This window comes from Pseudomonas sp. LBUM1671 (genome assembly GCF_059695685.1).
Window position 1 is genome coordinate 2,171,768 of the sequence record NZ_CP166782.1, and the last position, 54,495, is coordinate 2,226,262.

The window sequence follows — 54,495 nt, forward strand, 5'->3', positions numbered from 1 at the left end:
CGTAGACTTGGCCGGGCCAGCTGTCGATCATCTGATCCGCGCTGGTAGGCCGGGTATGTTTCAGCTTTGCCGCGAGTTCGTCTGCCTTACTCATTTCGATTCCCTGTCGTGATGTAAGAGTAATCGTAGCTCCTTCAATGCCATCCGGGCTTTGCCCTGCGTCATGTCAGTGACACAAGCGTGACAAATCATTTCTACTCAACAGTCAGTTGCCCGAGACCGCCAGTTCTCCCCGCAAAAACTCCACCAGATCCCGCTGCAACCCCGTCAACGCTCCCTCGCGGCTGATCAACGCCAACTCTGTCGGCGGCAACTCCGGCAGGTCAGTACACACGCTGTGCTCCGGCAACACCGCCGAAGCCGGCAGCACGGAAATCCCCAACCCCGAAGCCACCGCCGCCTGGATCCCGGTCAAACTGTGGCTGCCAAACGCCACCCGCCAGGGGCGCTGCGCCACGTCCAGCAAACGAATCGCCCGCTGCCGATAAATGCACCCTTGCGGAAACAACGCCAATGGCAACACGCCGTTGGCCGAGTCCACGCCCGCGCCTTTGACCCACACCAGCACTTCCGGCCACGCCGCCCAGCACGGCCCGCTGTCCGGTTCGCGTTTGACCAGGGCGATGTCGATCTCACCCGATGCGAGTTTCTGTTTCAGATCCGTGCTCATGCCGCTGACCGTTTCCAGCCGGGCTTGCGGCCGCGCGCGATTGAAGCCGGCCAGGATCAGCGCCATGCGCCGCGCATCGAAGTCTTCCGGTACGCCGATGCGCAGGATCTCCAGATCCAGGTCGCTGGCCAGCGCTTCAACGGCTTCAGATGACAGGGCCAACAAGCGCCGGGCGTAGTGAATCAGCAGTTCGCCATGCTCGGTGACGTTGGCGTTCTGCCCGGTGCGGTCACGCAACAGCAGCGGATGACCGACCAATTCTTCCAGTTTGCGAACCTGCTGGCTCACGGTGGATTGGGTTCGATGCACGCGTTCGGCAGCACGGGTGAAGCTGCCTTCATCGACCACGCAGACGAAAGTCTTGAGCAGTTCAAGATCAAGCATGGTGGTCTCCTTGATATTTGATTTGCCACTGACGGATCAGTATTAATTTAATTTCACACTATCATCAACGGCTCGTAATCTGAAGATCACCCTTCAGAGGATGCCAACATGACACTCAACAACACCCCGCGCCCCGAATGGCTGACCTTCGATTGCTACGGCACGTTGATCCAGTGGGATGAAGGCTTGAAAGCCGTAGTCGCCGAAATCCTGCACGACAAAGGCGACCACAGTGTTGAAGTCGCTCGACTGATCGAGGTCTACGACCGCCATGAACATCGGCTGGAGCAGATGCCGCCGCATCGCTCGTTTCGCCAACTGAGCACGCTCGGGTTGCAGCTCGCCCTGGAGGAGTTGGGGTTGGCGAGCCTGCCCGAAGACAGTCAACGGTTGGCCGGCGCGATTCCGCGGATGCCGCCGTTCCCGGAAGTGATCGAGACCCTCGCGAAACTCAAGGCAATGGGTTTCAAACTGTGCATCGTTTCCAACACTGACGACGACATTATCGCCGGCAACGTTGCGCAACTGGGCGGGCATATTGATCGTGTGATCACCGCGCAACAGGCGGGGGCCTACAAGCCGAATCCGCGGTTGTTTGACTACGCTCATGAACAGCTCGGTGTCAGCCGTGATCAAGTGGTGCACATCTGCGCCAGCCCGACGCTGGATCACACCGCCGCCCGGGACATGCACTTTCGCTGCGTGTGGATCGACCGTGGCACCGGTCGGCAATTGCTGCCGGACTACCGACCCGATGCGATATTGAACACGCTGGATCAAGTCGTGCCTTTGTTCACATCCCTGGGCTGGTAAAAACACGGAGACTTCGCCATGGCACACACCCTTGCAGGCCGTTCGCGTGCCGCGCGTTATGCCGACCTCAACCTGGATTCGCAAGCCGTCATCACGGCCCGCACGGAGCTGGCCGCGTGTTTTCAACTGGCCGCGCTGCATGGCCTGGAGGAGGGCATCTGCAACCATTTTTCGGCGATGGTGCCGGGGCGCGATGATCTGTTTTTTGTGAACCCCTACGGGTACGCGTTCGCCGAGGTGACGGCGCAGAATCTGCTGGTGTGTGACTTCCACGGCAACGTCGTCGATGGTGAGGGGCAGCCCGAGGCGACTGCGTTTTACATCCATGCCCGCCTGCATAAACAGCTGCCGAGGGTGAAAGTGGCGTTCCATACCCACATGCCTCACGCCACGGCGTTGTGCTTGCTGCAAGGGCCGCCGCTGTTGTGGTTGGGCCAGACGGCGCTGAAGTTTTACGGTCGCACGGCGGTGGACGAGAACTACAATGGCCTGGCCCTCGATGAATCCGAAGGTGACCGGATTGCCAGTGTCATGGGCGACGCCGACGTGCTGTTCCTCAAGAACCACGGGGTGATCGTCGCCGGGCCGACCATCGCCGAAGCCTGGGATGATTTGTATTACCTGGAACGTGCCGCGCAAGTGCAACTGATGGCGATGGCAACCCAACGTGACCTCAAGCCGGTGCCCCATGACATTGCCCTGCGGGCCTACGAGCAAATGCGCCGGGGCGATGCCGAAAGCGCGCGGGCGCATTTGCACAGTGCGATGCGGCAGCTATCCAAAGGACAATTGCCCCTCATTACTGCGTAGACTAAGCTCACAAAATATAAGGGCTTTGGGCCTTCGCCCATGCCTTGCCCTTACAGGACGAGCTTTTGCCTATCCTCACTCAAGATCCGGAGCAAATCCCGGGCGGCGCTTTGAAACGGTTATCCCTGCTCAAGGCAGCGGTGCTGTTTATCGCCACGGTGTGCCTGTGTCTCTTTGCTCTGCTTTACCTGCAGCTGGAGCAATCGCGGCGCCACGCGCTGGCAGTGGCGCAAGTCTCGTCGTCGAACCTGGCGCGCGCGATGGCGCAGCAGGCTGAAGACACGTTCATGAAAGCCGACCTGGTGTTGACCAGCCTGGTGGACTGGATTCAGGCCGATGGTTACGGCGCGGCACAAAAACCACGCTTGCAGAAAACCTTCGCCCGGCGGGTGCAGACACTGGGTCAATTGCACGGGATCTTTCTGTTCGACAAACAAGGGCAGTGGGTCGTGACCTCATTCGAGGATTTGACCCATGGTCCCAGCGTGGCTGATCGGGAGTACTTCAAGTTCCACCAGCAGAACGCGTCCACCCTCGCGCACATCGGGCCGGCACTTCGCAGTCGGGAGAATGGTGACTGGATCATTCCGGTCTCCAAACGGTTGAACGACAAGAACGGCAACTTCCAGGGCGTGGTGTTGGCCGGGATCAAAATGGCCTACTTCGATCAGTTCTTCAAAAGCTTCAGCATCGATGACAATGGCTCGATGTTTTTGGCGTTGGCCGACGGCACGTTGCTGGCGCGCAGGCCGTTTGTGGAATCACAGATCGGCACGTCCCTGGCCAAGGGCGAAATTTTTCAGAAGCGCTTGCCTGCCGCGCCTGCCGGCAACGCGATGATCAGCTCGGTGGTCGATGGCGTTGTACGTTTGTATGGCTACCGTCAGCTCGACGCGTATCCGCTGGTGGTCTCGGCGGCATCGTCCAGGGACTCGATACTCAAGGAATGGTACGGCACCGCCTTTCAATCCAGCGTCATCGTTGCCCTGGTGGTATTGGGTGTCGGCCTGTTCGGCTGGGTGTTCGTTCGCCAGGTGCGCGTCGGCGTGCGGGTCGAGGCCGATTTGCGCAAGGCCAAGGACGCCCTGAAGCTGATCGCCACTCACGACAGCCTGACGGGCCTGGCCAATCGCCGGCTGTTCGAGCAGGCGCTGGACATCGAGTTTGGCCGAGGCGCCCGGCAGTCGAGTTCGCTGAGCCTGGTCATGCTCGATATTGATTACTTCAAGCGCTACAACGATGCATATGGCCATGTAGCGGGGGATCATTGCCTGGCGGAAGTGGCGCGGGCGGTGAAGGGTTGCTGCCATCGCAAAGCCGATCTGGCGGTGCGTTATGGCGGCGAGGAGTTTGCGGTGTTGCTGCCCGACACCGACCTTCATGGCGCGCTGGTGATTGCCGAACAGATCCGTCGTAGCGTCATGGACAAGAACATCACCCACAGCGGTTCGCCCACGGGTTACGTGACGGTCAGTCTTGGCTGTTACGCGTTTGTACCGACCGGACGCGACAGCATCGAAGTGTTCATAGAACGCGCGGATGCGGCGTTGTATCAGGCCAAGCATTCGGGGCGAAATCGTTCTGCGGTGCTGTCGATGGAAGGTGGCGTGGAGGCGTTGATGCGCTCTGATCGTTGAGACATTTGTGCCGTTGTTTCAGTGCTGCAACAGTTCATCGTCCGTTTGTCTACCTGTCAGGTCCATCTGCTTTGATCGTCTAGAGTTCCGGTAGCTCTGCCGAACCCGTCAGGTCTCCCCACAGCACGGACGATCGCCAAAATGTTGATACCTCAAGCATTGACAGCCGTTGCTCTAACCCTTGCAGCCTGCGCTGTCTTTCCGCTGGCCAGCCAGGCTCAATCGAATATCTCGCCGCAGGAAGCCAACGCCTTTGTGACGGTGCCGCAGTACCCGTCCGAAGATTTCAAAGCCGTGGTGCAGTCGAATGTCGACACGTTGTATTCGATCGCCTGGCTCGATTTGACCAAAGAGCCGCTGGTGATTACCGCGCCGGACACCGCCGGGCATTTTTACGTGTTGCCCATGCTCGACATGTGGAGCGATGTGTTCGCCGCGCCGGGTGGATATGCGACGGACACACAGGCCAGTGAGTTTCTGCTGACGCCACCGGGATGGGCCGGAACGGTGCCGGCAGGACTGAATCATTTGCCGGCGCCCACGCCCTTCGTCTGGGTTGTCGGTCGCACCGACGTCAGCGGAGCGGTGGACTATGCGACGGTAAACAGGATTCAGGCGGGCTACACCGTGACGCCGTTGTCGCAGGTCGGCAAAAAAACGGAGCCGGTCGCAATCCATGCTCGAGTGGTCACGGCGGGTCGATGATTGCCGGCACTCTCGGCGGGTATGGCAACTACGTTAAGCACACTGAGTAGAGAGCAGCCGAAGATTTCCCGTCATTGGCCGCTTCTACGCGTCCAGCTGCCGGTCCCGCCTCCCGCACCGCCGGTCCCTCCACCGGCAGCGCCCGTGCCGCCGCCCGCACCCGAGCCACTGTTCCCGGCATTTCCACCATTGCCTTCTCTCGATGAGCCATATCCGCCTTTTCCCCCGTCAGAGGTATATCGCCCTGAGGGTTGATCCGGAGAGTGATTGGGCGACATGATCGAGCGTCCGCCAGACCAGGACCGTGTCTCGCTCGCCTCATTGTCGTTGCCGGAGGCTGCGTAAGTGACCCCTGTTGCTGCGGCCAGCAAACCCGTCAACAACAGCGTGGTGATTTTGATGTTCATCTGCGCACGTCTCCCAGGATCAGTCGTTACCTGCTGATGGTGTAACGGGGACGGCGGAGGGTGTTGGCGGGATGACGAATGGTGATGACGCCTTCGCGAGCCGGCTCGCTTGTCTCCCGCAGGGATTGCGCTGAACCTGTGGGCGCGAACCTGCTCGCGATGGCGCTATCAAGCGTGACTCAAGCCTCGGGAACACCATTCTCCCACGCCGACCAATTGTTCAAGATGTCCTGCACCAACGGATTCCCCGTCCGATACAGGTTCTCCAGCGCCGGCACAAACCCGCCCTGATCCGCATACTTGAGCAGGTTATCCACCTCACTCTGACCCGGTGCCGGTCGATCAAAATCGGAGCCGGCACGCACCACTGCCAGGCGTTGCACATCCACCAAACCCTCGCGACTGGCGCGCAACAGCGCTTCATAGGTGGAGTTGTCTTCCTGTTGCGTCGTGCAGTATTCGCCTTTGTTGTCGGTCAGGAGTTTGGTCCAGACCTCGGCACGCTCACTCAAGCGCGTCCCGGAAAACCAGGTGTTGCCCGCCAGCGTGTCGCACCGGGTGACTACCGGCGGCTGATTGGCCGGGGCCGACGGGTACTTCAGACGCCACGCCGCCGATTCCTTGCTCTCGCTCAGTTCAACGTTGTGAGTCAGCGCGAATGCCTTGGCCTGCAACTTCGGATTGAGCTCGAACACTTCGGTCTTGTAATCCAGCGGCGGTTTTTCGTTCGGGCCTTTGGTGTTGATGCCGATGTACCCGGTCGGCCAGTCCTTCGGCGCGTCGCGCGAATCCAGTTCCCACTGGGTGCCGAACTCCACCAAATAATGCGCCCACGCGGCCGTGCCGATGGTCCCGTGTTTCGGGCTGATGCCGGCAATCCCGGCGATCAGGAAATAGCTTTTACGCAGGTCGAATTTTGGCGACAGGGCCAGGGCCAGTGTCGAAGCCGCAGCGTTGGTCTGGCCCATGCCGGTGACCATCAGGCACACCTGCTGCGTGTTGCAGCGAATGGTCGGGTACTCGGCGGACAGGCCTGGCACCCGGACTTCCTGCTTGAGTTCCAGGCGATCAATCCAGTTTTGCGCCTCAGGGGCGAACATGGTGATCAGCATCACTTTCGGCTGGATCGGCGCTTCGCTCGCCCAGGCAGTGGAAGAGAGCAGGGCGGCACAGGCCAGGGAAACACGCGTCATTGCATTCATAAAACCTCCAGGTTCAATCAAGCCTCAAAACTGATAACCGATGCCGGCGTAGTAACCCCAGCCATTGGAGCGAGCGCGAAAGTCGCCGTCGCCGAAATTCAACTCGCTGCCATCGTCCCAGTTGCCGCCGTTGTGGAAATAACGGCCGACCAGGGTGAAGCGCAAATGGGTGAACGAGTACAGCAACACGTTGGTGGCGACGGTGGCGTTGGCGGTGCGGGCCGGGTTGTCCTTGTGCAGGTCCGAGCCGAAATCGAAGTTGGTAAAGCCGATGTACGTCAGCGACGCCCCGTTGCTGAAACTGCTGATTGGCACGATGTATTTGAGTTGGGCGCGGTAGCCGTCCCACGAATACTCGTTGCTGGCGCCGTAGTTTTCCCACTGATAACGCCCGTAGAAATTCGCCGACAGATTGACTCGCGAGTGGGTGTCGATGTCGGTGCCCAGGCCGCTGTACAGCGTATTGGCGCGGTTGGCGCTGTTGCTGCCGTGGTCGTAGATCCAGTCGAACGCCACGTACCATTCCTTGAACGGCCCGATGGCCAGGCTGCGGCCGGCGAGGTAGTCGATGGAGATGCGCGGTTCGTGCTCCATGAACACCGGTGAACCGTGGTCCCATGCGCCTTTGTCATGACTGTTGCCGATGTCGAAGATCTTCGGGATGTCGATGTAGCCGTACAACTCGAACGGCCCCTTGCGCCCGAAGTACTCGTACTCCAGGTAAATGTCGTCGGCCGGTTGCGGGCCGAAACTGATGTCTTTGCTGCCGATGACGGTCAGGTCCTGGTTGAACCAGTCCGACAGGTAGACGCCTTTTTTCGGCGGGCTGGCTTCGGGGCTGAGGGTTTCGCCCTGGGCGGATTCTTCGGCGGGGGCGGGTTGCGCCAAAACGGTGCTGCTGAGTAGTCCTGTAACGCTGGCCAACAGCAAGGAAACAGCAAAGGTGCGCGAGCAAGTCACGCGGCTGGACGTGCGGTGCATTAAAAGTCCCTTTTCGTGCGGATCGAAGGCCCGATTCTTCGGGCTTGCGCAGTAATGTCGCGAAAACGTCTGTATCAGCGACTCGCAAACGTTTGCACAAGAGATGCCAATTATTTCAATTCCATGAAAAATAGATGAATTCAGAGTTTTTATTGTCGTTTTGGTCAGGTACGCGGGCTGACGCTTCTGTAGCAGCTTTGTGGCGAGGGGATTTATCCCCGTTCGGCTGCGAAGCAGTCGTAAAACCTGAACGCACGGTCTATCTGATACACCGCATTGCTTGATTTCGCGACTGCTTCGCAGTCGAACGGGGATAAATCCTCTCGCCACAAGGTGTTGCGCCTTGGATTGGCCGCCAATGCTAGACTCGCCCCCATTGTCTTCACGAGGTTATTCCCCCATGAGCGAGCCGATTCGTCTGACTCAATACAGCCACGGCGCAGGCTGTGGCTGCAAGATTTCGCCGCAGGTGCTGGAGGTGATTCTGGCCGGCAGCGGGGCGCAGAATCTGGACCCCAAACTCTGGGTCGGCAACGCTTCGCGCGATGACGCGGCGGTGTATGCGATCGACGACGAACGCGGCGTGGTCTCGACCACCGACTTCTTTATGCCGATCGTCGATGACCCGTTCGATTTCGGCCGCATCGCCGCCACCAATGCCATCAGCGATATCTACGCCATGGGCGGTGATCCGTTGATGGCGATTGCGATCCTCGGCTGGCCGGTGAATGTGCTGGCGCCGGAGATTGCCCGGGAAGTGATTCGCGGCGGTCGCTCGGTGTGTGACGAGGCGGGTATTCCGTTGGCCGGTGGGCATTCCATCGACGCGCCGGAGCCTATTTTCGGCCTGGCGGTGACCGGGCTTGTGCAAAAACGCCACATGAAGCGCAACGACACCGCCACCGCCGGCTGCCTGCTCTATCTGACCAAACCGTTGGGCATCGGCATCCTCACCACCGCCGAGAAGAAGGGCAAGTTGCGCACGGCCGACATCGGCCTGGCCCGCGACTGGATGTGCACCCTGAACAAACCCGGCAGCCGCTTCGGCAAGCTCGACGGCGTAACCGCGATGACCGACGTCACCGGTTTCGGTTTATTGGGGCACCTGGTGGAAATGGCCGATGGCAGCAACGTCACCGCGCGCATCGAATACAACCGTGTGCCGCGTCTGCCGGGTGTCGAGTATTACCTCGATCAGGGCTGCGTACCGGGCGGCACCTTGCGTAATTTCGACAGCTACGCCAGCAAGGTCGGGCGCGTGCAGGAACTGCATAAACGGGTGCTGTGCGATCCGCAGACCAGCGGTGGCCTGCTGGTTGCGGTCACGCCGGAAGGCAACGAACAGTTCCTCAAAGTGGCCAGCGAACTGGGCCTGTCCCTTGAGCCGATCGGTGAGCTGGTTGAGCGACAGACCAACGCGGTCGAGGTGTATTGATGTCAATCGACTTCACCGATTACCGCGACATCTTCCTCAACGACCGGCCGATGATGGATGCCCGCGCGCCGGTCGAATTCCACAAGGGTGCATTCCCCGGTGTGGTCAATCTGCCGCTGATGAATGACCACGAGCGGCAGCGGATCGGCACCTGCTACAAACAACACGGCCAGCAAGCGGCGATCACCCTGGGGCATCAACTGGTGTCCGGCGAGATCAAGGCCGAACGCATCCAGGCCTGGGCCGAATTTGCCCGGGCGCATCCTGAGGGTTATCTGTATTGTTTTCGCGGCGGCTTGCGTTCGCAGATCGTCCAGCAGTGGCTCAAGGACGAGGCCGGCATCGACTATCCACGCGTCGGTGGCGGCTACAAGGCGATGCGCAGCTTCCTGCTGGACACGATCGATCAAGCCGTTGCCCAGTGCGATTTCGTGTTGCTGGGCGGCATGACCGGCACCGGCAAGACCGAGGTGCTCACGCAGCTGCGCAACGGCCTGGACCTTGAAGGTCACGCCAATCATCGCGGTTCCAGCTTCGGCAAACGTGCCACCGGCCAACCCTCCAATATCGACTTTGAAAACCGCCTGGCGGTGGACGTGCTGAAGAAGCGCGCCCATGGCATCGAGCAGTTTGTGCTGGAAGACGAAAGCCGCGCGATCGGAAGCTGCGCGTTGCCGTTGCCGCTGTTTCAAGGCATGCAGCAGTTCCCGATGGTCTGGCTGGAAGACAGTCTGCAAGGGCGGGTCGAACGGATCTTGCGCGATTACGTCGTGGACCTGTGTGCCGAATTCATCAGCGTGCATGGCGATGAGGGTTTTGCGCTGTTTTCCGAGCGTCTGCTGGAGAGCCTGAACAACGTGCAGAAGCGTCTGGGCGGTGAACGGCACCGGCGGATGTTGACCCTGATGGAAGACGCGCTGGCGGAGCAGGCGAATAGCGGGGTGGTGGATTTGCACCGGGGCTGGATCGAAGGGTTGCTGCGTGAATATTACGATCCGATGTATGCGTTTCAGCGGGAGAAGAAGGGCGCGCGGATTGAGTTTGTCGGGGAGAAGGGCGCGGTTCTTGAGTACCTGCGCGAGCGTGCTATCCAGCGAGGATAACGTTGTTTTTGCCGGCCTCATCGCGGGCAAGCCCGCTCCCACAGGGTTTGTGTTCACCACGGATCCCTGTGGGAGCGGGCTTGCCCGCGATGAGGCCCAAACAGGCGCTATAAACTTTAATGCCGGGAAGGGGCCCGACAGCTTAAGTCGGACACGTCTCCCGTCCATTATCCAGCCCTTGCTTATAACTGTGGCTTTGCAGACTCGCCTTGCCGTTGTGCCACGTCAGCGTGAGCACAAACAGCGAGTCGTAGTCGCTCGACTCCCAGTCTTCAGTGATCTTCTGTTTCTTGCCGACCGCGTCGCCCGCGACCTTGTTGATCAGCTCGGGCAGGTAACCGTGGGACCAGGCCGTGTAGATGACCGAGTTGTGATACTTGTCGTGGAGTAATTCGTCCGCCAGGTCGCTGGTGTCGTTGGCCGAAAAGTTGATGTTCACTGGCAAGCCGAGCTTGATCGCGCTGGGGCTGATGGTCATCAGCGGGCGGATGTAGCTGTAGGAATTGTCCAGTTCGCCTTCCTCGACATTGCGGGTCGGGTTGGCGGCAAAGACGTAATTGGCCTTGCCGAATTTTTCCGGCAGCAAGGTGGCCAGATCGATGGCGCGGTTCAGGCCCTGGCAGTTGAGCTGGCCCAGGCCGCCTTCGGGTTTTTCCGCGTGACGCAGGAACACCAGGGTCTGGGTGCCGTCTGCCGGTTGGGCGCGGCTCTCGCTGGACTCCAGGGAAAGGAACAACGCGCTCACCGCCAGCAGGGAGGGCAGGACGACATACGCACGTTGCTTGAAGCGATTGGCAAATTTCAAAAGGTTCATCATTTGAATAGGTGATCTTCAGCGCATTTGGTTAAGGCTGACAAACCTTTACACCACGAGCTCCCAGCATCGGGTGTTTTCCATGTCGTTGGGCCGGTCCGTTTCCGAAAGGGCAGTTCTCAGAGTCCTCTGAAGCCCATTTGGTTCGATTCCGGCGAGTGCGCCGCAATGTACCGGTTACCTTGTATGGGTTGGAGCAGAGGTTATCGACAGGATGTTGCGGATTTATGGACACGGTACACGTAGAGGCGCCGAAGAAAGACTGCAATGTTTTGATCTTGTTCATCAGCAAGATTGATACGAAAAAAGCCGGCTCCTCCATTATGATCAGCGCTACTTTTCCCTGTGGATGCTCCCATGACCGATCTGTCCGCGTTCCCGATTACCCACAAATGGCCGGCTCAATACCCAGACTGGATCCAGCTGTACTCCTTGCCGACCCCCAACGGCGTCAAGGTGTCGATCATGCTCGAAGAGATCGGTCTGCCTTACGAGCCCCATCGCGTGGGCTTCGACACCAACGATCAAATGTCCCCTGCGTTTCTGTCGCTGAACCCCAACAACAAGATCCCGGCGATCCTCGACCCCCACGGTCCCGATGACAAACCCCTGTCGTTGTTCGAATCCGGCGCGATCCTGATTTACCTCGCCGACAAGAGCGGCCAGTTGCTGGCGCAGGAATCGGCGGCGCGTTACGAGACGATTCAGTGGTTGATGTTCCAGATGGGCGGCATCGGGCCGATGTTCGGCCAACTCGGTTTCTTCAACAAATTCGCCGGCAAGGACTACGAAGACAAGCGTCCGCGTGACCGTTACGTCGACGAAAGCAAGCGCCTGCTCAAAGTGCTGGATGGCCGTCTGGAAGGACGCGACTGGATCATGGGCGAACGCTACACCATCGCCGACATCGCGACCTTTCCGTGGGTGCGCAACCTGATCGGCTTCTATGAAGCTGGCGATCTGGTGGGCATCAAGGATTTCCCCAATGTCACACGCGTACTGGAGCGTTTCCTGGCGCGGCCGGCGGTGATCCGCGGGTTGGAAATTCCCAAGTAAACCTCTTCGACTTTCTCAAGACCAAGGCAGGCAATGAGCTCATTCGATTTCAAGCAAGTGGATGTCTTCAGCCGGGTTGCGCTCAAGGGCAATCCGTTGGCGGTCGTGTTCGGTGCAGACAGGCTCAGCGATGAACGCATGGCGGCGTTCGCGACCTGGACCAACCTCAGCGAAACCACGTTCATCCTCGAACCGCGCGACCCTCGCGCCGACTATCGGGTACGGATCTTCACCACCCTCAACGAGTTACCGTTCGCCGGTCACCCGACCTTGGGCACTTGCCACGCATGGCTTGAAGCCGGTGGCGTGCCCAAGGGCGAGGAGATCATTCAGGAGTGCGGTGTCGGTCTGGTGCGGGTCCGCAGGCAAGGCGCTGAGCTGGCCTTTCTTGCACCGCCACTGATCAAGACCGGGCCGGTGGACGCTGACGTGGTTGAGCGCGTGCGCCGTGGCCTGCGGTTGGAGCCGGGTGCGATTGTCCGGGCGCAGTGGGTCGATAATGGCGCTGGCTGGCTGGCGGTGATGGTCGAGGACCGCCAGCAGGTCCTGGATTTGCAGCCGGATCATTCACAAATGCTGGGCCTGGCCGTCGGTGTGATCGCGCCGTGGCACCCCGAGCGCGATGGCGATGACGCGCAGTTTGAAGTGCGCGCGTTCATCTCCGGCGACGGCATGCCGGAAGACCCGGCCACCGGAAGCCTGAACGCCGGGATTGCGCAGTGGTTGCTTGCTGAAGGGCTGGCGCCGTCGGCTTACGTGGTCAGCCAGGGCCTGACCATGGGCCGCGCCGGGCGCATTCAGGTGGAGCAGGTGGGGGATGAGATCTGGATTGGCGGGTCTGTGGTGACCTGCATAAGCGGCACATTGACGCTTTAACCCTTAACCCTGTGGGAGCGGGCTTGCCCGCGATGGCGTCGTGTCAGTCGACACGAGTATTGACTGATACACCGCCATCGCGGGCAAGCCCGCTCCCACAGGGTTTTGTACTGGACGCGCGATTGTTGCCGAACCGGTAACGGTGTGTTCTGTGCTTGAGGTTTGTACCCCGCGCCTCGCAGGGCATAAGCTTCGCCTCCTATGACTTTCGTCTCGTCCTCCGTTTTTCAGGAACCCCTCATGTCCAGTCAGTTCCCCGAAGCACGTCCACGCCGTTTGCGCCGCAATGCGAGCCTGCGCAGCCTGTTCCAGGAAACCGAGTTCAGCCTGAACGACCTGGTGCTGCCGATTTTCGTCGAGGAAGAAATCGATGATTTCGTGCCGATCAAAAGCATGCCGGGCGTGATGCGCATTCCGGAGTCGAAACTGGCTGGCGAGATCGAGCGCTATGCCCGGGCCGGGATCAAGTCGGTGATGACGTTCGGCGTGTCCCATCATCTGGATAGCAGCGGCAGTGATACCTGGAGCGACAACGGCCTGGTGTCGCGCATGTCGCGTATTGCCAAGGATGCGGTGCCGGAGATGATCGTGATGTCCGACACCTGCTTTTGCGAATACACCGATCACGGCCATTGTGGCGTGATGCACAACCACGAAGTCGACAACGACCAGACCCTGATCAGCCTCGGCAAACAAGCGGTGGCGGCGGCCCGGGCCGGTGCGGATGTGATTGCTCCGTCAGCGGCCATGGACGGGCAGGTCCAGGCCATTCGCCGGGCACTCGACGCAGCCGGTTTCACCCAGACTGCAATCATGGCCTATTCGACCAAGTTCGCGTCCGCGCTTTACGGCCCGTTCCGCGAAGCCGGCGGCAGCGCGCTCAAAGGCGACCGCAAAAGCTACCAGATGAACCCGATGAACCGCCGCGAAGCGGTGCGCGAGTCGCTGATGGACGAGCAGGAAGGCGCCGATGCGTTGATGGTCAAGCCGGCCGGCGCGTACCTGGACATCATCCGCGACATCCGCGAAGTTTCGCGTTTGCCGCTGTCGGCGTATCAGGTCAGCGGCGAGTACGCGATGATCAAGTTCGCCGCACAGGCCGGGGCGATTGATGAGGATCGCGTGGTACGTGAAAGCCTTGGGGCGATCAAGCGGGCGGGGGCGGACCTGATCTTCACCTACTTCGCGATGGACCTGGCCCTGGCCGGGATCTAAACCCCACCATCTATCCCCCTGTGGGAGCGGGCTTTTGTGGTGGTGGGGCTTTTGTGGCGAGGGGATTTATCCCCGTTGGGTTGCGAAGCAGCCCCAAATCGAACACTGCGGTGTATCAGACACACCGCAAACAATGGTTTTACGACTGCTTCGCAGCCGAACGGGGATAAATCCCCTCGCCACAAAAGCCTGGTCTCACATTTGGACTGTACTGAATCAGAGCGAACCAAAAAACGGCCGGATCTCGTGCTCCTTGAAATACCGCTCAATCACCTTGGGATCGGCCGAGTTGTCGGCAATCGCCACATAGGTATCCGGGCGCAGCAGATAAAACCCGTTACGCCCCAACCCCGCTGCTTCAAACGCCGGCCGCCAGTCGAACACGTGCAACGGCACGTGATGCTCGTGGCACCAGGCGATCATTTCGTCGCTGGTGTCGCCATACACATGCACTTGCCAGGTCAGACACTTCAGCGATTCAAAATTGTCTCCCGCGCCGTCGTGGGCCCAGGGCAGGCGATCGCCGCCATGAACATGGCCGGCGACACCCGTGCTCAACGCCGTCCCACGATAGTTCAGGGTGATCTGCGACACGGTGCGAAACAGAAACTCGCGGGAGGTCTCGAATGAGGCCATTTTCGGAATCAGGAACGGCGCCAGACGGGTGCGCAGCAAATCGGCCAGACGCCCTTCGGCGGTGACGAAGGTGAACACCCGGTCAGTGGTGGCCACCAGTTTTCGGGCAAAAGCGATGCGTTCGGTTTCGTAGGTGTCGAGCAGCGTGGCCGTGGCTCCGCCGCTCAAGACGGCCGCCAGTTTCCAGGCCAGGTTGATGGCATCGCCGATCCCGGTGTTCATGCCTTGGCCGCCCGCCGGGCTGTGGACGTGCGCGGCGTCGCCCAATAGAAAGGCGCGACCGTTGCGAAAGTGATCCGCCACGCGGTGATGCACCCGATAAGTCGAGAACCAGTTCACCTGATCAATCTGCACCTTCATATGCTCGATGGCCCGGCTGCTGACGTTCTCAAATTGCAGGGTCTCAGCACGGTCGGCGCGCTCGTCGCGCACGGTGCCGATCAAGCGGGCGCGGCCTTCACCGGCTAACGGAAACACCGCGAGAAAGTCCGCTTCATCCAGGTCCAGGTGTAGTTCACCGTTGAACGTCGGCCCGCGAGCCTGGACGTCGGCCACGTAGAAAATCTGCTGGTAGGTGCCGCCGGGAAAACCGGTGTCCAGGGTTTTGCGCACGATTGACCGGGCGCCGTCGCAACCCGCCAGATAACACGCCTGGCAGATTTCCTGCTGGCCATCGGGTAAGCGCAACCTTGCGCTGATGCCATCGCCGGTTTCTTCAAAATTTTCCAGTTCGGTGTTGCGCTCGACCTTGATGCCGAACCCTTCGAGGCGTTCAATCAGCAACTGTTCGTGTTCGTCCTGAGGGAACATCTCGAGAAACGCGTAAGGCGTCAGCCCCTCGCCGATACCGGTCAATGGCAGGCGCGCCACGGGCTCGCCCTTGACCCAGAAATTCGCCGCGTCCACTCGATGACCTTTCTGTACCACGGCATTGCTGAGGTCGAGCTGGCGATAAAGCTCCAGCGTCCGCGCCTGGACCGCCAGCGCCCGCGACGTGGTGCCGGGGGCCGACGTCTTGTCGATAATCCGTACCCGAATTCCCAGTTTGCTCAGCCACAGCGCCAGTACCAGCCCGGTCGGGCCAGCGCCGACGATCAGTACGTCACTACGGTTCATGAGCCTGTCCTCCTCGGTGTGTGGCTCCAGTATGGTCTAGCACGGGCATATGAAAAGGCCGGCCGCCCAACGGAAAAAGGCCCCGCAACCGTGAAGTGGCGGGGAGATGCCGGGCAAGGGGAACGGGGCGTTGCGGCAGGAGTCATAGCCTGCGCCATGCCTTTGGTCGTATGGTTAACCCGGTTCAGCAGCGTTGATGGAGCACCATGCAAGCCAATCGATTGATCATGAGCGTCGCTGCATTGCTGGTGCTGGCCGGTTGCGGCACCCAGCGCACTCAGGAGTTGCCGGCCCGAAAACCCGCCGAGGTCAAGGCCGAGATCGTGCGCCTGCTGCCGGCGAAAACCGTCGACCGCCAAGGCTGGGCCACGGACATCTACGCTGCTTTCGCCGCGCAGAACATCTATCCGTCCACGCAAAACCTGTGTTCGGTACTCGCGGTCACCGAGCAAGAATCGACCTTTCAGGTCGACCCACCCGTGCCGGGCCTGGGCAAGATTGCCCGCGAAGAGATCGACCGTCGTGCCGCCAAAGTGCATATCCCCAGCCTGCTGGTCAGCGGTGCACTGCAGGTCAGTTCATCCAACGGTAAAAGCTACAGCGACCGGTTGAATGCGGCGCGCAGCGAAAAAGAGCTCAGCGCGATTTTCGATGACTTCATCGGCATTGTGCCCATGGGGCGAACCTTGTTTGCAGGGCTCAACCCGGTGCACACCGGTGGGCCGATGCAGGTCAGCATCGATTTTGCCGAGCAGCAGGCGCGGGATTATCCGTATCCGGTGGACGGCTCGATCCGTCGTGAAGTGTTCAGCCGTCGCGGCGGCATGTACTTCGGCATTGCTCACTTGCTCGGGTACCCCGTGAGCTACAAGCAACCGCTGTATCGCTTCGCCGATTTCAATGCCGGCTGGTACGCCAGCCGCAATGCGGCGTTTCAGAACGCGGTGAGTCGTGCATCAGGTATCCCTTTGGCGCTCGATGGCGATCTGGTGCGCTACGACTCGATCATGCCCGGCACCACGGAAGAGGCAGTGCGCACCCTTGGCAAGCAACTGGGCATGCGTAACACGACCATTCGGGATCAATTGGAGGAGGGCAAAAACCTCCAGTTCGAAGATACCCAGCTCTATTCGCGGGTGTTCGACCTGGCCGAGCAGGCGGAAGGTCGGCGGTTACCTAGGGCGGTGTTGCCGGGAATCGTGCTGCAAAGCCCGAAAATCACGCGCAAACTCACGACAGCGTGGTTTGCCAAGCGGGTCGATGAGCGTTATCAGCGATGCATGACGCGGGCGGGCAAGTGATCGGTCGCAAAAAACAGGCGTAAAAAACCCGGCTGATAAGGCCGGGTTTTTCGTCGAGTACTGCGGTAAAACCAATCATTTATGCAGCGCGGCTTTCGATCAGGCGGTCAGAGCCACCTTCAGCAACGCGGTTTTCGATCAGACGGTCGGAACCACCTTCAGCGACGCGATTCTCGATCAGACGATCCGAGCCACCTTCAGCGACGCGGTTTTCGATCAGACGATCAGAACCACCTTCAGCGACGCGGTTTTCGATCAGACGATCCGAACCACCTTCAGCGACGCGGTTTTCGATCAGACGATCCGAACCACCTTCAGCGACGCGGTTTTCGATCAGGCGGTCGGAACCACCTTCAGCCACACGGCTTTCAATCAGACGATCCGAGCCGCCTTCAGCGACAACCGGGTGAGCAGAAGAAGCGGCGAAAGCGTTAACTGCGAAAACCGAGAAAGCGATGCTGAGAAGGATTTGGCGTTTCATGATGGTGTGCTCCGGGGTGTAGTTGTTTGGTATGGAGCCGATCTTACGCTGCGGATTTTTTATGAGAACTTCATTGAGGTGATGGTGAACATCGACGGCAATGATAGGTCGCGCGATACCCCCTCGTGGGCGTGATGGTTCAGTCGTCGGATGGTCGCGTTTGGATTGAGCGGCGCTTCTACACTGGATAGCTGGCGCGTGCCTTTGCCCTTGAGGAGTTGACCATGAATGCCAGTGCCTATGTTCCCGCCCACACCGGCCTGCTGCTGGTGGATCCTTACAACGACTTCCTTAGCGAAGGCGGCAAACTCCATGGCCGCGCGCAACCGGTGGCTGACAGCGTAGGCACGCTGGCCAATCTGAAAACCGTGGTGGCGGCCGCTCGCAAGGCCGGCATCCAGGTTTTCTACGTTCCGCATCACCGCGCCGAGCCTGATGAACTGGCGCGCTGGAAACACCCGAGCCCCTATCAACAAGGTGCCAGCCGTGCGCAAGTGTTTGCGCTCGGGACCTGGGGCGGTGAGTGGCATCCGGACTTTCAGCCCAAGGCCGGTGACGTGATCGTCAAGGAACACTGGGGCGGCAGTGGTTTTGCCAACACCGATCTGGACTACCTGCTCAAACAACACGGGATCGACAAGGTCGTGGTGGTGGGAATGCTCGCCAATACGTGCATCGAAAGCACCGCCAGATTCGCCGCTGAACTGGGCTATCACGTGACGCTGGTGCGCGACGCCACCGCCGCTTTCAGTACCGAGGCGATGCACGCCGCGCACGAGATCAACGGACCGACCTATGCCCACTCGATTGTCACGACGGCGGAGTTGATCGCGGCGCTCGGCTGATCGCGGTCAGATGACTTTCACTGCCCGACCGATGAATTGGATCGGCCCGGTCGGCTTGCCGATCGGTGAGCCCTGCGGATTTTCCAGAGTCAGTTCGAACAGCTGGTTGGGTTGCAGTGGCGGTAATTTGTCGAGCGGGATGGACAGCGTCTGGCCCGGTTTGACCAACCCCAGAGACACCGGTCCTTGCCAGCCGTCGGCCTTGGTCCAGAACTCCAGCGCCTTGTCGGCCGGGACTTCGACGATGCCCAGCGGAATCAGCTGGATTTCCCGCGGGTTGCTGACCTGGATCACCCAGCCCGGTGCCTTGTCCTGGGGGCCGACCAACACCACCAGGTAAGTCGGCTTGACGGTGGTCTGCGTCAGCATCAATGCGCCGAGCAGCAACGTGGCAGCCAGACCTGCACCGGCGAGCCCGCGCCAGAGCGGCAACAGATTCCACCAGGATGAAGACTGAGCCGCGACAGGCGAAGTCGGCCGATTCACGTTATTCACGCTGCGCTCGATACGCTGCCAAAGGTGGGGTGACGGCGGGTGAGGCGCGGCCAGATCGGTCAGGCCGAGCAGTCGACGTTCCCAGGCGTCCACGGCAGCCCGTAACTCAGGTTCGTCGCGCAGGCGCTGCCGGACCTGAGTGCGAAGCTCTGCCGACAGTGTGCCCAACACATATTCGCTGGCCAGTTCATCGAGTTCTTCCGGGGTTTCATTCGTTGGTTTGCTGATCATCCCATGCACTCCCGCAATGCCGTCAGGCTCCGCTTGATCCAGGCTTTGACGGTGCCCAGCGGGGTGCCGAGTTTGTGTGAGATTTCAGCGTGAGAATACCCGTCGACGTAGGCATGCAGGATACAGACGCGCCTTGCAGGGTCCAGTTGTTCCAGGCAGTGATGAATGCGCCCCGAATGAGCCTCAGCATCGAGTGTTGCGGTGTCCTCCACCTCATCGAAATCGCTTTGAATCTCGCGGCTGTTGTCACGGATGAAGTTCAGTGCCAGATGCCGCGTCAAACTGAACATCCAGCCCCGCGCCGAGCCTCGCGCCGGATCGAACTGCGCGGCGCCATTCCATATCTTGATGAAGGCGTCGTGGACGATGTCTTCCGCCAGCGCAGTGTCACGCACCAGGCGTTTGGCAACGCCCAGCAGGCGCTGACTCTCCTGCACATACAAATCACGCAGGGCCTGACGTTCACCGCGGGCGCAGGCGGCGAGGTGGGCTTCGTAATCGAAAAGAGTCTCGGGCAAGGACACTGTATTCAGCCGTCAATAATGGGTCGCAGCCCCGGGCCACAGGACCGGGGCCAGTGTTGAGCAGCGTAGACCAATTTTCCGCAGGCCTTGCTTCAGTTGGCCGCCCAGAAAATGTAATCCGCCTGGTACTTCACCACTTCTTGCTTGCCCTTGTTGGCGGTCGAACATTCAGTGCTCGGGGCCACGCCACCTTTGAGGGCGACGCGCTGGATGTAGCTGACGCCGGTCATCGCACCTTTGCCTTCAGCCGGATTGGCCTTGACCAGTTGGTAGGGCAGGTTGCCCGGACTCGAAGGCGCGACAGCCAACTGGGTGCCGGTGACTTTCGAGCCATCTTTCGCCTGCCAGGTAGCTGGCGGCCCGAAATAGGTGCCGATCTGTTTGCCGCTGCGATCATTGAGTACCGCTTTGGGGCCGACAAACAACCATTCGGTCTGGCCGGCAGGATTGATCTTGCATTCGTAAGTAATCTCGCCGACACCGGTGGTTTCGAGGGCGACCTTGTGCCCGTCCGGGACCTTGATGCTGTCGGGCACGCCTGGCTGGGCGTAGGCTATGGAACCTGCGACGAACAAACCGGCAAGGCAAATCAGCTGTCTGGCGTTCATGAATAGCGCTCCGTAAATGAGTAATCTGCTCGGCAACCTCAGGGCTGCTACAGGTACTACCCATCGGAAAGCGATTTGGATGCAGTGGTATAAAAAGAAATTTTCCAGCATGGTCAGTATCAGAGGCTACAACGAGACAATCTTGAAGGGGGGTGCTTATGTATCAGCTCTACGGACACCAGAACTCCGGCGCCGCCGCGATAGAAGCCGCCCTCGAGCTCTGTGAAATCCCTTATCGCTTCATCGACGTCGAGTCGTCTGCGGAGGCAGCCAAAGCCCTGGAGAAACTCAACCCGCTCAAGCAGATTCCCACCTTGCAACTGCCCGACGGCAGCATTCTCACCGAGAGCGCGGCGATCCTGATTCATCTGGCGCTGGCGTTTCCCGAGTCGAACCTGCTGTCGAAAACCCCCGCCGAGCGGGATCAGGCCATTCGCGGCCTGGTGTACATCGTCAGCAATTGCTACGCGGCCATCGGCATCATCGATTACCCCGAGCGCTGGCTGATCGAGGCGAATCAATCAGCCATGGAAAACCTCATGACCGGCGCCCGCCGGCGGTTGCATTGGAGTTGGGAAGTGTTTGCCGATCAGTTCTCGGGCGAGTTGTATCTGGACGACGAGACGCCTGGCGCACTGGATGTGCTGGCGGCAGTGGTGACGCGGTGGGCGGGCAGTCGCGAGCATCTGCGCAATGCCCGACCCGGTTTTTATGCCTGGCTGACACGCATCGACCGCCATCCCACGCTGGCCCCCGTCTTCGCCCGCCACTGGCCAACCTGAAAACACCACCAACCCAATGTGGGAGCGACCTGTGGAGAGGGGATTTATCCCCGTTGGGTCGCGAAGCGGCCCCAAAACCTGCAGCCGCCGTCATTCAGGTAAACCACTTGCATAGGTTTTACGACTGCTTCGCAGCCGAACGGGGATAAATCCCCTCGCCACAGTTCGCTCCCACAGGGGATAGGTGGTGTGTTGGAATCACTCGCCGCGAATGTACTGCTCCAACTGGCGAATCAATTCAGCCTGTTCGGCGATGGCTTCCTTGACCAGGTCGCCGATTGACAGCAAGCCGATCAACTTGCCGTTTTCCACCACTGGCAGGTGGCGCAGGCGTCTGTCGGACATGATGCCCAGGCAGGTATCGACGGTTTGATGGGTGTCCACGGTGATGACCGGCGACACCATGATGTCGCGAACCGGCGTGCCCACCGAAGAACGGCCATGCAGCACCAGTTTGCGCGCGTAGTCCCGCTCGCTGATGATGCCCAGCACTTCGTCATTCTCCACCACCAGCAAGGCGCCGACGTTCTTTTCGGCCATCTTCATCAGGGCTTCCAGCACCATGTGATCGGGTTTGATCTGGTGCACTTCCTGATTTTTCTGATCTTTCAACTTGAGCAGTTGGGCGACGGTTTTCATGATGGCTTCTCAGGTGTTGTCGTTGTTCTTGAAGAATCGTAGACCCGAGCGCAGAGGGCAAGGCAGAAAGCGGCAGATAACGCGCAAAAAACGCCATTCAGCGGTTTTTATTCGGAAAACCTGAAGTTTTTCCCTAATCCATGAGCTCCACTCAACCCTGTGGGAGCGAGCCTGCTCGCGATAGCGGCGTAACAGTCGACACTCGTATTGGCTGACCCACCGCTTTCGCGAGCAGGCTCGCTCCTACAGGGATTGCATCAGCTTCGAGATGGGGCTATCCCCCGCAATGACGCGTAGAATTGCCGCCTGAATCAAATCTTGAGGTTGCAGTGGTGGATTTACAGCAGGGTTTCGTCCTGACCCGGCATTGGCGCGACACCCCGGCCGGTACGCACGTCGAGTTCTGGCTGGCGACGGACACCGGTCCCCAGCGTATCCGTCTGCCTCATCAACCGTCGGTGGCGTTCATCCCGGCTGTCCAGCGCGAGCAGGCCGAAGCCGTTTTGCGCGGCGAAAAAAATGTCGAGCTAAAGCCATTGGCCCTTCAGGACTTCGAGCACCGCCCGGTACTCGGCCTGTATTGCCAGCAACACGGTCAGTTGATGCGCCTGGAAACCGCGCTGCGCAAAGCAGGCGTCGAGATGTTCGAGGCCGACGTGCGCCCGCCGGAACGCTACATGATGGAGCGCTTCATTACCGCACCCGTGCTGTTCGGCGGCACGCCAGGCGACGACGGTCTGCTGCTCGACGCACAGATGAAACCGGCTCCCGCCTACCGGCCCAACCTCCGGCTGGTGTCCCTGGACATCGAAACCACCGCTCAGGGCGAGTTGTATTCCATCGCCCTGGAAGGCTGCGGCGAGCGCCAGGTCTACATGCTTGGCCCGCCGAATGGCGACGACAGCGCGGTGGATTTCCAGCTCGATTACTGCGACTCCCGCACCGTGCTGCTGAAAAAGCTCAACGAGTGGTTCGCCCGCCATGACCCCGACGCGATCATCGGCTGGAATGTCGTGCAGTTCGACTTGCGGGTGCTGCACCAGCACGCCCGGCAGCTGGGCGTCCCGCTGAAACTGGGGCGTGGCGGTGAAGAAATGCAGTGGCGCGAGCACGGCAGCCGCAACCATTACTTCGCCTCGGCCGCTGGCCGGTTAATCATCGACGGCATCGAATCCCTGCGCTCGGCGACCTGGAGCTTCCCCTCGTTCAGTCTGGAAAACGTCGCGCAAACCCTGCTCGGCGAGGGCAAGGCGATCAGCACGCCGTACCAGCGCATGGACGAAATCAATCGCATGTTCGCCGAGGACAAACCGGCACTCGCCACGTACAACCTCAAGGACTGCGAGCTGGTAACGCGGATTTTCGCCAAGACCGAATTGCTGACGTTCCTGCTGGAACGCGCCAGTGTCACCGGTTTGCCGGCGGACCGCAGCGGCGGTTCGGTGGCGGCATTCACCCACCTGTACATGCCGCTGATGCACCGCCAGGGATTCGTGGCGCCGAACCTGGGGAACAAGCCTGCGCAGGCCAGCCCCGGCGGTTTTGTCATGGACTCGCAACCGGGTCTGTACGAGTCGGTGCTGGTGCTCGACTACAAAAGTCTCTATCCGTCGATCATCCGCACCTTCCTGATCGACCCGGTCGGGCTGATCGAAGGCTTGCAGCATCCCGATGACAGCGAGTCCGTACCGGGTTTCCGTGGCGCGCGTTTTTCCAGGACCCGGCACTGCCTGCCGTCGATCGTCGCCCGGGTGGCCGAAGGCCGCGAGACCGCCAAGCGCGAACACAACGCGCCGCTGTCGCAAGCGCTGAAGATCATCATGAACGCCTTCTATGGCGTGCTCGGTTCCAGCGGCTGCCGCTTCTTCGATACGCGACTGGCCTCGTCCATCACCTTGCGTGGCCACGAGATCATGCTGCGCACCCGGCAATTGATCGAAGCACAGGGGCACACGGTGATTTACGGCGACACCGACTCGACCTTCGTCTGGCTGCGTCGTGCTCATGGCCAGGAAGAAGCCGCGCAGATCGGCCGCGCGCTGGTGGACCACGTCAACCACTGGTGGCGTAAGCATGTGCGGCAGGAATACGGTCTGGAAAGTGCCTTGGAGTTGCAGTTCGAGACCCACTACAAACGCTTTCTGATGCCGACCATTCGCGGCGCCGAGGAGGGCAGCAAGAAGCGTTACGCAGGGCTGGTCACCCGCGCCGATGGCACTGACGAAATGGTCTACAAGGGCCTGGAAACCGTGCGCACCGACTGGTCGCCGTTGGCCCGGCAATTCCAGCAGGAGCTGTACTCGCGGATTTTCCATCGCCAGCCGTATCAGGATTATGTGCGCGACTACGTGCGCAAAACCCTGGCCGGCGAGTTCGACGACCGCCTGATCTATCGCAAGCGCCTGCGCCGTACCCTGGACGATTATGAGCGTAACGTGCCGCCCCACGTTCGCGCAGCGCGGATCGCCGATGACTACAACGATCAGCAGGGCCGCCCCCGGCAATACCAGAACGGCGGCTGGATCAGCTACGTGATCAGCGTCGCCGGACCCGAGCCGCTGGAGATTCGCAGCGCGCCCATCGACTACGACCATTACGTCACCCGGCAATTGCAGCCGGTGGCGGATGCAATTCTGCCCTTCGTGGACGACGACTTCTCAACCTTGATTGGTGGGCAACTGGGCCTGTTTTGAGTCCAGCAGCTGCAGCGTCCAGTCATCCCGTATGCCGTGGAAATACTGATCCAGTGCCTTATGGAACACGCTGCCTTTGGGGGCGATCTGGGCGAACAGGGTCATCGACGAGTGAAACTTGAGGTTGTCGGGATGTCCGAAAATCTCGGTAATCGTGCGCTGTTTGCTGTCCAGGACCAATTGCGTGCAGGTTCGCAGGCGGGCGCCCAGCTTTGGATGTTCAAGGTAGGCCGCGGCTTCTTCGCGGGAACGGATTGCATAATGTCGGGACATCTCGCTACCGCCCAGTCCGGCGAATTGCGGAAAGACGAACCACATCCAGTGCCGGCGCTTGCGGCCGGCTTTCAACTCTTCCTGGACCCACTCGAACACCGGGTCTTGCGCTTGCACAAAGCGTGGCAAATTGAAGTCGTCGAGCTGATCAGTGCTTCTCATGCAGAAGCCCTCTGACAGTACCGCGATGGCTTAGACCATGGCCAACCGGTGCTTGCGTTGTGGCGCGTGAAACGCGTGGTCCAGCGCCTTCAGGTCCTCGTCTTCGAGCCGCAATTGCGCGGCCTGCGCATTCAGTTGCACATGTTCAGGTCTGACCGCCTTGGGGATGGCGATCACGTCTCTTTGTCGCAGAATCCATGCCAGTGCTACTTGAGCCGGCGTCACGGCGTGATGGGTGGCGATCTGCTTGAGCGCCGTATGAGCCAGCATCGTTCCTCCCTGACCGATAGGACAGTATGCCATCAACGGCTGCCGATGCTGTTGGCACCAGGGCAACAGGTCAAATTCGATGCCGCGCTCTTCCAGGTTGTACAGCACCTGGTTGGTGGCGCAGGCCGGTGCGTTCAATTCCTCCAGGTCGTCGACGTCGAAGTTGGACACGCCCCACCGGCCGATCTTGCCTTCTTCACGCAGGCGTTCGAAGGCTTCGACGGTTTCCGCGAGCGGATACTGGCCGCGCCAGTGCAGCAGGTATAAATCGATGTAGTCGGTATTCAGACGGCGCAGGCTGCGTTCGCAGGCCTGGGGGATGCCTTTGCGGCTGGCGTTGTGCGGGTAGACCTTGCTGACCAGAAAGACCTTGTCGCGCAGACCGGCGATGGCTTCACCCACCACTTCCTCGGCGCCGCCTTCGGCATACATCTCGGCGGTGTCGATCAGGGTCATGCCCAACTCGATGCCCAGACGCAGCGCGGCGACTTCCTTGCTGTATTGCGAGGGATCTTCGCCCATGCGCCAGGTGCCTTGGCCGATGACCGGTACGTTGACGCCGGCCAATTCGAGGGTCCGCATGAAAACCTCCTTTTTCCAATCGATAAGTGCTCTCTGGTTGGCAGCAGAATAGCCCGGTGGTTCCGTAGATGTGTAGCTGCCCTGTGGCGAGGGGATTTATCCCCGTTGGGCTGCGAAGCGGCCCCCTACATTCCTTCTGACGTAAAGCGCTTGCAGGTTTGACGACTGCTTCGCAGCCGAACGGGGATAAATCCCCTCGCCACACAAGCCCGCTCCCACAGGTGGGGCAGGCTCGGAAGCTGCATCGAGTGATGCCGGAGGTTTAGTTAGCCGAAAACTTCAGCACGGTGCTCTGGGTATAGGTTTTACCCGGGTCGAGTCGCGTGGACGGGAAGTCCGGCTGGTTTGGCGAGTCGGGATAGTGCTGAGTCTCCAGCGTGAACGCGCCCCAATGCGGATAAACCTTGCCACCCTTGCCCTTGACCGTGCCATCGAGGAAGTTGCTGGTGTAGAACTGCACGCCGGGTTCGCTGGTGTAGAGCTGCAAGCGGCGCCCCGATTGCGGATCACTGACATCGGCGGCCAGTTTGCCAACGTCACCCTTGGCGTCCAGCGCCCAGTTGAAATCGAAACCACCTTGTTTGGGCTCGGCGAATTTCAGTTGCGGGTGATCGGCCTTGATGTTTTTACCAATGGCGGTGGGCTGCGTGAAGTCCATCGGCGTACCGGCGACCGGAGCCAGTTCGCCGGTCGGAATCAGCTTGGCGGTGACCGGCGTGTAGTGGGTCGAATGCAGGGTGACAAGCTGTTTCAGCACATCCCCGTTGCCGGCGCCGGCGAGGTTGAAGTAGCTGTGGTTGGTCAGGTTCAGCACGGTGGGTTTATCGGTGCTGGCCTTGTAGTCGATGCGCAACTCGTTGTTCTCGGTGAGGCTGTAGGTGACCTCGGTTTTGAGGTTGCCGGGGAAGCCCATTTCACCGTCCGCCGACAGATACGTCAGGGTCACGCCCACCGAATCCTTGCCTTTGTTCGCCTGGGCTTTCCACACATGCTTGTCAAACCCCTGCGGGCCACCGTGCAGCGAGTTGGAGCCGTCGTTGAGCGGCACCTGATAGCGTTTGCCATCCAGTTCGAACGCGCCGTTGGCCAGGCGATTGCCGAAACGCCCGATGGTCGCGCCAAAGTACGCGGTGCCGCTCTGATAGCCCTGCACATCGTCGAAACCCAACACCACATCGTCGAGCTTGCCGTTTTTGTCCGGTACTTTCAGCGACTGCAAGATGCCGCCGTAGGTGATGACCGTGGCTTGCAGGCCATGGCTGTTTCGCAAGACGTATTGCTCGACGGGGGTGCCGTCGTTGGTCTTGCCGAAGGCTTTGTGTTCGCTGGACAGGCCAGCCGCTTGAGCGGTGAGGGTGGCGATCATCAGGGACAGTCCGAGGCCGGAGAGCAGGTGTCGGGATTGCAGCATGGTTGACCTTCCTTCTTGTTGTTTTTGGTATGTAGTCATACTAATGATCGATTTGACAGGCGATCAAGGAAGAATTTATAGCTTATGTGCAACGTGTTTCAATTAAAAAGTATGACTAATGTGGTGGTAGTCGTTCTGGGCGCCAAGGTTTACGGACCATCGGCACTGCACTTTTTCAGCTTTGGCGGCTCTATCCTTGGCCAGCCTGCGGCGATCCCCACCGCCGGCCAATGCCCAAGTTCAAGCACCCATGGCTCGAGTTTTACCCTGTTTCACTTCATCAATCCGTCGCCAATGCCTGCTGCTGGCCAGCCTGTCGATGCTCTTCGCCAGCGGTTGCAGCCAGCAACAGGGCAGCGACTTCGTCAGCCAGTTCCGCGAGGGCAGCCCCCAGGAATTCCTCCAGACCAGCGTCGACCGCATGGCGACCCTGGCGATGCGCGACAACCTCGACAGCCTCTACTTGCTGATGAGCAAGCTCTACCTGCGCAACCCGGACGAGTTGAAAAAATCCGGCTTCCTCGACGCCCGCACCGCAGGCAAGCAAGTGCGCCTGGCCATCGAACAACAACAGCCGCTGCCCACCCTGGGTGGCAAGAAAGACCTTGCCGCGCTGAGTTATGCCATGAGCCCGGAGTTTCTCGGCGACCGGGTCGGCGCCTTCATCTACGCCATCGGCAGCATGTTGGTCACGGCCCACGGTAATCGCCTCGAGTTCTACATGACCGATGCGATCAACCCGACCTTCGTCAACAACGCTGCGCGAAATATCGAGAAAGCCACCTGGATCCTGAGCCAGCGGCAAAACAAGAAGGGTGAGCCTTTGTTGTTCTCCAACGAAATTTCGGAGGAGGGCAGCAACCTCAGTTTTGCCGTGGAGTTCGGCAAGATCGTCGCGCGGCTGGACCTGCTGACGCAGATGCTGGACGAGCGCTACCGGCGGATCGGTCTGAACTACGCCCAGAGCTTGCTGTTCTTGAATTTCTTGCCGGTGCAGTAAATCAACCCCACCGCACTCACTGACACAGCAGATCCCCTTGTGGGAGCGGGCTTGCTCGCGAATGCGGTCGAACATTCAACAAAATTGTTGGCTGACAGTCCGCTTTCGCGAGCAAGCCCGCTCCCACAGGGAATTGAGTACACCTGACTCATCGAGTGTTGTGGAATAACGATAGTCCGCATCGATATAAGTGGTTATAAGAAAAATCGCTATGCTGCGGGCCAGTTTTTTCATGCTTTTTTTGCGGGCGTGTTAATGGATTTCGTTAACTTCGGGTTGGTGGTTGCAGGATTGGTCGTCGGCTTTATCGTCGGCATGACTGGCGTGGGCGGTGGGTCGTTGATGACCCCGATTCTGTTGTGGTTCGGGATCAATCCGGCCACGGCGGTGGGCACCGACTTGCTGTACGCGGCCATTACCAAATCCAGCGGTGTGCTGGTCCATCGCAAGAACAACAACATCGACTGGGCGATTACCGGTTGGCTTACTCTCGGCAGTGTGCCGGCGGTGGCGCTGACGCTGTGGTTCCTCAGCAGTTTGCAGACTTCACCCGATGCGATGAACGCCGTCATCAAACAGGCGCTCGGCTTCGTACTGTTTGCCACGGCACTGGCGATTTTCTTCAAGAAACGCCTGCTCGACTTCGCCCACAAACGGGCTGGTGGCCATTACAACCCCAGCGGTTCGCGCCTGAATTTTCTGACGGTCATCACCGGCCTGGTCCTGGGCACCATGGTCGCGCTGACCTCGATCGGTGCCGGCGCCCTCGGCACCGTAGCGCTGTTCATCCTCTATCCGCTGCTGCCGACGCGCCGCCTCGTCGGCACGGAAATCGCCCACGCCGTGCCCCTGACCCTGGTCGCCGGCCTGGGCCACGCGAGCATGGGCAACATGGATTGGCATGTGCTGGGTTACTTGCTGATCGGTTCGCTGCCGGGGATTTACCTGGGCAGTCACTTGACCGGTCGCATCTCTGACGAAGTGCTGCGTCCGTGCCTGGCCACGATGCTGGTGCTGATCGGCTACAAACTGGCGTTCTGAGCCAGCACGGCTTGCCGCATCAGGGCCGTGTGAGAATCTCCAGCAGATGCCCGTCCGGGTCATCGAAATAAACCCGCCGGCCACCGCCGTAATCGTTGATCTCGTACGGCCGTTGCTTGCCGGGATCAGCCCACCAGGGTTGCTTGCGCGCTTGCAGGCGTGCGAAGGCCGCATCGAAATCCTCACCGCCGATCAAAAACGCATAGTGCTGGGAAGCGATGGGCGGGTCGTTGTCATAGAAATCCAGCGACACGCCATTGTCGAACTTGACGACCAGCATCGGCCCGAACGGCTCGGGAGCGGGCAGGCCGAGGATCTCGGCGAGGTAATGGGCCGAGATCTGCTTGTCTCGGCACCAGACAATGGTGTGGTTTAACTGAGCGCTCATGGCGGGTGTCCTCACGGCGGATCAGGTGGATCGTTATGAGTGATGAGATTAGCTCAGCCTGTTGCGCAATGACCGCCCTGACCTAAGCTTGGGTCAAGGCGGAACACAATTGCGGTGCGTCACCCGGAACGATCGCCGCGATGCGCAATCATTAGAGCGTGGATATCAAAAGGAGATGCGCATGCTCATCAGGTCTTTGACCCTGACTACCTTGCTGGCTTTCGCCGGCCCCTTGCTCGCCGCAGAAGACGGCTCACCGCTGGACATAGACAAGGGCAGGGCCCGACCACTGATTGTGATTGCTCCCAGCACGGTTGACCCGGTCTGGACGGGCCTGAAAAAGTCGCTGAGTGATCCGGCCAACAAGGACGGTGTCGCCCAGCGCAACATCAGGGTGTACACCGTGCTGAACATGTTCGGTCAACTGGACGGCAAGGACCTTGGCCAACAAGACACCATGGCACTGATCCGCTCGCTGAAACTCGGCGCGGGGGCGCTGCCCAAAGTCATTCTGGTGGGCAAGGACGGCGAGAAGAAGTTCGAGAGTTCGGGGGATGAATCAAGGTCGGTCGATCTGAAGAAAATCTTCGACACCATCGACGCCCTGCCGGCGACCGAGAAAGAAGCCGCGCCGCCGACAGTCGCAACGCCCGTCGTCGCCGAACCGGCCGCCAAAGGCGCCAAGGGCGCAAAACCGGGTAAACCGGCGAAACCGGCCAAGCCCCCTGAAATGCCGGACGATTGAACACCCACTGACTCCTGTGGGAACCGGCCCGGTCTTTGTGCGCGCCGCCAACCCCTTGTGGGAGCGGGCTTGCTCGCGAAGGCGTCAGTTCAATCGATATCAATGTTGAATGTGCCGGCCTCTTCGCGAGCAAGCCCGCTCCCACAGGGTTGATGTCGTTACCAGGTGTAGCGATAGCCGACCGTCACTGCCCAAGACTGTTCGATATCGTTGCCTTTGGTATAGCCCGCTTCGGCGAAGAAGTTGTGTGTTTCAGCCGCCGTCACCCTGACGCCACCCCCCACCTCGGCCCGTGAGCCCGGCAAGCTGCTCGGCAGTTGCTACAAAAAAAGCGTGTTCGGCGCGGAGATGTCTTGGTTTCATTGGTCTCGGAAATTTCCTGCAAGTCCTGTCGGACTTCATGAACTGGTTTCTGTCAGAGCGCGCCGTTAGCCTTCGTCAGCCACCGCACAAATCGCGGTCGGACGTGGGAATCCGCAACACTGAGGGATCCAGGGACGAAAAAACCAATGGCCAGAAAGGAGCCTCGTCTATGAAGAAGTTCGGCAAGAATGATCCGCAACGCCCAACCGATGCCAGTCACCTGAAGCTCGTCAGGCTGGGAGAAACGACCGGGCACGGCACCAGCATTCGCGTGCGCAAGCCAAGGCGTTCCGTCCCGATCAACCAAATCTTGTCAGTTGCCCCGGGCGTCGACACCATCACCCTCTTGCATCAGGCCTGCGAGACCCTTGCTTCGCTGAATGCCGTGATTATGAATTTTGCCGACAAGCTGGATGGCTCGAACCGAGCGATGTTGGGGGCGATTCAGCAACTGACAGGGATTGCGGAGTTGATGGTGAATCAGGTTCGGGACAACCTTGATCCGAGGAACGATGTGCCTGACCCTCAGACGCCGACCCGGCATTGAGCTGACGCAGTAACGACAATGGGCGACCTCAAGAGGTCGCCCATTTTTATTGCCAGCATTGACCCCTGTGGCGTGGGTTATTCGGTCAGGGCACTCAGTATGTTGTGAGCCAGCTTTATTCGCTCCGAGTTCGGGTAATTCTTGTTCGCAAGAATAACGATACCGATATCTTCCGAAGGCACGAACGCGACATAAGCCCCGAAACCACCCGTCGACCCGGTCTTGTTGAACCATGCCGCGTCTTGCGCAGGTTGCGGCGGGTTCAGCCACTGGACTTTATGCGCCTCCATCGCCATCTCCGTCGAGTTGCCATTCAGCAACGTATCGAGGCTGGCCGGATAGTGGTAGTGCTCCCATCCCAACCCCTGCGTCATCTTGCCCACGGTGTAGTACCCGCTGTGAGTCAGGGCGATCGCTTGCTGCAATGGCTTCTCCAGCGTCGCCGGTTTCAGGTTCGCTTCAACATAACGAAGCAAATCCGCCGCGCTGGTTTTTACGCCATAGGCCTCCGAATCCAGTGCGCCCGGGCTCACCCGCACCGGACTGCCATCCTTGCCGTAACCCTGGGCATAAAGCCCCATCTGATCCTGCGGCACTTTGAGGTAGGTGTGCTTGAGGCCGAGTTTCGGTAGCAGGGTTTTTTCCATCAACTCATCAAACGGCTGGCCCATGCTTTTGGCCGCCAGATAACCGGACAGCCCAAGGCTGGGGTTTGAATACTGGCGGTGGGTGCCTGCGGCATACACCGGTTTCCATTGTTTGAAATAGGCCAGCATTTTGTCTGGACGATCGGCTTCGTCAGGGAACTGCAGCGGCAGCCCGCCAGCGGTGTAGGTGGCGAGTTGCAACACGCTGATAGTGTCGAACGCACTGCCTCGCAAGTCAGGCCACACCTGGCTGGCCCGGTCTGACAAAGACAGCTTGCCGCTGGCCTGGGCATAAGCTGCCAACGTCGTGGCGAAGGTTTTACTCACCGAACCAATTTCGAACAGGGTGTCTTGGCTGACCGGTTTGCCGTCCTCTTTCGACGCAACGCCGTAGTTAAAGTAATGCTGCTGGCCATTCAGGGTGATCGCGACGGCTACGCCGGGAATATTCTGTTGCTGCATGACCGGCCCGATGGCGGCTTTCACCAGGGCGTCGAGTTGATCGTCGGATTTTGTGGCGGCCATACAGTGACTTGCACTGAGCAACAGGGCGAAAGCGCTGAAGGACGCCAATCTTGGCAGATGAAATTTGTACATGATTGGAACCACTCTCCATGAGTTGCCATTACTTTAACCGCTACACTCCGAACGGATTGAAAACCGGACGGCTAACGGGCGCGCCAAATCTAGGCAGTCGGGCGACAATCGACAAACGACGATATTTCGGGTTAGCCATTAGAAAAATTTGGGAGTGGACATGATTCGTCCTCATCTGCCGCTGAATGCATTGCGCGCCTTCGAGGCTTCCGCGCGCCATTTGAGCTTCACTCGGGCGGCGGTGGAGTTGTTCGTCACGCCAGCGGCGGTCAGTCATCAAGTCAAAAGCCTTGAAGCCCAGCTTAACGTGACGCTGTTCAAACGCTTGCCCCGCGGCCTGATGATGACCAGTGAGGGTGAAACCTTGCTGCCGGTATTGCGCGAGTCTTTCGACCGGATTGCCGAAACCCTTGAGCGTTTCGAAGGGGGGCATTTTCGTGAAGTGTTGACGTTGGGCGCGGTGGGAACGTTTGCGGTGGGTTGGCTGTTGCCGCGACTGGCGGACTTCCAGTCGAAACATCCGTTCATAGATTTGCGCCTGTCGACCAACAACAACCGGGTGGACGTGGCCGCCGAAGGGCTGGATTACGCCATCCGATTTGGCGCCGGCGCCTGGCACGGGATCGAAGCGCTAAAACTGATTGAGGCGCCGTTGTCGGTGCTCTGCGTTCCGGAAATAGCCGGGCAGTTGCAAGAACCTGCCGATCTGCTCAAGCAGACGCTGTTGCGTTCCTACCGCACGGATGAGTGGCCCGAATGGTTTCTGGCTGCCGGGTTGCCAGCCAATACGCCGGCGCCGAAAAGCATTGTCTTCGACTCTTCGCTGGCCATGATGGAAGCCGCCCTACAGGGCGCCGGCATCGCCTTGGCGCCCCCACTGATGTTTGCCCGGCAACTGGCAGCAGGTGCGATCGAGCAACCGTTCGACATCGGCATCACCACCGGCAGTTATTGGCTGACTCGTTTGCAGTCGCGCCCTGAAACGTCGGCGATGACGATGTTCAAGGAGTGGCTGCTGCAAGCTTCGGGCTGATACAAAAACCTGTGGGAGCGGGCTTGCCCGCGATGGCGGCCTGTCAGTCAACATCAATGTTGAATGTCAGTCCCTCATCGCGGGCAAGCCCGCTCCCACAGAGAATGAGGTGTTTCGAAGGATTTAGCGCACCAGGCACGGCCGCTTGTTATCGAACTGCCATCCCGGAATCAGAAACTGCATCGCCACGCTGTCATCCCGCGCGCCCAGTCCCATGCCTTTGTACAACTCATGGGCCTTGGCCAGTTGATCCAGATCCAGCTCAACCCCCAGCCCCGGTTTCTTCGGCACCTGCACGCAACCACCGACAATTTGCAGCGGAGCCTTGGTCAGGCGCTGGCCGTCCTGCCAGATCCAGTGCGTGTCGATGGCGGTGATATCACCCGGCGCGGCCGCGGCGACATGGGTGAACATCGCCAGGGAAATATCGAAATGGTTGTTGGAATGCGAGCCCCAGGTCAGGCCCCATTCGTGGCACATCTGCGCCACGCGAACCGAACCCTGCATGGTCCAGAAATGCGGGTCGGCCAGCGGGATGTCCACCGATTGCAGCTGGATCGCATGACCCATTTCCCGCCAGTCGGTGGCGATCATGTTAGTCGCGGTTTTCAGGCCCGTGGCACGGCGGAACTCGGCCATGACTTCACGACCCGAATAACCGTTTTCCGCCCCGCACGGATCTTCAGCGTAGGCGAGCACGCGATGCTGATCACGGCACAGGCGGATGGCTTCCTTGAGTGACCACGCACCATTCGGATCGAGGGTGATTCGTGCGTCCGGGAAGCGTTCGGCCAGCGCGGTGACGGCTTCGATTTCTTCGTCGCCACTGAGCACGCCGCCCTTGAGTTTGAAATCCTTGAAGCCGTAGCGAGCGTGCGCGGCCTCGGCCAGGCGCACCACGGCGTCGGCGCTCATGGCTTTCTCGTGGCGCACGCGGAACCAGTCGTTGTCGGCGTCCGCTTCGCTGCGATAAGCCAGGTCGGTTTCATTGCGGTCACCGACATAAAACAGATAACCGAGCATCTTCACTTCGTCGCGCTGCTGGCCTTCGCCAAGCAGGGCGGCGACCGGCACGTCCAGATGCTGGCCGAGCAGGTCGAGGAGGGCGGCTTCCAGGCCCGTGACCGCGTGAATGGTGATGCGCAGGTCGAAGGTCTGCAAGCCGCGACCGCCGGCATCGCGGTCGGCGAAGGTCTGGCGCACCTGATTGAGGATCTTCTGATAAGTGCCGATCGGACTGCCGACCACCAGCGAACGTGCGTCTTCCAGCGTCTGGCGAATGCGCTCGCCGCCCGGTACTTCGCCGACCCCGGTGTGCCCGGCGTTGTCCTTGAGGATCACGATGTTGCGGGTGAAAAACGGGCCGTGGGCGCCGCTCAGATTGAGCAGCATGCCGTCATGACCGGCCACCGGCACCACCTGCATGCTGGTGATGATCGGGGCTTTGGCGATGTCTTGTGGGTTCATGGTCTTGTCCTTCAAAACAGAGATTCAGGCGTGATTGGGCGCTGGTTTGCCCAGTGCAACGGCAGGTGCGGTTTTCGGTGTGTTGCGTGCGGCGAAGACGATGATCGCGGCGATGATCGACGTCGCGGCCAGGCCATACAGCCCGCCCTGAATGGAGCCGGTGTGTTCTTCAAGCAGGCCGAAGGTGGTCGGCGCAACGAAGCCGCCGAGGTTGCCCACCGAGTTGATCAACGCGATCACACCCGCCGCGATCCGCGCATCCAGATAAGCCTGAGGGATCGGCCAGAACAGCGACGACGCGGACTTGAAACCCAGCGCCGCGAAGCAAATCGCCACGAAGGCAAAGATCGGCCCGCCGGTGGTGGACATGAACATCCCGGCTGCCGCGATCAGCAGTGCAGCGGCGACCCAGGCTTGCTGGTGTTTCCATTTGGCCGACAGCGAAGCGAAGGCGTACATGCCGACGATCGAGAGCAGCCACGGGATCGAGTTGAACAGCCCGACCTGAATGTCGCTGAGGTCGCCCATCTTCTTGATGATGCTCGGCAGCCAGAAGGTCGCGGCATAAATGGTCAGCTGGATGAAGAAGTAGATCAGGCAGAACAGGATGATCTGGCGATCCTTGAGCAGCGTGCCCAGCGACGGCTTGATCGGTGTCGCCGCTTCCCGGGCCAGTTGTTCGTCATCGATGGCTTTGACCAGCGCATCTTGCTCGGCACGGGTCAGCCATTTGGCGTCGTGGGGTTTGGAATCCAGCCAGAACCATACGAACACGCAGAGCCCGACTGAGAACATCCCCTCGATGAAATACATCCATTGCCAGCCGTGCATGCCGAACCCGCTGATCTGCAACAGCAACCCGGACAGCGGGCCGGAAATCAGCGAAGCAATGGCCGAACCGCTGAGGAAAATGGCAATCGCCTTGCCGCGCTCGACGCCAGGCAACCAGCGTGTGAAGTAATAAATCACCCCGGGAAAGAACCCGGCTTCCGCCACGCCCAACAGGAATCGCAGGATGTAGAAGTGGGTTTCGTTCTGGATGAAGGCCATGCCGGCGGCGACCAGGCCCCAGGTCAGCATGATGCGGGTCAGCCAGATGCGGGCGCCGACTTTTTGCAGAAGCATGTTGGAGGGGACTTCGAACAACGCGTAACCGATGAAGAACAGGCCGGCACCGAGGCCGTAGGCGGCAGCGCCGATGCCCAGGTCCTGTTCCATGTGGGCGCGGACGAAGCCGATGTTCACGCGGTCAATGTAGTTGACGATGAACATGATGACGAACAGCGGCAGGACATGGCGTTTCACTTTCGAGATGGCGGACTTCAGGACCGAATCGGCGCCCTCGTGCATCCCGGATACGGATGTATTCACTTGGTTTTCTCCCACTGATTATTTTTATGCGGGGTGTAGCTGGATGTTGCGGTGTTGATAGACATCATACAACTAGGTTTTTTCGTCTTGCAAGCACTGCTGTCCAGCTAAGTGGCGCTTTAATGCCGATTTCTTATTCTTTTTGCGGTTTCGTCTGATCTTCTGGAAGGCCATTTACGTCCACTTGTTGAGTGTTGTCATACAAGTGCCGGGTTGATTTCTTGGGGATTCCAGCCAAGCGCAGTGCTACGATTCCGTTAGCCCAGCTTCCGGATGATCGCCATGCAAGAAGACCTCGACGCGCCCGCGCGCAAGCGCACCCACAACCTCGCTCATGACCTGGTGGCCAAGCTGAGCCAGAGCATCTTGCTCGGGCAGATGTTGCCGGGAGACAAGCTGCCGTCGGAGAACACGATTGTTCAGGAGCACGGGGTCAGTCGCACGGTGGTGCGTGAGGCGATCTCGAAGTTGCAGGCATCAGGCCTGGTGGAAACCCGTCACGGCATCGGCACCTTTGTGCTGGAGCGCGCACCGGAGCAGGGGCTGCGATTGAATGTCGATACCGCGCTGGGGGTACGCAGCATTCTGGAGTTGCGCATGGGCCTGGAAACCCAGGCCGCCGCACTGGCGGCTAGCCGTCGCACCGAGCAGCAGTTGATGCAGATGCGCGAAGCGCTCGATGACTATCAAAGTTTGCTCGCCAACAACGACAGCTGCGTCGAGGCCGACAAGCGCTTCCACCTGCTGATCGCCGAAGCCACCGGCAACGTGTGCTTCACCGAAATCATGCAGCATCTGGGCAGCGCCATGATTCCGCGGACCCGGGTCAACGCCGCCGAGCGTGGCGTCGCGGATCTGAGCAAGCTCGGGCAACTGGCCAACCTCGAGCACGAGGCGATTCTCAACGCGATCAAACGGCAAGACCCGGACGCTGCGCGCGCCGCCATGTGGCTGCACTTGACCAACAGCCGCGACCGGTTTTCGGCCGGTGCCTGACGACCGTTTGTCTACTCGATAGCACGCCATTCGCGCGCCTGCTTCCAACGAGTACGGCCCAGATTTGCTGGACCTCATCAGTGAGGTGCGTCATGGCTAACGACTCAATGTTCCAGGGTGGAACACCCAATACCGACCCCACCAGACCCATGCCCGGCACCGACGAGCCGACGCTGGATCACGATGCTCCGCCCGGCAGGGACCCGTCGCTGGACCCGGCTGCCGCAGACGCTGATCGACCTGAAGACTGGAAGGATCCGACTGCTGACGAGGACGTTCCGCCAGCGGATGAGCCAACCCCCTTGTCCGACGACAGGCGATAAAGAGAACCCGGCCAATGTGCCGGGTTTAATGAGATGGTCAGCGCTGGCCGGGCAGGCTGGTCGCGATGACGGTGGGACGCCGCTCCAGATTCAACGCCAGCACACTGATCAGCACCACCACCGCACCGACCCCGACCATCAACGTCGGCTGTTCACCCAGGGCAAACGCTGCAATGACCATGGCCGTCGGCGGAATCAGATACAGCGTCATGGTTGCCCGACTCAAATCGATGTGGGCCAGCACAAACGCCCAGGCCAGGTAGGCGAGGGCGCTGGGGAACACACCCAATGCGATCACTGCCATTTGCACCGGCATCGGCGCACTGACGACCTTGCCGGCCAACCCCGGCAGATAAATCAGCAACAGCGCGGTGCCCGACCAGACCGTGTAGCAGACCAGCGTCAAACCGTCGTAGCGCCCGGAATGATGCTTCTGCAACGCGAAGTAGAAACTCCACGACACCGCCGCCAGCAAGATCAGCAACCCGTGCGCATCAAGGCTGCCCAGCCCACGATCACCGGCCACCACAATCACCACCCCGATCAACCCCAGCAACACACACGCCCAGCGCCAGGCGCTGACCCGGTCCTTGAACACGAACCGCGCCAGCAAGGTGCTGAACAGCGGGGTCGATTGCGCCAATACACTGGAGGCGCCGGCGCTGACACTTTGCTGGCCGATATTCAGGGCGACGTGGTGCAGGCTCACGGCAAAGAAACCCAAGACGAACAGCAGCGGCAAATCGCCAAGCTTCGGCAGGCTGATGCCTTTGAACGCGGCGACGACAGCCATGAATACCGACGCAATCAGAAAGCGCAGCAGCGCCAGGTGGCCGGGGTCATAGGCCTGCAAACCAATGTGGATGCCGGTCGGTGAGTAACCCCAGCAGGCGACGACAAACGCCATGGCCAGGATAATTTTCAGGGTGTGTGTGGAGGGCTTCATGGTCGATCACCGGTGGGTTGATGCACCGAGTATCGGAAGCCTGATCATTCGCCACAACTGACTTATACTGCGCAAACTGTTCACTTTTGGTGATGTATGGAGCTGGCGCAGATTCGTATGTTCAAGACCGTTGCCGAGGTCGGCAGCATCGCCCGGGCGGCGGAGCTGTTGCATTGCGTGCCGTCGAATATCACGGCACGCATCAAGGCGCTGGAAGCCGAGTTGGGTGTGGCGCTGTTTTTGCGCGAGGGTCGAGGTTTGCGCATCAGCCCGGCGGGGCAGACGTTTCTGTCTTACGCCTCGAAGATTCTGGCGCTGACCGTTGAAGCCAAACGCGCCGTTGACCCTTCGGCCGAACCTTCCGGCCCGCTGCGTATCGGTGCCATCGAGTCCTCGGCCACCGGTCGTCTGCCGCGCCTGCTGGCCAAGTTTCACAAGCGTTATCCCGGCGTCGCGTTGGAACTGACCACCGGCACCTGGAGCCAACTGCTCGATGAGACCCTCAATCATCGGCTCGACGGTGCAATCGTGGCGGTGGATGTCGAGCGCTCGCAACTCAAACGCACGCCCATGTACCGCGAAGAGCTGCTGCTGATTGCCTCGACATCCCTGGGGCCGGTGCGTGATATCGCCGATTTGCAGGACAAGACCGTGTTCATGTGGCCACAAGGTTGTCCTTATCGCGCGGCGCTGGAGCATTGGCTGTTGCGGCAGGGGCAGGCGTTGCCGATTGTCAGTCTGGCCAGTTATGGAGCGATTGTCGGGTGTGTCAGTGCCGGGGCCGGGGTCGCGCTGGTGCCCAAAGGCGTGTTTGACCAGTACGCCAAAGGGGCTGGGTGCGCAGGGTTCGAGTTTCCCGAGCTGACGGCCATCGACAACTTGTTTTACTGGCATGAAAACGCCGGGGTTCATCCGGCGCGGGAAGCGTTTGTGGCGATGTTGTGCGAGGAGTTCGTTTGATCTACGCGCCCACATCCCGCATCAACAGCCCGAACCGCAAATCCACCGCATCCGGAATCGGCACATACACCGTGTGCCCGTCCCCCGGCGCCACGTCGATCGCCTCACCTTTGCCGTTCTGCATCTGATGCAGATCGAAGTGGAAGTTACCCTGGGGCGTCATCAGTTCCATGTGATCGCCCAGGCTAAACCGGTTCTTGACCTTCACTTGCGCCAGCCGGTCACGACGCTCACCGGTCAACTCGCCAACAAACTGCTGGCGTTCTGAAACCGAGCTGCCGTGCTGATAGTTCTGGTATTCGTCATGCACATGCCGGCGCAGGAAACCTTCGGTGTAGCCGCGCTGGGCCAGGGACTCCAGATCCGTCATCAAGCTGCGATCGAACTCGCGACCGGCCACTGCGTCATTAATCGCGCGGCGATAAACCTGCGTGGTACGCGCGCAATAGAAGTGCGATTTGGTCCGGCCTTCGATTTTCAGCGAGTGCACGCCCATCTGCGTCAGGCGTGCGACATGCTGCACGGCGCGCAGGTCCTTGGCGTTCATGATGTAAGTGCCGTGCTCGTCTTCGAAGGCCGGCATCAGTTCATCCGGGCGATTGGCTTCCTGCAACAGGAACACCTGATCGGTCGGCGCGCCGATGCCCAGGGTCGGTTCAGGCCGGAACTGCTGGACGATTTCACCGAGCTGATTTTCCATGGCTTGCGTCGCCGAATACTTCCAGCGACAGGCGTTGGTGCAACTGCCCTGATTGGCGTCGCGCTTGTTCATGTAACCCGATAACAGGCAGCGGCCGGAATAGGCCATGCACAGCGCGCCATGGACAAACACCTCAAGCTCCATCGCCGGGACGTGCTGGCGGATCTCGGCGATTTCTTCCAGCGACAGTTCCCGCGACAGGATGATCCGGCTCAAGCCCTGTTGCTGCCAGAACTCGACGCTGGCCCAGTTCACCGTGTTGGCCTGCACCGACAGGTGGATCGGCATCTGCGGGAAGTGCCGGCGCACCAGCATGATCAGGCCCGGGTCGGACATGATCAGCGCGTCCGGCGCCATGGCAATCACGGGGGCCAGGTCGTTGAGGAAGGTCTTGAGCTTGGCATTGTGCGGCGCAATGTTCACCACCACATAGAAGCGTTTGCCCTGCGCCTGTGCCTCGCGAATGCCGAGGGCGAGATTGGCGTGATCGAATTCGTTGTTGCGCACCCGCAGGCTGTAACGCGGCTGGCCGGCGTAGACCGCATCGGCGCCGTAGGCGAAGGCGTATCGCATGTTTTTCAAGGTGCCGGCGGGAGCCAGCAGTTCTGGAGCAAGGAGAGTCATGGCGGTGTTGATCGCAAAAGCCCGCAAGCGTAATCGGCTTGCCCGCGGGGTTCATTGATCTGGATCTATGCTTGATGAATAAACGGATGGCACTCGCGCGAACCGTGGCGGACTAAGCATCAGCACGGCTCTTCAATACGAGAGCGCACTGACATGGATCGGACATGAACGAACAGACGGTACACAACAAATCGCTGGTGATTTTGCTCGGAGTGGTCTCCGCCGCTTTTATCTGGATTTTGCTGCCGTTCTATGGCGCGGTGTTCTGGGCGGTGATCCTCGGGATTCTGTTCGCGCCGCTGCAGCGGCGGATGCAACTGAAGTTCGGCTGGCCGCGCAACCTGACGTCGCTGCTCACCCTGAGCATCTGCCTGGTGATCGCGATCCTGCCGGTGATCATCCTCAGTATCTTGCTGGTCCAGGAAGGGGCGTCACTCTACAAGAGCATTGAAAGCGGCGAGCTGGACATTGCGGGGTATGTGACGCATTTCAAGCACAGCTTGCCGCCATACTTCCAGCATTTGCTGGATCGGGCCGGGCTCGGCGAGCTGGACGGGCTGCGGGAGAAAATCATCAAGAGTGCGGTGACGGGCAATGAGTTTGTCGCCACGCAAGTCTTCAGTTTCGGTCAGGGCACGTTCGATTTTGTGGTCGGCTTTTTCATCATGCTCTACCTGCTGTTCTTCTTCCTGCGAGACGGCGCGGAACTGGCCCGTAAAGTTCGCTCTGCCGTACCTTTGCAGGAACACCAGAAACGCCGTTTGCAGCTCAAGTTCAACCGCGTGGTTCGGGCGACCGTAAAGGGAAACCTGCTGGTGGCGATCACTCAGGGCACATTGGGCGGTTTGATTTTCTGGTTTCTGGACATCCCGAGCGCGTTGCTCTGGGCGGTATTGATGGCGTTTCTATCGCTGTTGCCAGCCGTGGGGGCGGGGATTGTGTGGGCGCCGGTGGCGGCGTTCTTCCTGTTCACCGGGGCGATCTGGCAGGGCGTGGTGCTGGGGTTGTTCGGGGTTTTCGTGATCGGCCTGGTGGATAACGTGCTGCGACCGATCCTGGTGGGCAAGGACACGAAGATGCCGGACTATCTGATCCTCATCTCGACCCTGGGCGGCCTGGCGATTTTCGGCCTGAACGGCTTTGTCATCGGGCCACTGATCGCGGCGCTGTTCATGTCGAGCTGGGCGATCTTCATCGAAACCAAACCAAGGGTGCAGCTGCCTTAAGCGCTGAGCTGCCCCTGGCCGATTTGTTGCGACAGTGCCTTGGCGGCCGGCAGCGAAGTGAGCGGTCCGCTGATCGGTTCGCCGTCCTGAACCAGATACCAACAGGCGAGCAATCCTAGCTCTCTGAGCGGTGCGGGAACGGCGCTGCCGATGACGGACATGATTTGAACCTGGGCCATAAGTACCTCCACTAATCTATGGAGCCACCTTACGGACCAGCCACTAAAACGGACAATCAACACTTTCGATAGTCGTCATTGATGACAGTGAGTCTTGGGATCAGTCCACCACTAGATCAAGCATGTGGACCACTTCCTGCTCGTTGAGCAGGCCTTTGCGCACCAGGTTTTCGGCCAGCAGCGAAAGAAACTTGGCGCTGCGATGGCCTTCCAGGTGCTTGAGTTCGGTCAACGCGTTGTACACCTTGCTGGAAGTGCACAAGCCGACGATGCGGTGCGGGTTTTGCGTGGGCATGAGGTCGTCCTTGTTTTTATCAACCTGTTGTTTACGGACAGATCCAAGCTTGCGGACCTGGCGTGACATAAATATGACCGTTTTACCCAATGCGGGGGAAGGGCGGGCGCGTCAATCTTGCCAACTTGAACCGCCCACACTGTCCCGACAGCGACCTTGACGCGATTTTTCCAGACCTTTGCCGACGAACGGTCACAAAAAAGCCCCGCTGATAAGGCGGGGCCTGATTGAGGCTGTTACCAGCGGCCATAACCGTGGGGATGGCCGTAGTAGCCGCGCGGTGGACCGTAATAGCCACGTGGCGGGCCGTAGTAAACCGGCGGTGGCGCGTAGTAGACCGGTTGCTGCACGTAGACCGGCGCAGGCTGGTAATAAACCGGTGGCGGTTGTTGTACGTAAACCGGCTGCGGCTGGGCGTAGACCGGTTGCTGTACGTAGACAGGCCGGTTGCTGTTGATGATGGCCGAGCCGACGATTGCCGAACCAACGATCGCGCCAAATACCGCTGGACCCTGCCAACCGTGACCGCCGCCAGCCTCTGCCTGCCCTGTGATAGCAAGAGCACCAAGCAGCAAAGCAACTGTGGGGATTTTACGGATCATGATAATTCCTCGGTTCTTCGACCCGGCGCTTGCGTCTGCAATAGACCCAAGGATCGTCGCGGGGATACATCTAAGACAGCGTTTTTTTGAAAATCAGCACAGCCGTTGGGTAAATTTTGTGTAAGGTCTGTACCGGCTTCTTTACGGCCCTTGCGAACCTGCACTGGCACGCCTTAATGATCGATCAGAACGCGATGGAATGGCTAATCCCGTCCATCTGAAAGTGCTTATAGAAGGAGATGTTTGATGCAGATGAATCCCAACCGAGACACCCAGCTGTGCATGTCGCTGTCCGGGCGCCCCGGCAACTTCGGCCTGCGGTTTCACAATCATCTGTATGAACAGTTGGGCCTGAATTTCTACTACAAGGCGTTCAGCAGTCAGGACCTGCCGGGTGCCGTTGGCGGCATTCGTGCACTGGGCATTCGTGGTTGTGGTGTGTCGATGCCGTTCAAGGAAGCCTGCATTGCACTGGTCGATGAACTGGACGCATCCGCGGCGGCCATTCAATCGATCAATACGATCGTCAACACCGACGGCCATCTCAAGGCCTACAACACTGATTACATCGCCATAGCCCAACTGCTTGATACCCATCGGGTGCCGAAGGAGTCGACTTTTGCCCTGCGCGGCAGCGGCGGCATGGCCAAGGCCGTGGCCAGTGCCTTGCGCGATGGCGGCTACAAAAACGGCTTGATCGTGGCCCGTAACGAACGCGCCGGGCGGGCGTTGGCGCAGTCGCTGGGTTATCAGTGGCAGGCGGAGCTGGGCGCTGAGCGTCCGCAGATGTTGATCAACGTCACGCCGATCGGCATGAGCGGTGGTCCTGAGGCCGATCAACTGGCGTTCGACGCTGAAACCATCGCTGCTGCCGAGACTGTCTTCGATGTGGTGGCGATTCCCTCGGAAACACCGCTGATCGTGCGCGGTCGCGCCGAGGGCAAGCGCGTCATTACCGGGCTGGAAGTGATCGCGATCCAGGCGCTGGAGCAGTTTGTCCTGTACACCGGCGTGCGGCCGACGGATGAGCAGTTCAAGAAAGCGGTGGAGTTTGCTCGGGGCTGAACCCTCCAGTTGTCTGTTGACTGTACTGACGCCATCGCGGGCAAGCCCGCTCCCACAGGATCTGAGTCGACCTCAACTTTTGCGGGCAACCCAACCCATGTGGGAGCGGGCTTGCCCGCGATGGCCGCGACTCGTCCTTGAGTCATACCCCTGGGTCAGTTGCCGCACATTTCCCCGCCTATACTCCCCGCCAGCCAGCAAAGACTTGCCGCCCCCCCAAAACAAACCGTGCCCGAGGTTCCCATGCATCCCCCCATTCTCAACCTGAATCAGGTCGAACTCGAACCGCTGCCGGAAGCCCTGGCGCCCACCGGTGAAACCGCCGGCCGCTACCATCAGAAAATGGCCCGCGTCGGCCAGCAACTGGGCGCGCAAAAGCTCGGTTATCGGCTGTACGTTCTGGAGCCGGGCATGCGTGGCAGCCCGTTTCACAGCCATCGGGTCAACGAGGAGATGTTTTATGTCGTGGCCGGGGAAGGGGAGGTGCGCCTCGGTGCCGAGCGTTTTCCGATCCGCGCCGGCGACGTGATCGCCTGCCCACCGGGCGGTCCTGAAGCTGCGCACCAGATCATCAACACCAGCAAGGGTGAACTGCGCTACCTGGCGGTCAGCACCCAGCAATCGCCGGAGATTTGCGAGTACCCGGATTCCGGCAAATACGCAGTGATGGACGATTTCAAGATCGACGCCGAAGGCAATGCCTCAGGCTTCGTCGCCATCGCCCGTCCGGGTGATGGCGTTGATTACTGGGACGGCGAGTAGCACTCCTTTTGTAGGAGCGAGGCTTGCCCGCGAAGGCGATTTTCAATTCGACGATAATGTTGGATGTTGAATCGCTTTCGCGGGCAAGCCTCGCTCCTACAGGCCACTGTGTTGGTTATTCGAGGCGAGCCAGGCGTTCTTCCAGCGCTGAAATCCGTGCCTCAAGCTCTTCGATCCGCTCTACGGAGACGCCGCTGCTGGTGCCACGTTCGGCCGGGTTTTGCCGGGCGGCGAGGATGACTTCGATATCCGCCGGATCGCCCAGCGCATGCATATATCGGTCTTCGCGCTGCCCGGCCTGGCGCGGAATCAACAACGCCAGCCCACGAGCAATCAAGCGTTCCAGTTGATGCACCACCTGTTCGGCGTCTTCAAAATCGTGCATGCGGCCGCTGCGGGTCAGCAGTTCATTGACCGTCTGCGGGCCTCGCAGAAACAGCAGTCCCGCCAGAATCACCTGGGCTGGCACCAGTTCCAGCGCCTTGTCGACTTTGTGCTCCCAGCGATCGGCACGGCTGCCCATCACCAGTTTGGTAAAGCCACGACCTTCAAGGGCGCGCAGGCTCTGGCCGACCTGGCCTTGTGTCAGGTTCATCACCGGTTCACGACTGGTTTTCTGGTTGCAGGCGATCACCAGTGCATTGAGGGTCAGCGGATAGGTTTCCGGGCTGGTGGCCTGCTTCTCGATCAACGAGCCCAGAATGCGGATTTCCGTGCTGTTGAGCCGCGGTTCGTCGAAAGTCGTTTCTTGCTCAGTGCTCATCGCGCTTTTCCCTATGCAGTCGAAGCATGCAGTCGAAGCCGCCTAGCCTAATCCTTGCAGGATAAAAGACAAGCCGCAGGAGGGGCGGGCATGGCTATAATCGGCCCACGTTTTCCTCCTGTCACCACATGAGACTGTCATGACTATTTCCCTGTATGCCGCTTCCGTTCCTGTTTTCAAACAAATGCTCAACGCCCTGAGCGACGTTCTGAACAAGGCCGAAGCCCACGCCACCGCCAAGAACATCGATCCGAACGCGTTCCTGCAAGCCCGTCTGTACCCGGACATGTTCCCGCTGGTGCGTCAGGTGCAGATCGCCGTTGATTTCGCCAAAGGCGTTTCCTCGCGCCTGGCCGAGATCGAAGTGCCGAAGTACGACGACACCGAAACCACCTTCGCTGAGCTGCAAGCCTTGATCGCCAAGGTTCTGGCTTACATCGGCGAGATCAAGCCTGAGCAGATCGACGGCAAGGAAGGCATCGAGATCGTCACGCGTCCAGGCACGCCTAAAGAGAAACGCTTCAGTGGCCAGGCTTACCTGCTGAGCTACGGCCTGCCGCAATTCTTCTTCCACGTCACCACCGCTTACGCACTGCTGCGTCACAACGGTGTGGAAGTGGGCAAGCGCGATTACATGGGCGCGTTCTAAACCGTCCGCGCACTAAAAAGCCCGCCAAGGTGCAAGCCTTGGCGGGCTTTTTGTTTGACTCTACGGATCAGGGGATATCGTGCTTTTGCGGCTCACGCCAAACCTGTAGGAGCCAGGCTTGCCGGCGAAGGCGTCCTTGATATCGCCTTCGCCAGCAAGCCTGGCTCCTACAAGGTGCGGTGTCAGGCCAGGCGTTCTGCTTTCGCTTCTTCGCCCAGGCAAGCCGCGGCGGTAAACAGCACGTCAGTGGAGGAGTTCAGCGCAGTCTCCGCAGAATCCTGCAACACACCAATAATGAAACCTACCGCCACCACCTGCATGGCGATTTCACTCGGAATGCCGAACAGACTGCACGCCAGCGGAATCAGCAGCAGCGAACCACCGGCCACACCCGAAGCGCCACAGGCACAGATCGCCGCCACCACACTGAGCAGAATGGCTGTCGGAATATCCACGGCGATGCCCAGGGTATGCACAGCCGCCAGCGTCAGCACGGTGATGGTGATCGCCGCGCCGGCCATGTTGATGGTCGCGCCCAGCGGAATCGATACCGAGTAAGTGTCTTCATGCAGGCCCAGGCGCTTGCTCAATTCCAGGTTGACCGGAATATTCGCCGCCGAGCTGCGGGTAAAGAACGCGGTGATGCCGCTTTCCCGCAAGCACATCAGCACCAGCGGATACGGGTTGCGACGCAGTTTCCAGAACACGATCACCGGGTTCATCACCAGCGCCACAAACAACATGCAGCCCAGCAGCACGGCCAGCAGATGCACGTAGCCGATCAACGCACCGAAGCCGGACGTGGCGAGGGTCGACGCGACAAGGCCGAAGATCCCCAGCGGCGCGAAACGAATCACCAGGCGCACGATCAGGGTCACGCCGTTGGACAAGTCGCCGAGCACTTCGCGGGTCGTGTCCCCGGCATGGCGTATTGCAACGCCCATGCCGATCGCCCAGGCCAGAATGCCGATGAAGTTGGCGTTCATCAGCGCACTGACCGGGTTGTCGACCACGCTGAGCAGCAGACTTTGCAGCACTTCGCTGATGCCGCCCGGCGCAGTCACGGCGACGTCATGAGTGGACAGCACCAGGCTGGACGGAAACATCATGCTGGCAACGACCGCGACCACCGCGGCGGCAAACGTGCCCAGCAGGTACAAAAACAGAATCGGCCGGATGTGGGTTTCCTGGCCGTGCTTGTGGTTGGCGATCGAGGCCATGACCAGCACGAACACCAGAATCGGCGCGACGGCTTTCAGTGCCGAGACGAAGACTTTGCCGATGAACGCCGTGGACTTCGCCACGTCCGGCGCGATCAGCGCCAGGGCAATCCCGGCGATCAGGCCGATGACGATTTGCGAGACCAGGCTCAAGCGTTTCAAGCGTTGCAATAGCGAAGGGGATGAAGCAGTCATAAAACGGCATCTCTGATTATTAGGTGCGGGGGTATCGCGACATCAATGCCAGTTAATGGCCGATGATCAAGGTGTACGTATCGCAGGGCGCGGACTTTATCACAGCGTGGTCTTGATCCTTCAGACCTGTGACGATCTGCCGCCCGCGCGTTCAACGAGATCGGCAGGTTCGTGCAACCCTGATCGGAAACACTCTGTTAAGATTGCGCATCCTCATTTCAAAGTCATGCCAGTGGGCCTTCGGGCTATCGCTGGTGTCGTCGTTTTCTGGAGTTCTGCATGCTGTTGCCCATCCTTCTGTTGTCGGCCGCCGGTTTTACCGTGCTGACCACGGAATTCATCATCGTCGGCCTGTTGCCGGCGATTGCCCGAGACCTTGAAGTCAGCATTCCCCAAGCGGGTTTGCTGGTGACTTTGTTCGCCTTCACCGTCGCCGCGTTCGGGCCGTTCCTGACCGCCTACTTCGCAAGGTTCGAGCGGCGCAAGCTGTTCATCTCGGTGCTGATCATGTTCGGCCTGGCCAACACCCTCGCGGCGTTTGCGCCGAACATCTGGGTAATGGCCATCGCCCGGTTGATCCCCGCGCTGGGGCTGCCGGTGTTCTGGGCGTTGGCCAGTGAAACCGCAGTGGACATTGTCGGGCCGGATTTCGCCGGGCGGGCGATCGCCAAGATCGGGTTCGGCATTGTCTGCGCCACAGTGTTCGGCATTCCGGTGGGCACGCTGATTTCCGATGCGTTCGGCTGGCGCAGTGCCTTTGGCATTCTGGCGGTGATCGCGTTTGCCAAGGCGTTGCTGCTGTTTATCTACCTGCCGAAAACCAACCTGCACCAGCATCAGGTGAGCTTTCGTTCGCAGTTCAAGATCCTGCGCAGCCCGTTGATGCTGGGCCATGTGCTGCTGTCGATACTGGTGTTCAGCGGCATGTTCACCGCTTACACCTACCTGGCGGACATCCTTGAACGCCTCGCCGGTTTCAACGGCACGGTGGTCGGTTGGTGCCTGATGGGCTTTGGCGCAGTCGGGCTGATTGGCAACTCGTTGGGCGGTCGTGCGGTGGATCGTCATCCGCTGATGGCTTCGGTGATGTTCTGCGCGTTCATGATCGCCGGCATGGTGGCGCTGGTGCCGAACATTCATTCGCCGCTCGGTCTGGCGGCGGCGATGGGGATCTGGGGCGTGACCCAGGCGGCATTGTTCCTGGTCAGCCATGTGCGATTGATGAAGGCCGCGCCCGAGGCGCCGGCCTTTGCCGCGTCGTTGAACATCGCCGGAGCCAACCTCGGCATCGGCCTGGGCGCGATGGTCGGCGGACGGGTGATCAACAGTGTTGGACTGGGCGGGCTCGGTTTTGCCGCAGCCGCGTTTATCCTGGTGTCGATTCTCCTGGCCATGGCGCTGATGACCATGAAGCCGCGCGAAGTCTGCGCCTGACCCTTCACACCTCGGTGAACAGCTCGCGTCGGGCACCTTCGGTAATCGCAACGATGCCGGGGTGCTTGACCTTGCGTTCCACTGAAATGGCGTAGAACGACTCCGTCACGGCGTCGGTCTGGCCAATCAACTCCACGCCATATTGGCGTTTCACCTCGTCGGCAATCACGCTCGGACCGATGAAAATCCCGCTGCCGGACTGACCGAAAGCCTGCATCAGGGCGCTGTCGTCGAACTCGCCGACGATGCGTGGCTGGATCTGCTGCTCGGCAAACCAGCGTTGCAAGCGGCTGCGCACCACGGTTTCCGGCCCGGGAATCAGCAGCGGTGCGCCGTGCAGGCTGCGCGGGAAATCCTGACCGTACTGCGCCGCCAGTTCGGCGGTGGCGAAGAAGCTGATCCCGCATTCACCGAGTTTCTGGCTGTAGCCCTTGATGTCCAGGTGCGACGGCATTGGGCTGTCGGAGATCACCAGGTCCAGACGCTGGATCGCCAGGTCGGCGAGCAAACGCTCAAGTTTGTCTTCGCGACAGGTGATGCGCAGCGGCTCGCTCAATTCCATGGTCGGCGCAATCAGGCGATAGACGATGGATTTGGGCACCACGTCCGCGACGCCCACCCGGAACAGGATCTGCTGTTCGTTGGGTTGCGCCCGCAGCATCAATTCCAGTTCGCCGCCCAGCTGAAACATTTGCTCGGCGTAGGGCAGGGTCTGACGCCCGGCCTCCGTCAGCTCAAGCTGCCGACCGACTCGTCGGAACAGCTCGATGCCATAGGTTTGTTCGAGCAAGGATATCTGCCCGCTGATGGTCTGCGGTGTCAGATTCAGTTGCTCGCAGGCGCGTACGATGCTGCCGGTCTTGGCTACCACCCAGAAATAATGCAATTGCCGATAGTTAAGCATGACGACCTACAGTTCGTAAAAACCGAAGTATAGCTGCTAAAAATACGAATTTTCCTGAAGTGTTTGCCTCCCTAGAATGCCTCGCTATCAACGGGCCATCGTTTCGGCCCGTTCTGTTCTATCGAGGAAGGCATCATGAAGCTTAAAACCACGGCACTGCTGATCGCGTCTTTACTGGTACTGGCCGGTTGCGACCAGGCCGAGAAAAGCGCGCAACAATTGATGGGCAAGGCTGCCGAATCCGCCAAACAGGCGATCGACGACACCCACAAAGCCGCCGAACAAGCGATCAGTGATGCCACCGGCGGCCTGATCAGCAAGAAAGAACCATCGGCCGAAGACAAGCGCAAAACCGAATCTTCGTCCCAGGAAATCTAAACCGTCACAACGAGTCAGGACTGACCCATGGAATACCTTTTAGAACTTGCTGCAAGCCCCACCGCCTGGGTCGCCCTGGCCACGTTGATCGTGATGGAAATCGTGCTCGGCATCGATAACCTGATTTTCATCTCGATCCTGACCAACAAACTGCCCGAGCAGCATCGGCAGAAAGCACGCCGCATCGGTATCGGCATGGCGTTGATTCTGCGACTGGGCCTGTTGAGCACCATCGCGTTCATCGTCCAGTTGACTGAGCCGGTGATCGATATTCTCGGCCACGCGTTCTCCTGGAAGGACATGATCCTGATCGCCGGTGGCCTGTTCCTGTTGTGGAAGGCGACTACCGAGATCCATCACAGCATGGACCCGGCCCCGGATGATCCGATGTCGGCGACCTCGACCGTGACCCTGGGCTTTGCTGCCGCGATCGGTCAGATCCTGATGCTGGACATGGTGTTCTCCATCGACAGCATCATTACCGCAGTGGGCATGACCGAGCACTTGCCAATCATGATCATCGCCGTGGTGGTGTCGGTGCTGGTGATGTTGCTGGCGGCTGATCCTCTGGCCAAATTCATCAACGACAACCCGACGGTGGTGATGCTGGCGCTGGGCTTCCTGATCATGATCGGCATGACGCTGATCGCTGAAGGTTTCGGTGCTCACGTGCCTAAGGGCTACGTCTATGCGGCCATGGCCTTCTCGGCGACCATCGAGGGCTTGAACATGATGTCGCGTCGGGCCAAGCAGAAGAAAGTAGCGGCTGAAGCTTAACCCGCCAAAAACGAAACGGCCGCCTGCGCTCGAAAGAGCCCAGGCGGCCGTTTTTGTTGGCGAGTCGGAAAGGGTCAGTGCGCGGTCGCGTGGTGGACCGGTGGTTTATCGGTGTTCGCCAAAGGCGCCGATTGAACGGGGTGGTGATGGTGCCGACGGGTAATCCGCAAAACGCCCCACAACATGGCGGCGGCCACGGCCAGCCAGCCGGAAATCAACATCACGATTGTCATTGTCAGGCTCATCAGTGCCTCCTCTTTGCCCTGCCTCGGGCACACACTCTTTGCAAATGACAGTCTAGTCGCTGCTGTGTTTCAGGCTATTGACCAAAGGTCGGCTGTCATCAACCAGTTCGCTCTATCGAACGCACTCAACTGCGGTTTAAGGTATACCGCCGCTGCGTGGCGTCCTATGATCGACGGCCAAGCCGGGAGCGTTTTGCCTGGCGTCTGAACAAGAGAGTGATGATCGTGCGGGTATTTTCTCGAATTCGAACGGCGGCGCTGATAGTCGGCTGCGTTGCAGGTTTGGCCGGATGCGCGGGGAGTGTGGTGCCGGAGATCAAGCGACTGCCGGAACGCGTCGAACTCAGCGGCACGTTCTACCGGGGCCAAGACCATCAAAGCGGGCCTCAGGTGCTGGCCAGCCTGTTGTCGCAGCAGGGCATCGTGATTACGCCTGGATTGCTCGAAAAACCCCTGCACTTGCCGGGCGCCGAGGCCCAGTTGCAGCAGAACATGCAAAACCTGGCGCGTGAGTACGGGATGGTGGTGTATCCCCTCGACAGCAATTTGCCGGCGCTGTTGACCCAGGTCGCGGCCGGCTATCCAGTGATGGTGCGCTTCACTGAAGGCTCGGCGCTCTGGGCTGAGCCGCGTTATGCCATTCTCGCCGGATACAATCGCCAGAAGCAGACGGTGTTGCTGCGTGCCGGGATGAATCGCCGGAACTTGATGAGCTTCAGTTCATTTGAATCTTCTTTCAAAGACGCCGGCGGCTGGGCCGTCCTCATCCAGAAACCCAATCAGATCCCCGCCAATGTCGATCAGCAGCGCTGGCTCAAGGCAGCGAGTGATCTTGGCCAGGCCGGTCAGGAACAGGCCGCTGCCCGTGCGAAGAAGGCGCTGACCTCGCAATAAGCTTCCGTTCGTCATGTGCCCGGCACCGCCGGGCATACCTGGCCTCTAAAGGACAAGACCCGGTTTCTCCGGGCCAGATCCCAGGAGGCGCCCCCATGGCACATTCCAATACCCCTGACGGCCCGCATTCATCCGAGCATTCTTCGGGTGACGAGTTGGGTTTCGACCCTGATTCGCCGGACCTCTCTGACCCTCAGGTCGATCCCATCGGGCCCGCCAAGGCGCCCCGGGATGTGAAGCCGGGCGACAATCCCAAGGCTCCGGCGAAGCCTTACGACCCACTCGCTGATCTGAAACCCTAACCCTTGGTGAGGTGCGTATGTCTACTGATTCGAGTTTCAACGACAAACGTCCGGACAGTGTTCCAACAACCCCTGAAAAGGGTGTTGATCCGGTGATGGATCCTGATGACCCGCTAAGAGATCCGTTGGCGCGTCCGATGGTGGTTCCGACGGAGCATCCCCATGGCATGAAAGATCCAAGCGCCGGGGATGGCATTCCGGATGACGATCAGATGCCATTGCCCAACGATTAATGCCAGACGAAAAAAAGCCCCGAATGGTCGGGGCTTTGTTTTTGCTATCGCTGACTTACTTTGACGCTTCAACCACACCGCTCTGACGGTGCTTGAGGTTCTTGTCCGACTTGTACTGCAAGGCTACCGACGGCACGTCTGCGCCTTTGCCGGTTTCCACCCAACTGCGGATACGGGCGGCATCGGCAAAATGCGTGTACTTGCCGAAGGCGTCGAGGATCACCAGCGCTACCTGGCGATTGCCCATGCTGGTCACCAACACCAGGCAGTGACCGGCTTCATTGGTGAACCCGGTCTTGGTCAGCTTGATGTCCCAGTTTGGCTTGCGGACCAAATGGTCGGTGTTGCGGAAACCCAGGCTGTAGTTGGGTTTGCGGAACGTGACGGTTTTTTCCTTGGTGGTACTCAACTCGGTCAATAACGGGTACTTGTGCGCGGCGATCAGCAACTTGCTCAGGTCGCGGGCGGTAGAGACGTTACGAGGGGAGAGGCCCGTCGGCTCGACGAAGTGGGTGCTGGTCATGCCCAGCGCCTTGGCCTTGGCGTTCATCGCGGCAATGAATGCGACATAGCCGCCCGGATAGTGATGGGCCAGGCTCGCGGCTGCACGGTTTTCCGAGGACATCAGGGCGATCAGCAGCATTTCCCTGCGCGGCAATTCGCTTTTGAGTTTGACTCGGGAAAACACGCCTTTCATTTCTGGCGTGTCGCTGATGTTGATATTGATGTACTCGTCCATGTTCTGTCGGGCTTCAACCACAATCAGGCCGGTCATCAATTTGCTGACGGAGGCGATAGGGACAACCACATCGGGGTTGCTGGCATAAATGACTTTGTTGGTCTGCATATCCAGCAGCAAAGAGCTGCCGGAAGCGAGCTTGAGTTGTTTCGTGTCTCGGGGGGCCGCGGTGGTCTCCGCAGCGCTGGCGGTTGGCGTGATGAACGTCCCTGTAAATGCAAAAAATAGGCTCAGGATGGAAAGACGGATTTTCACGCTGGCAGACTCATAAGGTGTTGATAAGCCGTTATGTAACGGGCTATTTCGTAAAAGCGCGACATTCTGGAGTATGGCTGAATAACTGTCGATGGTTGTTCAAGCAGGACGTAAAAGTCCTTGGGAACATGAAAAAAAAGTCATTTTCCGGCGGATGGTCGATCTTTTACTTCAGGCAAAAAGAACCCCGCCATTGGCGGGGTTCTTTTATTCGTCGCTTATGCCAAAACGGGCACTCAGCTGTGCAGTGTTTCCGCAGCGTACAACGTGTTTTCCAGCAGGCAGGCGCGCGTCATCGGGCCGACTCCGCCCGGTACCGGAGTGATCCAGCCGGCGCGGGGCAGGGCGGTTTCGTAGATCACGTCACCGACCAGTTTGCCGTCTTCCTGTCGATTGATACCGACGTCGATCACGATCGCGCCTTCCTTGATCCACTCACCTTTGACCAAGCCCGGCTTGCCGGCGGCGACGAC

The 54,495-nt window shown here is 59.8% G+C and carries 60 protein-coding genes and 1 pseudogene (2 of these 61 only partly in view); 31 read left to right on the plus strand and 30 right to left on the minus strand.

The window, feature by feature from the left end; genetic code table 11:
• Positions 1-94 carry the beginning of a hypothetical protein gene (locus ACA060_RS09900; RefSeq protein ID WP_497316911.1) on the minus strand. The gene continues 374 nt to the left of window position 1, outside the view, so the window shows 94 of its 468 coding nt (coding positions 1-94); it begins with the start codon at positions 92-94; its stop codon lies off the left edge, out of view.
• Positions 95-205: 111 nt separating this feature from the next.
• Positions 206-1,054 (minus strand): LysR substrate-binding domain-containing protein, encoded by an 849-nt coding sequence (locus tag ACA060_RS09905; protein ID WP_497316913.1) that lies wholly within the window; start codon positions 1,052-1,054, stop codon positions 206-208.
• 108 nt (positions 1,055-1,162) lie between these two features.
• On the opposite strand from ACA060_RS09905, the gene ACA060_RS09910 reads away from it, so the two are divergent.
• The 4 genes from ACA060_RS09910 to ACA060_RS09925 all read left to right on the plus strand — a co-directional run bounded on the left by ACA060_RS09910 (position 1,163) and on the right by ACA060_RS09925 (position 5,019).
• Positions 1,163-1,867, plus strand: a complete 705-nt coding sequence (locus ACA060_RS09910) for a haloacid dehalogenase type II (RefSeq protein ID WP_497316914.1) — start codon at positions 1,163-1,165, stop codon at positions 1,865-1,867.
• Between the two features lie 18 nt (positions 1,868-1,885).
• Positions 1,886-2,677, plus strand: coding sequence for an aldolase (locus ACA060_RS09915; protein ID WP_497316916.1), 792 nt, complete (start codon positions 1,886-1,888; stop codon positions 2,675-2,677).
• Positions 2,678-2,742: 65 nt separating this feature from the next.
• Positions 2,743-4,314 (plus strand): sensor domain-containing diguanylate cyclase, encoded by a 1,572-nt coding sequence (locus tag ACA060_RS09920; RefSeq protein ID WP_497316918.1) that lies wholly within the window; start codon positions 2,743-2,745, stop codon positions 4,312-4,314.
• A gap of 141 nt (positions 4,315-4,455) precedes the next feature.
• Entirely contained in the window at positions 4,456-5,019 is a 564-nt protein-coding gene (locus tag ACA060_RS09925) for a DUF1254 domain-containing protein (protein ID WP_497316919.1), read from the plus strand.
• Positions 5,020-5,605: 586 nt separating this feature from the next.
• Here the strand turns inward: ACA060_RS09925 and ACA060_RS09930 are convergent.
• Positions 5,606-6,628 carry a purine-nucleoside phosphorylase gene (locus ACA060_RS09930; RefSeq protein ID WP_109629103.1) on the minus strand — a complete coding sequence of 341 codons (1,023 nt, stop codon included), beginning with the start codon at positions 6,626-6,628 and terminating at the stop codon, positions 5,606-5,608.
• A gap of 24 nt (positions 6,629-6,652) precedes the next feature.
• Positions 6,653-7,609: a nucleoside-specific channel-forming protein Tsx gene (locus ACA060_RS09935; protein WP_497316921.1), complete on the minus strand. Its 957-nt coding sequence runs from the start codon at positions 7,607-7,609 to the stop codon at positions 6,653-6,655.
• Positions 7,610-8,009: 400 nt separating this feature from the next.
• Between ACA060_RS09935 and selD the strand changes: the two genes are divergently transcribed.
• Positions 8,010-9,044 (plus strand): selenide, water dikinase SelD, encoded by a 1,035-nt coding sequence (selD, locus tag ACA060_RS09940; RefSeq protein WP_497316923.1) that lies wholly within the window; start codon positions 8,010-8,012, stop codon positions 9,042-9,044.
• Positions 9,044-10,147 (plus strand): tRNA 2-selenouridine(34) synthase MnmH, encoded by a 1,104-nt coding sequence (gene mnmH, locus ACA060_RS09945; protein ID WP_497316924.1) that lies wholly within the window; start codon positions 9,044-9,046, stop codon positions 10,145-10,147. Before selD ends, mnmH begins: the two co-directional genes overlap by 1 nt.
• 142 nt (positions 10,148-10,289) lie before the next feature.
• Here mnmH and ACA060_RS09950 read toward each other — a convergent pair whose 3' ends face one another.
• On the minus strand, positions 10,290-10,964 hold the full coding sequence (locus tag ACA060_RS09950) for a histidine phosphatase family protein (protein WP_109629191.1): 675 nt from the start codon (positions 10,962-10,964) through the stop codon (positions 10,290-10,292).
• A 354-nt stretch (positions 10,965-11,318) separates the two neighbouring features.
• On the opposite strand from ACA060_RS09950, the gene ACA060_RS09955 reads away from it, so the two are divergent.
• The 3 genes from ACA060_RS09955 to hemB all read left to right on the plus strand — a co-directional run bounded on the left by ACA060_RS09955 (position 11,319) and on the right by hemB (position 14,108).
• Positions 11,319-12,017, plus strand: coding sequence for a glutathione binding-like protein (locus ACA060_RS09955; RefSeq protein ID WP_497316926.1), 699 nt, complete (start codon positions 11,319-11,321; stop codon positions 12,015-12,017).
• Between the two features lie 33 nt (positions 12,018-12,050).
• Positions 12,051-12,893, plus strand: a complete 843-nt coding sequence (locus tag ACA060_RS09960) for a PhzF family phenazine biosynthesis protein (protein ID WP_497316928.1) — start codon at positions 12,051-12,053, stop codon at positions 12,891-12,893.
• A 240-nt stretch (positions 12,894-13,133) separates the two neighbouring features.
• Complete coding sequence (gene hemB / locus ACA060_RS09965; protein WP_497316929.1) at positions 13,134-14,108, plus strand: porphobilinogen synthase; 975 nt, start codon at positions 13,134-13,136, stop codon at positions 14,106-14,108.
• A gap of 216 nt (positions 14,109-14,324) precedes the next feature.
• Here hemB and ACA060_RS09970 read toward each other — a convergent pair whose 3' ends face one another.
• A complete protein-coding gene (locus tag ACA060_RS09970) occupies positions 14,325-15,860 on the minus strand; it encodes an FAD-dependent oxidoreductase (RefSeq protein WP_497316931.1) in 1,536 nt (511 codons plus the stop codon).
• A gap of 206 nt (positions 15,861-16,066) precedes the next feature.
• On the opposite strand from ACA060_RS09970, the gene ACA060_RS09975 reads away from it, so the two are divergent.
• Positions 16,067-17,161 (plus strand): DUF1615 domain-containing protein, encoded by a 1,095-nt coding sequence (locus tag ACA060_RS09975; RefSeq protein ID WP_497316933.1) that lies wholly within the window; start codon positions 16,067-16,069, stop codon positions 17,159-17,161.
• Positions 17,162-17,240: 79 nt separating this feature from the next.
• Here ACA060_RS09975 and ACA060_RS09980 read toward each other — a convergent pair whose 3' ends face one another.
• Positions 17,241-17,642 carry a hypothetical protein gene (locus tag ACA060_RS09980; RefSeq protein ID WP_083377053.1) on the minus strand — a complete coding sequence of 134 codons (402 nt, stop codon included), beginning with the start codon at positions 17,640-17,642 and terminating at the stop codon, positions 17,241-17,243.
• A 224-nt stretch (positions 17,643-17,866) separates the two neighbouring features.
• Between ACA060_RS09980 and ACA060_RS09985 the strand changes: the two genes are divergently transcribed.
• Positions 17,867-18,487 (plus strand): cysteine hydrolase family protein, encoded by a 621-nt coding sequence (locus tag ACA060_RS09985; RefSeq protein WP_497316935.1) that lies wholly within the window; start codon positions 17,867-17,869, stop codon positions 18,485-18,487.
• 6 nt (positions 18,488-18,493) lie between these two features.
• Here ACA060_RS09985 and ACA060_RS09990 read toward each other — a convergent pair whose 3' ends face one another.
• The 3 genes from ACA060_RS09990 to ACA060_RS10000 form a co-directional block, all read right to left on the minus strand.
• Positions 18,494-19,213 (minus strand): anti-sigma factor, encoded by a 720-nt coding sequence (locus ACA060_RS09990; RefSeq protein ID WP_497316937.1) that lies wholly within the window; start codon positions 19,211-19,213, stop codon positions 18,494-18,496.
• Positions 19,210-19,731, minus strand: coding sequence for a sigma-70 family RNA polymerase sigma factor (locus ACA060_RS09995; RefSeq protein WP_497316939.1), 522 nt, complete (start codon positions 19,729-19,731; stop codon positions 19,210-19,212). The genes ACA060_RS09990 and ACA060_RS09995 overlap by 4 nt, the downstream gene beginning before the upstream one ends.
• Before the next feature lie 98 nt (positions 19,732-19,829).
• On the minus strand, positions 19,830-20,345 hold the full coding sequence (locus ACA060_RS10000; RefSeq protein WP_497316941.1) for a DUF3455 domain-containing protein: 516 nt from the start codon (positions 20,343-20,345) through the stop codon (positions 19,830-19,832).
• A 158-nt stretch (positions 20,346-20,503) separates the two neighbouring features.
• Between ACA060_RS10000 and ACA060_RS10005 the strand changes: the two genes are divergently transcribed.
• Entirely contained in the window at positions 20,504-21,127 is a 624-nt protein-coding gene (locus ACA060_RS10005; protein ID WP_497316943.1) for a glutathione S-transferase, read from the plus strand.
• Positions 21,128-21,325: 198 nt separating this feature from the next.
• On the opposite strand, the gene ACA060_RS10010 is transcribed toward ACA060_RS10005, so the two are convergent.
• Entirely contained in the window at positions 21,326-21,766 is a 441-nt protein-coding gene (locus tag ACA060_RS10010) for a CBS domain-containing protein (RefSeq protein WP_007944798.1), read from the minus strand.
• Positions 21,767-22,098: 332 nt separating this feature from the next.
• Here ACA060_RS10010 and ACA060_RS10015 point away from each other — a divergent pair, with 332 nt between their 5' ends.
• Complete coding sequence (locus tag ACA060_RS10015) at positions 22,099-24,459, plus strand: DNA polymerase II (RefSeq protein WP_497316945.1); 2,361 nt, start codon at positions 22,099-22,101, stop codon at positions 24,457-24,459.
• On the opposite strand, the gene ACA060_RS10020 is transcribed toward ACA060_RS10015, so the two are convergent.
• From ACA060_RS10020 to ACA060_RS10030, 3 genes are all read right to left on the minus strand, one after another.
• The gene (locus tag ACA060_RS10020) at positions 24,424-24,894 is read right to left on the minus strand and encodes a DUF1810 domain-containing protein (protein ID WP_109629212.1); all 471 of its coding nucleotides are present in this window, start codon (positions 24,892-24,894) and stop codon (positions 24,424-24,426) included. The two genes, ACA060_RS10015 and ACA060_RS10020, sit on opposite strands and share 36 nt — an antisense overlap.
• Positions 24,895-24,924: 30 nt before the next feature.
• Positions 24,925-25,746, minus strand: a complete 822-nt coding sequence (locus ACA060_RS10025) for an aldo/keto reductase (RefSeq protein ID WP_497316947.1) — start codon at positions 25,744-25,746, stop codon at positions 24,925-24,927.
• A gap of 262 nt (positions 25,747-26,008) precedes the next feature.
• Positions 26,009-27,157 (minus strand): aldose epimerase family protein, encoded by a 1,149-nt coding sequence (locus tag ACA060_RS10030; protein WP_497316949.1) that lies wholly within the window; start codon positions 27,155-27,157, stop codon positions 26,009-26,011.
• 250 nt (positions 27,158-27,407) lie between these two features.
• On the opposite strand from ACA060_RS10030, the gene ACA060_RS10035 reads away from it, so the two are divergent.
• Positions 27,408-28,157, plus strand: a complete 750-nt coding sequence (locus tag ACA060_RS10035; protein ID WP_497316951.1) for a hypothetical protein — start codon at positions 27,408-27,410, stop codon at positions 28,155-28,157.
• A 255-nt stretch (positions 28,158-28,412) separates the two neighbouring features.
• A complete protein-coding gene (locus tag ACA060_RS10040) occupies positions 28,413-29,198 on the plus strand; it encodes a sulfite exporter TauE/SafE family protein (protein WP_497316953.1) in 786 nt (261 codons plus the stop codon).
• 19 nt (positions 29,199-29,217) lie between these two features.
• Here ACA060_RS10040 and ACA060_RS10045 read toward each other — a convergent pair whose 3' ends face one another.
• The gene (locus tag ACA060_RS10045; protein WP_497316954.1) at positions 29,218-29,586 is read right to left on the minus strand and encodes a VOC family protein; all 369 of its coding nucleotides are present in this window, start codon (positions 29,584-29,586) and stop codon (positions 29,218-29,220) included.
• 181 nt (positions 29,587-29,767) lie between these two features.
• On the opposite strand from ACA060_RS10045, the gene ACA060_RS10050 reads away from it, so the two are divergent.
• Complete coding sequence (locus tag ACA060_RS10050; RefSeq protein ID WP_497316956.1) at positions 29,768-30,331, plus strand: DUF4174 domain-containing protein; 564 nt, start codon at positions 29,768-29,770, stop codon at positions 30,329-30,331.
• Between the two features lie 158 nt (positions 30,332-30,489).
• On the opposite strand, the gene ACA060_RS10055 is transcribed toward ACA060_RS10050, so the two are convergent.
• Entirely contained in the window at positions 30,490-30,636 is a 147-nt protein-coding gene (locus ACA060_RS10055; protein WP_497316958.1) for an autotransporter outer membrane beta-barrel domain-containing protein, read from the minus strand.
• Positions 30,637-30,863: 227 nt separating this feature from the next.
• Here ACA060_RS10055 and ACA060_RS10060 point away from each other — a divergent pair, with 227 nt between their 5' ends.
• Positions 30,864-31,241 (plus strand): DUF6124 family protein, encoded by a 378-nt coding sequence (locus tag ACA060_RS10060; protein ID WP_497316960.1) that lies wholly within the window; start codon positions 30,864-30,866, stop codon positions 31,239-31,241.
• Positions 31,242-31,318: 77 nt separating this feature from the next.
• On the opposite strand, the gene ampC is transcribed toward ACA060_RS10060, so the two are convergent.
• Positions 31,319-32,485, minus strand: a complete 1,167-nt coding sequence (gene ampC / locus ACA060_RS10065; RefSeq protein WP_497316962.1) for a class C beta-lactamase — start codon at positions 32,483-32,485, stop codon at positions 31,319-31,321.
• A gap of 160 nt (positions 32,486-32,645) precedes the next feature.
• On the opposite strand from ampC, the gene ACA060_RS10070 reads away from it, so the two are divergent.
• The gene (locus ACA060_RS10070; protein ID WP_497316964.1) at positions 32,646-33,518 is read left to right on the plus strand and encodes a LysR family transcriptional regulator; all 873 of its coding nucleotides are present in this window, start codon (positions 32,646-32,648) and stop codon (positions 33,516-33,518) included.
• Between the two features lie 123 nt (positions 33,519-33,641).
• Here the strand turns inward: ACA060_RS10070 and gudD are convergent, their stop codons facing one another.
• Together gudD and ACA060_RS10080 are read right to left on the minus strand one after the other, a co-directional pair.
• Positions 33,642-34,985: a glucarate dehydratase gene (gene gudD / locus ACA060_RS10075; RefSeq protein ID WP_497316966.1), complete on the minus strand. Its 1,344-nt coding sequence runs from the start codon at positions 34,983-34,985 to the stop codon at positions 33,642-33,644.
• 24 nt (positions 34,986-35,009) lie between these two features.
• Positions 35,010-36,356 carry an MFS transporter gene (locus ACA060_RS10080; protein WP_497316967.1) on the minus strand — a complete coding sequence of 449 codons (1,347 nt, stop codon included), beginning with the start codon at positions 36,354-36,356 and terminating at the stop codon, positions 35,010-35,012.
• 282 nt (positions 36,357-36,638) lie between these two features.
• On the opposite strand from ACA060_RS10080, the gene ACA060_RS10085 reads away from it, so the two are divergent.
• A complete protein-coding gene (locus ACA060_RS10085) occupies positions 36,639-37,352 on the plus strand; it encodes a FadR/GntR family transcriptional regulator (protein ID WP_497316969.1) in 714 nt (237 codons plus the stop codon).
• Between the two features lie 92 nt (positions 37,353-37,444).
• On the plus strand, positions 37,445-37,675 hold the full coding sequence (locus tag ACA060_RS10090) for a hypothetical protein (protein WP_497316971.1): 231 nt from the start codon (positions 37,445-37,447) through the stop codon (positions 37,673-37,675).
• 37 nt (positions 37,676-37,712) lie between these two features.
• Here ACA060_RS10090 and ACA060_RS10095 read toward each other — a convergent pair whose 3' ends face one another.
• Positions 37,713-38,621, minus strand: a complete 909-nt coding sequence (locus tag ACA060_RS10095) for a DMT family transporter (RefSeq protein ID WP_497316973.1) — start codon at positions 38,619-38,621, stop codon at positions 37,713-37,715.
• A 96-nt stretch (positions 38,622-38,717) separates the two neighbouring features.
• Here ACA060_RS10095 and ACA060_RS10100 point away from each other — a divergent pair, with 96 nt between their 5' ends.
• Positions 38,718-39,581 carry a LysR substrate-binding domain-containing protein gene (locus ACA060_RS10100; protein ID WP_497316975.1) on the plus strand — a complete coding sequence of 288 codons (864 nt, stop codon included), beginning with the start codon at positions 38,718-38,720 and terminating at the stop codon, positions 39,579-39,581.
• A gap of 1 nt (position 39,582) precedes the next feature.
• On the opposite strand, the gene trhP is transcribed toward ACA060_RS10100, so the two are convergent.
• Complete coding sequence (gene trhP, locus ACA060_RS10105) at positions 39,583-40,905, minus strand: prephenate-dependent tRNA uridine(34) hydroxylase TrhP (RefSeq protein ID WP_497316977.1); 1,323 nt, start codon at positions 40,903-40,905, stop codon at positions 39,583-39,585.
• A gap of 164 nt (positions 40,906-41,069) precedes the next feature.
• Between trhP and ACA060_RS10110 the strand changes: the two genes are divergently transcribed.
• Positions 41,070-42,131: an AI-2E family transporter gene (locus tag ACA060_RS10110; protein WP_497316979.1), complete on the plus strand. Its 1,062-nt coding sequence runs from the start codon at positions 41,070-41,072 to the stop codon at positions 42,129-42,131.
• On the opposite strand, the gene ACA060_RS10115 is transcribed toward ACA060_RS10110, so the two are convergent.
• The 3 genes from ACA060_RS10115 to ACA060_RS10125 all read right to left on the minus strand — a co-directional run bounded on the left by ACA060_RS10115 (position 42,128) and on the right by ACA060_RS10125 (position 43,207).
• Positions 42,128-42,310, minus strand: coding sequence for a hypothetical protein (locus ACA060_RS10115; protein ID WP_109629246.1), 183 nt, complete (start codon positions 42,308-42,310; stop codon positions 42,128-42,130). The genes ACA060_RS10110 and ACA060_RS10115 overlap by 4 nt on opposite strands.
• 100 nt (positions 42,311-42,410) lie before the next feature.
• The gene (locus ACA060_RS10120; RefSeq protein ID WP_003179723.1) at positions 42,411-42,605 is read right to left on the minus strand and encodes a hypothetical protein; all 195 of its coding nucleotides are present in this window, start codon (positions 42,603-42,605) and stop codon (positions 42,411-42,413) included.
• 236 nt (positions 42,606-42,841) lie between these two features.
• The gene (locus ACA060_RS10125) at positions 42,842-43,207 is read right to left on the minus strand and encodes a hypothetical protein (protein WP_109629248.1); all 366 of its coding nucleotides are present in this window, start codon (positions 43,205-43,207) and stop codon (positions 42,842-42,844) included.
• A gap of 246 nt (positions 43,208-43,453) precedes the next feature.
• On the opposite strand from ACA060_RS10125, the gene ACA060_RS10130 reads away from it, so the two are divergent.
• Both ACA060_RS10130 and ACA060_RS10135 read left to right on the plus strand, forming a co-directional pair.
• The gene (locus ACA060_RS10130; protein ID WP_497316982.1) at positions 43,454-44,272 is read left to right on the plus strand and encodes a shikimate 5-dehydrogenase; all 819 of its coding nucleotides are present in this window, start codon (positions 43,454-43,456) and stop codon (positions 44,270-44,272) included.
• 243 nt (positions 44,273-44,515) lie between these two features.
• On the plus strand, positions 44,516-45,034 hold the full coding sequence (locus ACA060_RS10135) for a cupin domain-containing protein (protein WP_497316984.1): 519 nt from the start codon (positions 44,516-44,518) through the stop codon (positions 45,032-45,034).
• A 115-nt stretch (positions 45,035-45,149) separates the two neighbouring features.
• Here the strand turns inward: ACA060_RS10135 and ACA060_RS10140 are convergent, their stop codons facing one another.
• Positions 45,150-45,797, minus strand: a complete 648-nt coding sequence (locus ACA060_RS10140) for a YceH family protein (RefSeq protein WP_109629254.1) — start codon at positions 45,795-45,797, stop codon at positions 45,150-45,152.
• 139 nt (positions 45,798-45,936) lie between these two features.
• On the opposite strand from ACA060_RS10140, the gene ACA060_RS10145 reads away from it, so the two are divergent.
• Positions 45,937-46,446, plus strand: coding sequence for a DUF1993 domain-containing protein (locus ACA060_RS10145; protein WP_497316986.1), 510 nt, complete (start codon positions 45,937-45,939; stop codon positions 46,444-46,446).
• Between the two features lie 182 nt (positions 46,447-46,628).
• Here ACA060_RS10145 and sstT read toward each other — a convergent pair whose 3' ends face one another.
• Positions 46,629-47,861 carry a serine/threonine transporter SstT gene (gene sstT, locus ACA060_RS10150; protein ID WP_497316987.1) on the minus strand — a complete coding sequence of 411 codons (1,233 nt, stop codon included), beginning with the start codon at positions 47,859-47,861 and terminating at the stop codon, positions 46,629-46,631.
• A gap of 279 nt (positions 47,862-48,140) precedes the next feature.
• Here sstT and ACA060_RS10155 point away from each other — a divergent pair, with 279 nt between their 5' ends.
• Entirely contained in the window at positions 48,141-49,295 is a 1,155-nt protein-coding gene (locus ACA060_RS10155; protein ID WP_497316988.1) for an MFS transporter, read from the plus strand.
• A gap of 4 nt (positions 49,296-49,299) precedes the next feature.
• Here ACA060_RS10155 and nhaR read toward each other — a convergent pair whose 3' ends face one another.
• A complete protein-coding gene (gene nhaR / locus ACA060_RS10160) occupies positions 49,300-50,199 on the minus strand; it encodes a transcriptional activator NhaR (RefSeq protein ID WP_109629261.1) in 900 nt (299 codons plus the stop codon).
• A 135-nt stretch (positions 50,200-50,334) separates the two neighbouring features.
• On the opposite strand from nhaR, the gene ACA060_RS10165 reads away from it, so the two are divergent.
• Complete coding sequence (locus ACA060_RS10165) at positions 50,335-50,577, plus strand: hypothetical protein (protein ID WP_497316990.1); 243 nt, start codon at positions 50,335-50,337, stop codon at positions 50,575-50,577.
• A gap of 27 nt (positions 50,578-50,604) precedes the next feature.
• A complete protein-coding gene (locus ACA060_RS10170; RefSeq protein WP_497316992.1) occupies positions 50,605-51,354 on the plus strand; it encodes a TerC family protein in 750 nt (249 codons plus the stop codon).
• Positions 51,355-51,428: 74 nt separating this feature from the next.
• Here ACA060_RS10170 and ACA060_RS10175 read toward each other — a convergent pair whose 3' ends face one another.
• Positions 51,429-51,599, minus strand: a complete 171-nt coding sequence (locus ACA060_RS10175; RefSeq protein ID WP_497316994.1) for a hypothetical protein — start codon at positions 51,597-51,599, stop codon at positions 51,429-51,431.
• 166 nt (positions 51,600-51,765) lie between these two features.
• Here ACA060_RS10175 and ACA060_RS10180 point away from each other — a divergent pair.
• The 3 genes and pseudogenes from ACA060_RS10180 to ACA060_RS10190 all read left to right on the plus strand — a co-directional run bounded on the left by ACA060_RS10180 (position 51,766) and on the right by ACA060_RS10190 (position 53,028).
• Positions 51,766-52,493: pseudogene (locus ACA060_RS10180) on the plus strand (cysteine peptidase family C39 domain-containing protein).
• Between the two features lie 95 nt (positions 52,494-52,588).
• Positions 52,589-52,795, plus strand: coding sequence for a DUF6021 family protein (locus ACA060_RS10185; protein ID WP_497316996.1), 207 nt, complete (start codon positions 52,589-52,591; stop codon positions 52,793-52,795).
• Positions 52,796-52,812: 17 nt separating this feature from the next.
• Complete coding sequence (locus ACA060_RS10190; protein WP_109629269.1) at positions 52,813-53,028, plus strand: hypothetical protein; 216 nt, start codon at positions 52,813-52,815, stop codon at positions 53,026-53,028.
• 55 nt (positions 53,029-53,083) lie between these two features.
• Here ACA060_RS10190 and pbpG read toward each other — a convergent pair whose 3' ends face one another.
• Both pbpG and folD read right to left on the minus strand, forming a co-directional pair.
• Positions 53,084-54,022 carry a D-alanyl-D-alanine endopeptidase gene (gene pbpG / locus ACA060_RS10195; protein WP_497316998.1) on the minus strand — a complete coding sequence of 313 codons (939 nt, stop codon included), beginning with the start codon at positions 54,020-54,022 and terminating at the stop codon, positions 53,084-53,086.
• Positions 54,023-54,258: 236 nt separating this feature from the next.
• Positions 54,259-54,495, minus strand: the final stretch of a protein-coding gene (gene folD / locus ACA060_RS10200; protein ID WP_109629273.1) for a bifunctional methylenetetrahydrofolate dehydrogenase/methenyltetrahydrofolate cyclohydrolase FolD. The gene runs 618 nt beyond the window's last position; only the last 237 of its 855 coding nucleotides appear in the window; its start codon lies beyond the right edge, outside the window — the gene reads right to left on this strand; the stop codon is at positions 54,259-54,261.

Coding starts and splice junctions, on each gene's coding strand:
- ACA060_RS09925 (WP_497316919.1), top strand. CDS start 4,456: ATGTTGATACCTCAAGCATTGACAGCCGTTGCTCTAACCCTTGCAGCC.
- ACA060_RS10030 (WP_497316949.1), bottom strand. CDS start 27,157: ATGCTGCAATCCCGACACCTGCTCTCCGGCCTCGGACTGTCCCTGATG.
- mnmH (WP_497316924.1), top strand. CDS start 9,044: ATGTCAATCGACTTCACCGATTACCGCGACATCTTCCTCAACGACCGG.
- ACA060_RS10035 (WP_497316951.1), top strand. CDS start 27,408: ATGGCTCGAGTTTTACCCTGTTTCACTTCATCAATCCGTCGCCAATGC.
- ACA060_RS10090 (WP_497316971.1), top strand. CDS start 37,445: ATGGCTAACGACTCAATGTTCCAGGGTGGAACACCCAATACCGACCCC.
- ACA060_RS10045 (WP_497316954.1), bottom strand. CDS start 29,586: ATGAGCGCTCAGTTAAACCACACCATTGTCTGGTGCCGAGACAAGCAG.
- gudD (WP_497316966.1), bottom strand. CDS start 34,985: ATGAACCCACAAGACATCGCCAAAGCCCCGATCATCACCAGCATGCAG.
- ACA060_RS10185 (WP_497316996.1), top strand. CDS start 52,589: ATGGCACATTCCAATACCCCTGACGGCCCGCATTCATCCGAGCATTCT.
- ACA060_RS09975 (WP_497316933.1), top strand. CDS start 16,067: ATGCAAGCCAATCGATTGATCATGAGCGTCGCTGCATTGCTGGTGCTG.
- ACA060_RS10095 (WP_497316973.1), bottom strand. CDS start 38,621: ATGAAGCCCTCCACACACACCCTGAAAATTATCCTGGCCATGGCGTTT.
- ACA060_RS10110 (WP_497316979.1), top strand. CDS start 41,070: ATGAACGAACAGACGGTACACAACAAATCGCTGGTGATTTTGCTCGGA.
- ACA060_RS10135 (WP_497316984.1), top strand. CDS start 44,516: ATGCATCCCCCCATTCTCAACCTGAATCAGGTCGAACTCGAACCGCTG.
- ACA060_RS09980 (WP_083377053.1), bottom strand. CDS start 17,642: ATGAAACGCCAAATCCTTCTCAGCATCGCTTTCTCGGTTTTCGCAGTT.
- ACA060_RS09960 (WP_497316928.1), top strand. CDS start 12,051: ATGAGCTCATTCGATTTCAAGCAAGTGGATGTCTTCAGCCGGGTTGCG.
- ACA060_RS09985 (WP_497316935.1), top strand. CDS start 17,867: ATGAATGCCAGTGCCTATGTTCCCGCCCACACCGGCCTGCTGCTGGTG.
- ACA060_RS10155 (WP_497316988.1), top strand. CDS start 48,141: ATGCTGTTGCCCATCCTTCTGTTGTCGGCCGCCGGTTTTACCGTGCTG.
- sstT (WP_497316987.1), bottom strand. CDS start 47,861: ATGACTGCTTCATCCCCTTCGCTATTGCAACGCTTGAAACGCTTGAGC.
- ACA060_RS10165 (WP_497316990.1), top strand. CDS start 50,335: ATGAAGCTTAAAACCACGGCACTGCTGATCGCGTCTTTACTGGTACTG.
- ACA060_RS10115 (WP_109629246.1), bottom strand. CDS start 42,310: ATGGCCCAGGTTCAAATCATGTCCGTCATCGGCAGCGCCGTTCCCGCA.
- ACA060_RS10060 (WP_497316960.1), top strand. CDS start 30,864: ATGAAGAAGTTCGGCAAGAATGATCCGCAACGCCCAACCGATGCCAGT.
- ACA060_RS10085 (WP_497316969.1), top strand. CDS start 36,639: ATGCAAGAAGACCTCGACGCGCCCGCGCGCAAGCGCACCCACAACCTC.
- ACA060_RS10140 (WP_109629254.1), bottom strand. CDS start 45,797: ATGAGCACTGAGCAAGAAACGACTTTCGACGAACCGCGGCTCAACAGC.
- ACA060_RS10005 (WP_497316943.1), top strand. CDS start 20,504: ATGTATCAGCTCTACGGACACCAGAACTCCGGCGCCGCCGCGATAGAA.
- ACA060_RS10120 (WP_003179723.1), bottom strand. CDS start 42,605: ATGCCCACGCAAAACCCGCACCGCATCGTCGGCTTGTGCACTTCCAGC.
- ACA060_RS09990 (WP_497316937.1), bottom strand. CDS start 19,213: ATGATCAGCAAACCAACGAATGAAACCCCGGAAGAACTCGATGAACTG.
- ACA060_RS09910 (WP_497316914.1), top strand. CDS start 1,163: ATGACACTCAACAACACCCCGCGCCCCGAATGGCTGACCTTCGATTGC.
- ACA060_RS10020 (WP_109629212.1), bottom strand. CDS start 24,894: ATGAGAAGCACTGATCAGCTCGACGACTTCAATTTGCCACGCTTTGTG.
- ACA060_RS09955 (WP_497316926.1), top strand. CDS start 11,319: ATGACCGATCTGTCCGCGTTCCCGATTACCCACAAATGGCCGGCTCAA.
- nhaR (WP_109629261.1), bottom strand. CDS start 50,199: ATGCTTAACTATCGGCAATTGCATTATTTCTGGGTGGTAGCCAAGACC.
- ACA060_RS10100 (WP_497316975.1), top strand. CDS start 38,718: ATGGAGCTGGCGCAGATTCGTATGTTCAAGACCGTTGCCGAGGTCGGC.
- ACA060_RS10010 (WP_007944798.1), bottom strand. CDS start 21,766: ATGAAAACCGTCGCCCAACTGCTCAAGTTGAAAGATCAGAAAAATCAG.
- ACA060_RS10125 (WP_109629248.1), bottom strand. CDS start 43,207: ATGATCCGTAAAATCCCCACAGTTGCTTTGCTGCTTGGTGCTCTTGCT.
- ACA060_RS09915 (WP_497316916.1), top strand. CDS start 1,886: ATGGCACACACCCTTGCAGGCCGTTCGCGTGCCGCGCGTTATGCCGAC.
- trhP (WP_497316977.1), bottom strand. CDS start 40,905: ATGACTCTCCTTGCTCCAGAACTGCTGGCTCCCGCCGGCACCTTGAAA.
- ACA060_RS10145 (WP_497316986.1), top strand. CDS start 45,937: ATGACTATTTCCCTGTATGCCGCTTCCGTTCCTGTTTTCAAACAAATG.
- selD (WP_497316923.1), top strand. CDS start 8,010: ATGAGCGAGCCGATTCGTCTGACTCAATACAGCCACGGCGCAGGCTGT.
- ampC (WP_497316962.1), bottom strand. CDS start 32,485: ATGTACAAATTTCATCTGCCAAGATTGGCGTCCTTCAGCGCTTTCGCC.
- ACA060_RS09970 (WP_497316931.1), bottom strand. CDS start 15,860: ATGAACCGTAGTGACGTACTGATCGTCGGCGCTGGCCCGACCGGGCTG.
- ACA060_RS10070 (WP_497316964.1), top strand. CDS start 32,646: ATGATTCGTCCTCATCTGCCGCTGAATGCATTGCGCGCCTTCGAGGCT.
- ACA060_RS10190 (WP_109629269.1), top strand. CDS start 52,813: ATGTCTACTGATTCGAGTTTCAACGACAAACGTCCGGACAGTGTTCCA.
- ACA060_RS10170 (WP_497316992.1), top strand. CDS start 50,605: ATGGAATACCTTTTAGAACTTGCTGCAAGCCCCACCGCCTGGGTCGCC.
- ACA060_RS09950 (WP_109629191.1), bottom strand. CDS start 10,964: ATGATGAACCTTTTGAAATTTGCCAATCGCTTCAAGCAACGTGCGTAT.
- ACA060_RS10025 (WP_497316947.1), bottom strand. CDS start 25,746: ATGCGGACCCTCGAATTGGCCGGCGTCAACGTACCGGTCATCGGCCAA.
- hemB (WP_497316929.1), top strand. CDS start 13,134: ATGTCCAGTCAGTTCCCCGAAGCACGTCCACGCCGTTTGCGCCGCAAT.
- ACA060_RS09905 (WP_497316913.1), bottom strand. CDS start 1,054: ATGCTTGATCTTGAACTGCTCAAGACTTTCGTCTGCGTGGTCGATGAA.
- ACA060_RS10175 (WP_497316994.1), bottom strand. CDS start 51,599: ATGAGCCTGACAATGACAATCGTGATGTTGATTTCCGGCTGGCTGGCC.
- ACA060_RS09930 (WP_109629103.1), bottom strand. CDS start 6,628: ATGAATGCAATGACGCGTGTTTCCCTGGCCTGTGCCGCCCTGCTCTCT.
- ACA060_RS10000 (WP_497316941.1), bottom strand. CDS start 20,345: ATGAACGCCAGACAGCTGATTTGCCTTGCCGGTTTGTTCGTCGCAGGT.
- ACA060_RS09935 (WP_497316921.1), bottom strand. CDS start 7,609: ATGCACCGCACGTCCAGCCGCGTGACTTGCTCGCGCACCTTTGCTGTT.
- ACA060_RS10040 (WP_497316953.1), top strand. CDS start 28,413: ATGGATTTCGTTAACTTCGGGTTGGTGGTTGCAGGATTGGTCGTCGGC.
- ACA060_RS10050 (WP_497316956.1), top strand. CDS start 29,768: ATGCTCATCAGGTCTTTGACCCTGACTACCTTGCTGGCTTTCGCCGGC.
- ACA060_RS10130 (WP_497316982.1), top strand. CDS start 43,454: ATGCAGATGAATCCCAACCGAGACACCCAGCTGTGCATGTCGCTGTCC.